Genomic DNA, 56411 nt, shown 5'->3' with positions numbered 1-56411 from the left:
TCCCCGCCGCAGGGGGTAGACCTGGTCGCTGACAAAGATGTTCCCCGGGCTGACCAGGGGAAGGAGCAGCTCACAGTGGTCATGAAAGTGCAGCCGGCTCATGTTCCAGGTCTCGTTGTGGTTCAGCTGTAAGTGGAATTCCACGTTGGTCAAAGAAAAAAGCCCCCTTTGCTATGAATTGCGGAGCAGATCATATCCGCCCCCGTGCAAACGATGCCCCATTATACCACGTCAGTTCAAGATATGCAAACTTTATGCTAAATTACAGGCTAGACCAGTTGTGGGATTTGTGGTAAAATAGCCACTGTAGAAAAGCGCATTGCGGCACCTTGACAATTTGAGCAGAAGAAAGAGAACCAAAAAATTTGTAATGGGGGTATTACTATGAACAAAGTATATTCCATGCACGACGCCGTGGCGAAATTCGTGGAAAGCGGAGACTGTGTCTGCTTCGGCGGCTTCACCACCAACCGCAAGCCCTACGCCGTGGTCAGCGAGATCCTGCGCCAAGGCCAGACCGACTTTACTGTCTGGGCCGGTCCCGCCGGCGGCGACTGGGACATGATGATCGGCGAGGGCCGGGTAAAGGCGTACATCAACTGCTACACCGCCAACTCCGGCTACACCAACGTCTCCCGCCGCTTCCGCGCCGCCATTGAGAAGGGCCAGTTGACCTATGAGGACTACTCCCAGGACGTGCTGATGCTCCAGCTCCACGCCGCCTCTCTGGGCCTGCCCTTCCTGCCTGTCCGCCTGATGCAGGGCTCCGGCCTGATGAAGTACTGGGGCATCAGCGAGGAGCAGCGCAAGGCGCTGGACAAGGTGGACGACCTGAAGTGCGTTGAAATTGAAAATCCCTTCAACCCCGGCGAGAAGGTTGTGGCCGTCCCCACGCCCAAGCTGGACCTGGCCGTGATCCATGTGCAGAAGGCCTCCCCCGACGGCACCTGCATCATTGAGGGCGACGAGTTCCACGACGTTGACATTGCCGTGGCCGCCCGCAAGGTGATTGTCACCTGCGAGGAGCTGGTGAGCGATGAGTACATCCGCCGTGACCCCACCCTGACCCGCATCTTCGGCGAGTGCGTCTCCGCCGTGGTCTACGCCCCCTACGGCGCATGGCCTTCCCAGTGCTACAACTACTACGACAACGACTCCCACGCCCTGGTGGAGTATGACAAGGCATCCAAGTATCAGGACGCCGAGGACGCCAAGCAGCAGCTGGCCAAGGCCGCTGCCAAGGCTCAGAAGGCCGCCGAGGCCAAGCCCGGCGACGAGAAGGCTCAGGCCGCCGCCGCCAAGGCCCGGAAGGCCGCTGACGACGCCGCTTCCGGCGCCGCCGTTCCCGAGACCTTTAAGGACTATGTGGACAAGTGGGTTTACAGCGTGAAGGATCACGACGAGCTGCTGGATAAGGTGGGCGGTTCCCGCCTGATGCGGCTGAAGAACGAGCCCCATCTGGGCTATTCCACCCGGCACTAAGAAAAGGGAGGTATAAAGAAATGGCTGAGTATAAGATTACCAAGCAGGAGCGTCAGGCTTACGCTATCGCCAAGAACATCAAGGAAAATCAGATCGTTATTGTGGGCACCGGCCTTCCCCTGATCGGTGCTTCTCTGGCCAAGCGGGTGGTGTGCCCCTCCTGCCATCCCATCGTGGAGAGCGGCCTGATGGACTGCTCCCCTGTGGAGGTCCCCCGCTCCGTGGGCGACAACCGCTTTATGGCCCACTGCGCCGTGCAGTGGCCCAACATCCGCTTTATCGGCTTTGAGGCCAACGAGTGGCTGCATGACGAGGACCGCCTGATTGCCTTTATCGGCGGCGCCCAGATCGACCCCTATGGCAACGTGAACTCCACCTGTATCTACGGCAAGGGTGACTACGTCCAGCCGGCCACCCGCTTCACCGGCTCCGGCGGCGCCAACGGTATCGCCACCTACTGCAACACCATCATCATGATGCAGCACCAGAAGCGCCGCTTCATGGAGCACATTGACTACATCACCTCCTGCGGCTGGATGGACGGCCCCGGCGGCCGTGAGAAGGTTGGCCTGCCCGGCAACCGCGGCCCCCAGATGGTGGTCACCGACCTGGGCATCATGAAGTTCGACGAGCAGACCAAGCGCATGTACTGCGCCTACATGTTCCCCGGCGTCACCCCCGAGATTGTCCAGGAGAACACCGGCTTTGAGATCGACTGCTCCAAGGCCGAAATCTTCCCCGACCCCGACCAGGAGATCCTGCGCATCATCCGCGAGGAGATCGACCCCGGCCAGGCCTTTATCAAGATCCCCAAGGAGTAAGCATGAAAAACCTGTTTATTTCCATTGCGGCAGCTGTGGTCATTGCCATAATTGGATGGTTTTTTATCCAAATTTGTCCCGTGTACCAATATACCAATCCGCCTGTTCTATACCTGGCAACGGTGATCGGCGGCGGATGCTGCTGGATTGGATTGAATCTGCGGAAAAAATAGCAATGGGACGCCCCGTCCTCCGGGCGGGGCTCCATACAAGATTTAGGAGGAGTTTACATTGGGTAATTATTCCATGCCCCGGTATTTCCAAAATATGCCCGTGGTGGGCAAGCCCGTCAAGGCCAACACGGAGAATGTCAACGAGCTGCGGGCCATTGAGGACGACATCCACGCCCATATCGTGGACGCTCTGTCCAGCGGCAAGGCTGACGAGGACATGAACGCCAAGGGCCAGCTTACCGCCATGCAGCGCGTTGCCCTGCTGGTGGACGCCGGCACCTGGTGCCCCCTGAACAGCCTGTACAACCCCGAGCACAACAAGAACGGCTCCACCTCCATTGTCAAGGGCCTGGGCCGGGTGAACGGCAAATGGTGCTGCATTATCGCTTCTGACAACAAGAAGCACGCCGGCACCTGGGTGCCCGGCCAGGCGGACAACCTGCTCCGGGGCAGCGACACCGCCAAGCGGCTGCGCATCCCCCTGATCTACCTGCTGGAGTGTGCCGGCGTGGAGCTGGACAAGCAGGAGAAGGTGTACCCCAACCGCCGGGGCGGCGGCACCCCCTTCTACCGCAACTCTGAGCTCAACCAGATGGGCATCCCCGTCATTGTGGGCATCCACGGCACCAACCCCGCCGGCGGCGGCTACCACTCCATCTCCCCCACTGTGCTGGTGGCCCACCAGAAGGCCAACATGGCTGTGGGCGGCGCGGGCATTGTGGGCGGCATGAACCCCAAGCCCCATGTGGACATGGAGGCCGCCCTGGCCCAGATCGAGGCCACCAAGGGCCTGCGTGCTGATCCTCCCGGAAGCGTCTCCATCCACTACGGCGAGACCGGCTTCTTCCGTGAGGTGTACACCGAGCAGGAGGGGGTCATCGCCGGCATCAAGAAGTACGTGGACATGCTGCCCACCTTCGACCTGGAGTTCTTCCGGGTGGACACCCCCCAGTCTCCCGCTATGTCCGATGTGGAGCTGTATGACCTGGTGCTCAACAACAAAAACCGCCCCTACGACATGTATTCCGTCCTTGGCCGCCTGTTCGACGGCAGCCAGTTCATGGAGTACAAGAAGGGCTACGGTCCCGAGATGATTACCGGCATTGCCAAGGTGGACGGCCTGCTGGTGGGCGTGGTGGCCAACCAGCAGGGCATTTTCCCCAACTATCCCGAGTATAAGATGGCCAAGTACGGCCAGGCTATGGGCGCGGGCGGCAAGCTGTACCGCCAGGGCCTGATTAAGATGAACGAGTTTGTCACCCTGTGCGCCCGTGACCGCCTGCCCATGATCTGGATTCAGGACACCACCGGTATCGACGTAGGTGACGACGCCGAGGTGGCCGAGCTGCTGGGCCTGGGCCAGTCCCTGATCTACTCCATCCAGTCCTCCGGCCTGCCCATGATGGAGATTACCCTGCGCCGGGGCACCGCCGCTGCCCACTACGTCCTGGGCGGCCCCCAGGGCAACGACAACAACGCCTTCTCCCTGGGCACCGCCGCCACCGAGATCAACGTGATGAACGGCAAGACCGCCGCCAACGCCATGTACACCGGCCGTCTGGCCAAGGACCAGAAGGCGGGCAAGGACCTCCAGCCCACCATCGACAAGATGAACTCCCTGATTGACGACTACAACGTAAAATCTCAGCCTCTGTTCTGCGCCCAGGCCGGCCTGGTGGACGAGGTGGTCGACATGCCCATGATGCGCAACTACATTGTGGCCTTTGCCGACTCCTGCTACCAGAACCCCGCCTCCATCTGCCCCTTCCACCAGATGCTGCTGCCCAGAACCATCAAGGATTACGACGACGGGCATAAATAAGACCGGCGCAATCTGTATGTAGGGCGCGACGACCCGGCGCGCTGTTTCCAAAGGCCGCACGGCCCCTTGTAAAAGCGGGCCGCCGGGGTCGTCGGCCCCTACACACAACCACATGAAATTAGGAGAATCGAAACCTATGAGTATCTACACCCTGGGAATCGACATCGGTTCCACTGCCTCCAAGTGCATTATGCTGGAGGACGGCAAGGAGATTGTGGCCAAGTCCCTCATCTCGGTGGGGGCGGGCACCAGCGGACCTCAGCGGGCGATCGACCAGGTGCTCGACCAGGCCGGAAAGTCCCGGGAGGATATGGCCTTTATCCTGGCCACCGGCTATGGCCGCAATTCCCTGGAGGAATTCGCCGACAGCCAGATGAGCGAGCTGAGCTGCCACGGCAAGGGCGCGGCCTTCCTGTTCCCGGAGGTCAAGACCGTGATTGACATTGGCGGCCAGGATGTGAAGGTCATGCGGGTGGAAAACGGCGTGATGACCAACTTCCAGATGAACGACAAATGCGCCGCCGGTACCGGCCGGTTCCTGGACGTGATGGCCCGGGTGCTGGAGGTGGACGTGGAGGATCTGGGCACATTGGGGGCCCAGTCCACCAAGTACGTGGGTATCAGCTCCACCTGCACTGTCTTCGCCGAGAGCGAGGTCATCAGCCAGCTGTCCATGGGCACTGACAAGCGGGACATCATCAACGGCATTCACCAGTCGGTGGCCTCCCGTGTGGCCGGACTGGCCCACCGGATCGGGGTTCAGGACCAGGTGGTCATGACCGGCGGTGTGGCCCAGAACTCCGGCGTGGTCAACGCCCTTCAGGAGGCCCTGGGCCGGGAAATCCACACCTCACCTTTGACCCAGTACAACGGCGCCCTGGGCGCCGCCCTGTTTGCCTATCAGAAATATCAAAAGGCGCATAAGTAAAGGAGACATGTGGAATGGACCGCTTTAAAAAGGTATACAGCCAAGGCGTTTTAACAACATTTGAAATCTGGGTTGACACCGAGACCGGCGTAAACTATGTCTGGCGTCACGACGGAAGCGCCGGAGGACTGACCGTCCTTCTGGACAAGGATGGGAAGCCGGTTGTGACGAATGTTTCCAATAAGGCTTGACCTGCGGGAAGAGCATGGGAGGTAATAAACATGACTGACAAGCAGATGCAATTTATTGCCTGGCTGATCACAACGGCTACGGACAAATGCTCTTCCATGGAAGAGGTTCGGAAAATGAATGAGGAAATCCGCAAGCATTCTGCCGGACTGAAGGACGAGAGCGAAGAAAGTAATTAAAACAGTTAGGAGGAATTCTCTATGGCAAAAGAAGTGAGCCCCGGCGTACTGGCGCTGCGTAAGGTCGTTGAAGACGTCTATGCCGATGCCCGGGAGGCCAAGAAACAGGGCAAGCTGGTGGGCTGGTCCAGCTCCAAGTTCCCCTGCGAGCTGGCCGCCGCCTTTGACCTTGACGTGATGTACCCCGAAAACCAGGCCGCCGGTATCGCCGCCAACCGGGACGGCGAGATCATGTGCCAGGCCGCCGAGGACCTGGGCTTTGACAACGATATCTGCGGCTACGCCCGCATCTCTCTGGCCTACGCCGCCGGCAAGCGGGCCAGCCGCAAGGTGGACCTGGAGACAGGCGAGTATGTCATCAATCCCGCCAGCGGCCGTCCTCTCAAGGACGAGAACGGAAAGGTGGTTATGGGTGAGGACGGCAAGCCCGTCAAGGACCCCAAGACCATGCAGCCCTACACCGTCCTGGACGACATCCATGAGATTGAGGCCCTCCCCGACGGCAAGGAGAAGGACCTGCGCTGGGCCGCCATCAAGCCCTACCGCCAGATGCAGATGCCCCAGCCTGACTTTGTGCTGTGCTGCAACAACATCTGCAACTGCATGACCAAGTGGTACGAAAATATCGCCCGTATGTGCAACGTGCCCCTGATTATGATCGACATCCCCTACAACAACACTGTGGAGGTCCACGACACCAATGTGGCCTACGTCCGGGCTCAGTTCGACCACGCCATCAAGCAGCTGGAGGAGCTCACCGGCAAGAAGTTTGACGAGAAGAAGTTTGAAGAGGCCTGCGCCAACGCCAACCGCACCGCCAGCGCCTGGCTGCGGGTGTGCGACTATCTCCAGTATAAGCCCGCCCCCTACTCCGGCTTTGACCTGTTCAACCACATGGCCGACGTGGTTACTGCCCGTGGCCGTGTCCAGGCTGCCGAGGCCTTTGAGCTGCTGGAGAAGGACCTGGCCGAGGCCGTCAAGGTGGGCAAGTCTACCACCCCCTTCCCCGAAAAGTACCGGGTTATGTTCGAGGGCATTCCCTGCTGGCCCAAGCTGCCCAACCTGTTCAAGCCCCTGAAGGAGCACGGCGTCAACGTCACCGCCGTGGTGTACGCCCCCGCCTTCGGCTTTGTGTACAACAACATGGATGAGATGGTCCGGGCCTACTACAAGGCCCCCAACTCCGTGTGTATCGAGCAGGGCGTGTCCTGGCGTGAGGGCATCTGCAAGGACAACAAGGTGGACGGCGTGCTGGTCCACTACAACCGCTCCTGCAAGCCCTGGTCCGGTTACATGGCAGAGATGCAGCGCCGCTTTACCGACGACCTGGGCATCCCCTGCGCCGGCTTTGACGGCGACCAGGCCGACCCCCGGAACTTTAACGAGGCCCAGTATGAGACCCGCGTCCAGGGCCTGGTAGAGGCCATGGAGGCCAACGCCGAGAACAAGGAGGGCTGAGAGATGAGCATTGAGGTACTGTTGAAAGAATTTGCTGAGATTTCCGAGCATCCCGGCCGTCAGATCAAGGCCTTCAAGGCCGAGGGCAAAAAGGTTGTGGGCGTTCTGCCCTACTTCGCCCCCGAGGAGCTGGTGTACGCCGCCGGTATGGTGCCCATGGGCATCTGGGGCAGCAACAAGAAGACCATCTCCATGGCCAAGGAGTACTGCGCCACCTTCTACTGCACCATCGCCCAGCTGGCTCTGGAGATGCTGCTGGACGGCACTCTGGACGATCTGGACGGCCTGATTACCCCCACCATCTGCGACACCCTGCGCCCCATGAGCCAGAACTTCCGTGTCGCCATGAAGGATAAGCTGCCCTGCATCTTCCTGGCCCATCCCCAGCAGCGCAAGCCCGCCTTTGGCATCCAGTTCACCATGGACCAGTATCAGCATGTCAAGTCTGAGCTGGAGAAGATTTCCGGCAACACCATCACCGACGAGGCCCTGCGGGAGGCCATCAAGGTCTACAACCGCAATCGCGCCGCCCGCCGGGAGTTTGTCAAGCTGGCCGGTCAGCACCCCGACGTGGTGTCCGCCGTGGCCCGGTCCGCAGTCCTGCGCTCCGCTTACTTTATGATTAAGGACGACCACACCGCCAAGCTGGAGGCCCTGAACGAGGAGCTGAAAGCCCTGCCTGCCTGCGACTGGAAGGGCAAGAAGATCCTCACCTCGGGCATCATCTGCGACAATCCCAAGCTGCTCCAGACCTTTGATGACAACCAGATTGCCATTGTGGCCGACGACGTGGCCCACGAGAGCCGCATGATCCGGGTGGATGCTGACGAGACCGGCGACCCCATGATGGCCCTGGCCCAGCAGTTTGCCGACCAGGACTACGACATCCTGCTCTATGATGAGAACTCCAGCCAGAACCGCCGGGCCGACTTCGTGGTCAAGCAGATCAAGGACTCGGGCGCTCAGGGCCTGGTGCTGTTTATGCAGCAGTTCTGCGATCCCGAGGAGATGGAGTACCCCTACCTGAAAAAGGCGCTGGACGCCGCCGGCATCCCCCACATCAAGCTGGGTGTGGACCAGCAGATGCGGGACTTCGGCCAGGCCAGCACTGCCATCCAGGCCTTTGCTGATGTGCTGTAAAAAAAGCGTTTAATTCTATGAACCCTGTCTAATGTCATATTGACACTTCTCTGGAGAAAATGGTATAATGTTCCCAATTTCGGCCTCCCTTCCGCCCGAACAGGCGGAAGGGGGACCGCAAGTCCCGTTCCGCCGCCGGGATGAGCCCGAAAAACGGAACAAAATAATGTAAAGGGGAAAAAGAAGCTATGAATTACAATGTGACCGTCAACGGCAAGGTCTACAACGTCTCCGTTGAGAGGACCGGCGCCGCTGCCCCCGCCGCCCCGGCGATGGCTGCTCCCGTGGCTGCCGCTCCTGTGGCTGCCCCGGCTCCTGTGGCCGCTCCCGCCCCTGCCGCCGCTCCTGCGCCCGCCCCCGCCCCCGCTGCGGCTCCTGCCGCTGTCGGCGCCGGCGAGACCGCCGTGAAGAGCCCCATGCCCGGCAACATCTTTAAGGTGGAGTGCTCCGTGGGCCAGTCCGTCAACGCCGGCGATGTGCTGGTGGTGCTGGAGGCCATGAAGATGGAGATCGAGGTGTCCGCCCCCGTGGCCGGCACTGTCAAGGCCGTGGCCGCCTCCGTGGGCACCGCAGTCAACACCGACGACCTGTTGGTCACCCTGGGCTGATAAGGGGGAGTTTCAACTATGCCTAGTACTGATCCTAGCAAGTATATCTTGCACCCCTTTGAGCCGCTGTCGGTGCCCGAGGCCCTGCTGACGGCCGTCTGCGGCCTGCTGGTGGTGTTCATGATGCTGGCCATCCTGATGGTAGTCATTATGGTCATCTCCAAGGTGGTAGCCGCTATCGACGCCCAGCATAAGCCTGCCGCTGCGCCTGCCGCCAAGAAGGCCGCTCCCGCCCCGGTGCCCAAACCGGCCCCCGCCGCGCCCGCTCAGGATGACGGCGAGTTGGTGGCTGTGATGATGGCCGCCGTGGCGGAGGAATCCGGTATGCCTCTGGGTTCCTTCCAGATCACCAACATTGCCCCCGCCGCGGCCGCCGCTCCTGTGGCTGCTGCTCCCGCGCCCGCCCCGGCCCCTGTGGCTGCGGCGCCTGCTCCCGCCGCCGCCCCGGCTCCCGCCGCTGCCCCCGCCGCCGGTGAGACCGCTGTGAAGAGCCCCATGCCCGGCAACATTTTCAAGGTGGAGTGCTCTGTAGGTCAGTCCGTCAACGCCGGCGACGTGCTGGTGGTTCTGGAGGCCATGAAGATGGAGATTGAGGTGTCCGCCCCCGTGGCCGGCACCGTCAAGGCGGTCGCCGCTTCTGTGGGCACCGCTGTCAACACCGATGACCTGCTGGTCACCATCGGTTGAAAGGAGGGGTAAAGTATGGAATTTTTCACTCGAGTAATTAGCGCCATCGCGTCCGGCTCCGGCTTTGCCGCTCTGGATGTCAAGACCATTATCATGCTGTTCATCGCCTGCGTGCTGCTGTACATGGGTATCGGCAAGGGCTATGAGCCTCTGCTGATGGTCCCCATCGGCTTTGGTGTGCTGCTGGCCAACCTGCCCATCACCGGCCTGTTTGCTGAGCCTGTCTATGACGCCGCTACCCACAGTGGTACCGTTGGCTTCATGTGGGTGCTCTATCAGGGCGTTCAGTACGCTATCTATCCGTCGATTATCTTTATGGGCATCGGCGCAATGACCGACTTCGGTCCCTTGTTGGCCAACCCCACCTCTCTGCTGTTGGGTGCCGCGGCGCAGATGGGCATCTTCGCCGCCTTCCTGATGGCCCTGTGTGTGGGCCCCATCACCAGCGCCCTGAACGGCATGTTGCCCTTTATCCCTGTCATCACCTTTACCCCCGCTGACGCGGCGGCTATCGGCGTGATCGGAGGCGCTGACGGACCGACAGCAATTTTGACGGCATCCAAGCTGGCTGTGGAGCTGCTGCCCGCCATCGCCATTGCGGCCTACTCCTACATGGCGCTGATCCCCATGATTCAGCCCCCTCTGATGAAGGCCCTCACCACCAAGGAGGCCCGCCAGGTCAAGATGAGCCAGCTGCGCACCGTGTCCAAGGCGGAGAAGATCATTTTCCCCATCGCGGTAACCATCTTCGTGGTGCTGCTGATTCCGGACACCGCCCCGCTGATCGGTATGCTCATGCTGGGTAACCTGTTCCGTGAGAGCGGCGTCACCGAGCGTCTGTCTGATACCGCTCAGAATGCCCTCATCAACATCGTTACTATCCCTCTGGGTCTGTCTGTGGGCTTTAAGGCCAGCGCGGATCAGTTCCTGAAGGGCGAGACCCTGTTCATCATTGTCCTGGGCCTGACTGCTTTCCTGCTGTCCACTGCCGGTGGCCTGATCCTGGGCAACGTGATGTATGCGGTCACCGGCGGCAAGGTCAATCCGCTGATTGGCTCCGCCGGCGTGTCCGCCGTGCCTATGGCTGCCCGTGTGGCTCAGAACGTGGGCCAGAAGGAGAACCCCTCCAACTTCCTGCTCATGCACGCCATGGGCCCCAATGTGGCCGGCGTGATCGGCTCCGCTTGTGCGGCCGGTTTCATGATTAAGGTGTTTGGCGGCTGATTTCCGTTTCCTTGCGTTCAACCGGCGCGTCGAAAGACGCGCCGGTTTTTTTATCCGCAAAAGCTTGAAAATGTGCTGTTTGTCAATAGAAAGGACTTGAAGCAGCGGCTGGACAGTGCGTTGACTAAACTCTGACTGTCTTTGTCTCCAAGTGGAGAACCGGCCAGGGGGATGACAGCGGTGTCTTGCCTGATAGGCCCTGGGGACGGTCTGACCTGACCGCGTCCAGGCAGTTTATATTTTTGTAATTTGGCGGATAGATATTTTTTTGAAAATCTGTAAAAATTCCGAAAAAAATATCTTGCCAAATTTCACCGGAGCTGGTACACTTATGTAAACTCAGACCCTCCCATTCCGGAGGTCAGGTCAGAAGAGGAGAAAAAACCATGAAGCTGCACAAAAAGATACCGGCCGTTCTGCTGACGGCATCCATGGTACTGTCCATGCTTACCCCCGTCCGGGCGGCGGAACCGGCAAGCGAACCGGTGGGGGACCTTCAAGCTACCCTGCGTATTGACTATATCCAGGAGCTGTCTCAGCTCCAGGACCGAAATATCCAGGCGGAGCTGTTCCGGGGCCAGAGCTCCCTGGGAAAGATTGGACTGACCCAGCCCGCTTCCGGGAATTTTGGGGGCTGTACCGCCCAGGTCTCCCTGCGGGACCGCCTGGGAGGCGATCTGATTGGCAGCGCTCTGCCCGGAGCGCTGGACCTGTCTGTGGAGGGACTGCCCCAGGGCAGCTATACCCTGCGCTTTACCGGCCAGGGCTATGCCTCCTGTGACGCCCGGTTTACCATTGGGGGCTACAGCCAGTATGTAGAGGTGGGCACTGGCGACGGCACCTTTGCGCTGGGGGACTTTGACGGCAGCGGGCGGGTGGACGCCCGGGACCGGGAGGCTGTGTCCAACGCTCTGGGCAGCACCAGCCGCGCCGATCTGGCTGAATTCGACCTGAACGGCGACGGGCAGATCGACATTGTGGACCTGGCCTATGTCAACCACAATGTAAACACTCCCGCCGCTTCCGCCACGGTGCTGGACACCGCCAGTATTGACGTCTTGATGGATACTGCTCAGGCGGCCCGGGATCTGGCCGCCAGCGGCACGGTGGTGAGGTCGGGCGACCTGAACACCCTGCTTGAGGAAAGCGGAGCGGTAACCTTTCAAAGTACCTCGGAGGGCGGCGATATCCGCATTCCCGTCCCTTTGAGCCAGGCGGTAGTGGCGGAACACCTGCAAATTGTCACGCCGGACAGCGCGCAGGGCGCGATCCAGGCCGGCTCGGTGGAGGTGGAGTATGAGGGGGGGACCATCTCCTGTGACTTCTCCTCTGACACAACCGCCTATCCCGGAACCCACGCCATCACCCGTACCGCCGGGACCAATGTGATTGTCATCCCCCTGGGCAGCCGGGTGGCGGTGAAAAAGGTGACCGTTACCGTCACCAAAACGGCGGGGGGAGAGTATGCCACAGTGGATACCATCCGCTTCCTGAAGGATATCGCCCCTGAGGAGCTGGTGGAGCCCAACAGCCAGGTGAAAAATCTGTCCGCCGCCGCAGGGGACAGCCGGGTGAGCCTGACCTGGGAGCGGCTGAGCAATGTATCCGGCTACCGGGTGGAGTACTGGCAGGAGGGCGGGGAGAGCGCCCGCCGCCAGCTGGCTGTGGATGTGCCGGAGGCACAGATCACCGGCCTGGACAACATGAAGACCTACTACTTTACCGTAACTCCTGTCGACGGCAGCTGGCAGGGGAGAAGCTGCGCCCCTGTGGCGGCCACCCCTCAGCCTGCCAAAGCGCCCGCCGCCCCTGATATGGTGACAGTCACCCCCCTGGACGGCCAGCTGGAGGTGTCCTGGAAGGGGGCGGAGAATGCCACCTATTATGAGGTTTACTATACCGACGTGCCCGCCGCCGCCCCCTCCGCCTACCGGCAGAGCGGCGGCCAGGTGACAGGCACAAGGCAGACCATAAGCGGCCTGAGCAACGGCGTTACCTATTACATATATGTGGCGGCCGGCAACGACATAGGGAAAAGCGGCCCCTCCCGCATCTACACCGGCGTACCCGTGGCGGTGGACTACAGCCGTCCGGAGGGAATTCCTACCCAGGGCGTGCTGGACAGCGCCAGAATTGCCGGCATTGCCCTGGCAGACCCCTCCAACTACAACGCCAGCCAGTATCCGGGGAGCACATTCAGTATCCGGAATGTGATTGACAACGATTACCGCACCCATTGGACCGCCCGGGACTGGTCCTACAATGAGCATGTGGAGGTCACCTTTGACCGGCCTGTGGACCTGAGCGCCGCCATCTGGGTTCCCCGCCTGGACGGCTCCTATCCCAGCTATCTGCGGGCCTACAGCGTTCAGGTGTGGTATCAGGGGGAGGACCTGAACGGCGCGGGACATCTGCTCACCGGCGGTGTGGATAACGGCGGCGCGGGCAACAACTCCGACGTGCTCACCTGGCCCAACATCCCCAACCGGGCCTCCATCCCCACCAGCAAATTTGCCATTCTGCCCTTTGGCCCGGCAACCGGTGTGGTCAAAATCAGCGTGGCCGTGGAACAGTGGGATTACAACATTGTCAGTCTGTCTGAGCTGATGTTCCTGGAGTACGACCCGGAGCACTGCCTGCCGGACAACATTGCCGGCCTGTTTGCCGACGAACTGCGCACTCAGCTGGCACCCCAGGTGACCCAGGACCAGATCGACAGCCTTCGGGCCCGGCTGAACAGCGACGAGCGAAACTACTATATGAACCCCGAAACCTTGGATGACGAGTTGGACCTGGCCCAGGAGCTGCTGACCGGCGGGAGCACCGGCGGTGTGGTGCTGCGCGGTGTCCAGTCCAGAAGCAGCGCCGCCGACAGCGCAAAATATCAGCAGGGCGGCAGCGACCTCCAGCCCCTGGGGGCGGCAGTCAAAGCGGGGCAGGAAATCACCATTTACGCCTCTGGAATCCCCGACGGGGAGCGGGTGACGGTCTACGCCACCCAGTTCAACGCTGAGGTCTCCGCCTGGAGGGCTGAGGTGGGCAGTCTGGTCAACGGCCGCAACATCCTCACCGTACCCAAAATCGGCAGTCAGAGCACCGAGCGGGGCGGCAGCCTGTACTTTGCCTACAGCGGCTCCGCCGCCCAAAATATCCAGCTCCACGTCCGCCGGGCGGTGGATATGCCTGTGCTGGAGCTGTCCGACTGGTATAAGATCAGCGAGGCGGAGCGGCGGGCCCGGATCGGGGCCTATGTGGATGAGCTGACCGCCTATGTCCCGGCCCAGGGAATCGACAGCGGCAGCGCCCTGACCAAGTGCCTGAATGTGACAGAGATCGCCACCCCCACCGTTCTGCTGTCCCTCCCCGCCGCCGCCGTGCTCAGCGCCAACGGCCAGAACAGGGAGGACAAGGTGGAAAACCTGTACCAGGACGTGCTGGCCTGGGAGGACCTGATGCACATCTGCAAGACCACCCAGGGTATTGACAACACCTATGAGAACAACGACATGACCTCCCGCCAGAATATCCGCTGCATGCAGATGTTCACCGGAGCCTTTATGTATGCGGCGGGCAGTCACGTGGGCATTGGCTACGGCTCCTGCGCCGGAATGGTCAGCGGCCGGCCCATTGAAAAGATGGGGGAGGGCGCTTCGGCCAACAGTCTCTTCGGCTGGGGCATTGCCCACGAGATTGGCCACAACATGGACAAGCTGGGCCGGGCGGAGATCACCAACAATATTTACTCCCTCATGGTTCAGACCTATGACGGCGGACAAAACACCCTCACCTCCCGCCTGGAGGGGGGCAAGTACCCCGCCATCTTCACCAAAACCGCCCAGGCCATGCCCGGCGAGTCCAACGACGTATTTGTCCAGCTGGGTATGTACTGGCAGCTCCACCTGGCCTACGACGGCGGGGACAGTCCCATGGACTTCTATAACCGCTTCTTCAAGGCCTGGAAGGCCGGGACCTACACCCAGGGCATGACCGGTCTGAGCTATGATGAGAAGGTGGCCCTCACCGCCTCCGGAACGGCGGGCAGGGATCTGACCGGCTTCTTTACCCACTGGGGCATGGACCTCAGCGGCGAGGTCAAGGCCAAATTGGCCGAATATGAAGAGGAGGACCGGGCGCTGTGGTATCTCAGCGACCAGAGCCGCCGGGACCGGCTCCAGGGCGCAGCGCCCGCCAGCGGCTCGATCACCGTGGAGGCCCAGCGGGAGGGCGAAGACTCTATGACCATTGCGGTCACCATCACGCCCGATATCACCGGCAGCGTCCAGGGCTATGAGATCTGGCGCAATGACGAACCTATCGCCTTTGTGCCCGCCCCCGGAAACAGCGGCAGCACCCCTGTCACCTTTACTGACGCCATGGGCTCGGCGGGCAACCGGCTGTATACCTACCGTGTGGCGGCCTACGGCGTCCAGGGCGGCTTGATTGGGGAGGATACCGCCCAGAGCATTCTGCTCACCGGCCTGGAGGGCGACGAGGTGGCCTTCCACAAGACGGGGACGCTGGGCGTGCTGGCCCAGGACTATGTGTATGGCCCGGAGGCTGATGACGTGATTTCCGCTGGAACCATTGTCATCACCGGCTCCTACCGGGGTGATCCCCGGTTCCTCACCATGGAGGTGAGGGGACGGTTTACCAAGGCCAAGGACGAATTGATGGAGGACATCCTGGTGGAGGAGCGGGCCATTGATGGATATGCGCTCTTCTTCGCCGGCGTCCCTGAGGAGGGGACTGTAGGCGAGGTCAGCGACGGCATCTTCCTCTTTGTCCCCAATCTGGAGCGGGAAGCTGAGCTCCAGGAGGGGAGCGCCAGCCAGTGCAGCGGCGTCAATCTGCTGCCCAGCCAAATCCAGGCGGTGCTCTACCGTACAGACACCTCCCATGATGCGAGCGTCAAGCGGAAAACGGCGGAGACAATGTGGATCTATACCCCCGGCGGGACGGACCTGCCCGCAATCGTGTTGGAGGGCGGAGCATGAGAAGGAGAATCGTTCATATTTGGCTGGCCCTGACGCTGGTACTGCTGTGCCCGGCGGCGTCGGCGGCAGGCGGCCCCACCCTCTGGATGGAGGGCGGGAGCGGGACGGGAAATGTCCAGCTCACCCTGCGGGAGCTGGGTGACCGGTCGGTGAACAGCGTTCAGCTGGAGCTCACCCTGAGCGGCAGCTATCCCAAGGCGAGCTTTGCGGCGAGCGGGGAGGAATACGGCTATTGCCGGACGGAAACCGCCGGCAATGAGACCACCATCACCATTTATATCGACTCACTGCGCAACCTGAACCAGAGCGGCACTGCCCCCCTGGGTACCCTGAAGCTGGGCGGCGGCTACACCGCCCCCAGCACCGCCAGTGTGACCATTTTGGACCGAGGTCTGGAGTCCGACGGGTCCGGAAGCGGCAGAATCCCGGTTCAAAGCACTTCCGGAGGTTCCGGCAGTTCTGGAGGTTCCGGCTCCTCCTCCGGGGAGGCGGGACGGTATTCTGTTCGGGTCTCCAGCACAGGCCGGGGTGCCGTTATGGTCAACCCCGGAACGGCAAGGCAGGGGGAGACGGTCACCATAACCTCACGCCCGGACAGCGGATATCAGCTGTCTGAGCTGACCGCCTGCAGCGGGGAGCGCCGCCTCCAGCTCAGCGACAAGGGAGGGGGGAGCTTTACCTTTACCATGCCCGCCTCTAATGTGGATGTCCGCGGGGTTTTTACCGCTGAAGCTCCGGCAGAGCTGCCCTTTACTGATGTGGAGGAGAGGGCCTGGTTCCGGGAGGCGGTGGAATATGTCTATGAAAACGGGCTTATGTCGGGTACCGGCGCCACAACCTTCGGCCCGGACCTGGCCACCAGCCGGGGGATGATTGTTACCATTCTGTACCGGCTGGCCGGTTCTCCCGCCGCGGGAAGCTCCGTCTTTAACGACGTGGCCGACGGCCAGTACTACGCCAAGGCGGTGACCTGGGCGGCGGCCAACGGCGTGGTCAGCGGCTACGGAAACGGCCGCTTTGGTCCCAACGACCCCATTACCCGGGAACAGATGGCGGTAATTCTTCGGGGCTATGCCCGGCTCAACGGCATGGATGTGAGTGCCCAGGCAGATTTGTCCGGCTACACAGACGCGGACAAGATCAGCCCTTATGCCCGCGAGGCCATAAGCTGGGCCAACGCCTGCGGGCTGATTAACGGCACCAGCGCCGTAACGCTGACCCCCGCCGGCACCGCTACCCGGGCTCAGGCGGCGGTAATCCTCCGGGGTTTTTGTGAAAATGTGATGTCCGACAGCTAAACTGTAACAGCCTGAAATGTTGCCCCGGCCGGTTTGAGCAATTTTGCCCAAACCGGCCGGGGTTTTTTGGCCTGGTATGTTAAGAAAGTGTATAAATGATGAATTTTGTGGTTTTACTCCGGGGAGATGCCCTTGACTTTGCCGCTGATGTTGTTATAATGTGGAAGTAATTATAGCGACCATCAGATTTGCTGTCATATGCAGGGCAGGCCTTTGGCTGCCCCTGCAGCTCTAGTGCCAGCAAATTTGAAGCTTGCTATAGGGCGTCTAATCAGGCGCCTGAGAGTAGTTTAAAGAGAAGGGATGTTATGAAGCAACACAAAAAAGCTTTGGCAGTGTGGATTGGAGCTACCTTGGTCTTTCTGATCGGGGCGCTGCTGGCGGGTACGTCAGCCCGAACGGAGAGCGTGCAGGAGACCATGAGAGACGCGGTCCTGCACAGCGTCAATCAGGTCAGTCTGTTTGGCTGGCGGGCGGTGAACCCGGGCCTGATTTCCGCCTTTTTGGTTACGGCGCTGCTGCTGGCGGCGGCGGTGCTGATCCGAATATTTGCCATTCCCCGGTTCAAATATGTCCCGGGAAAGTTCCAGCTGGTGCTGGAGGAGGCGGTGGGGCTCTTTGACCGCATGGCCAAAGGCGACAGTCCGCACCGCTGCAAATTTTTGGGAGCCTACATCTTTGCCGCCGGAGCCTACATCTTTGTGGGCACGCTCTTTGAGCTGCTGGGCCTCCAGGCGGTAACGGTCCACGCAAGCCCCATCACCCTGCCCGCGCCGCTGTCTGACGTCAACGCCGCCATTGCCATGGGCACCTTGTCCTATCTGGTGATTCTCTCCGGCGGTATCGCCGCCAACGGGATAAAGGGCGTGGGTAAGACACTGAAGGAGTTTTCCCTGCCCATCTCCATGAGCTTCCGTCTGTTTGGCGCACTGCTCAGCGGTCTGCTGGTGACGGAGCTGGTGTATTACTATGTAAGCCTGAGCTTTGTGCTCCCTGTGCTGGTGGGCGTACTGTTTACCCTGCTCCACGCTCTGGTCCAGACCTATGTACTTACTATGTTGGTTTCCATGTACTACGGCGAGGTATCCGAGCGGGGTGAGCCCAAAGAAAGCAAAAAAACGCACACCGCACAGAAATAAATTGAGGGGGTTTTTATAATGAAGCATCTTATAAAGCGAATTGTTGTACTTGGCGGGGTTTTGATTCTGGGCCTGGCCCTGATGGCCCCTGCTTTTGCCGCCAGCGCGCCTGCGGGGGATGAGCCGGCCGCGGTCAGCGCGGAAGCTCAGGCGGACAACACCACCGGCCTGAAGGCTATTGCCGTGGCTTTGGCTATCGGTATTGCCGCCGGCGGCGGCGGTATCGGCATGGGACTGGCCGCCGCCAAATCGGCGGAGGGTATTTCCCGCCAGCCGGAGGCGGAGGGCAAGATCCGCACCATGATGATGCTGGGCCTGGTCTTTATCGAAACGGCCATCATCTACGCGCTGCTGGTGGTCATTCTAATCATCTTTGTGTTGTAAGGCAGGTGGAGTTCTATGCCTTTGAATATTGATTTGCAGCAGATTTTGCTGCATTGGATGAACCTGGCCATCCTCACCGGAGTGCTGTACTTTTTGTTGTACAAGCCTGTGAAGGAATTTATGGTCAAGCGGGAGGAGCACTACCGCAGTTTGGACGAGGAGGCCGCCGCCAAGCTGGCGGAGGCGGAACGGATCAAGGCGGAGTGTCAAGCCAAGCTGGACGGAGCGGATGAGGAGATCCACCAGGCTCGGGCCAAGGCCCAGCAGGCCATCCAGCAGTCCACCGAGGACCAGCTGGCCCAGGCGAAGGAACAGGCCCGTCAAATTGTGGCCCACGCCCAGGCGGAGGCGGAGCACAGCCGGGATCGGGTACTGCGGGATTCCCGGCGGGAGCTGCGGAAGCTGGCCGCCCAGGCCACCAAGAAGCTGGCCTTCCAGGCCGATCCCTTCGACCAGTTCCTAGACCTGGCGGAGGAGGAGGACGAGCATGAGGAGTGACAGAGGCCGCCTGACGGCGGAGCTGCGCAGCGCTCAGGAGCCCACCACCGAGCAGAAGCGCCGCTTTTCCGAGTTCTTGGCCAAAAAGTATAAGCGAAAGGTCCCTCTGCGCTGGGAGCAGGACGACTCCCTGCGCTCCGGGTTCCGCCTCCAGGTGGGTTCCGACGTCTACGACTGGAGCCTGAGGGGCCGGGTACGCCAGTTTACCGACTATCTGCGCACCATCCAGCCCGGCCAGGAGGAGCTGATGCCCCTGATGCGCCAGGCTGTGGACGACTGGTCCCTGGCTGTGGTGCCCGAGGAAATCGGCCATGTGCTGACAGTGGACAGCGAGATTGCCACAATAGACGGCCTGGAGCACGCCCAATACGGCGAGATTCTGCTGTTTACCGGCGGAATCAAGGGCATGGTGCAGGACCTGAGCCGGGGCACTGTGAGCTGTGTCATCTTTGGCGACGCTGAGGAAATCAGCGCGGGCAGCATTGTCCGCCGCACCAAGAAGACTGCGGGGATGCCGGTGGGCGAGGGCTTTTTGGGCCGTGTGGTGGACGCCCTGGGCGTCCCTATCGACGGCAAGGGCCGCATCCAGGCGGAGGACCGCCGTCCCATTGAGGCGCCCGCCCCCAGTATTCTGGACCGCCAGCCCGTCGATACCCCCATGGAGACCGGCCTGCTGGCTATCGACTCCATGTTCCCCATTGGCCGGGGCCAGCGTGAGCTGATTATCGGCGACCGCCAGACCGGCAAAACTGCCATTGCTCTGGACACCATCCTGAACCAGAAGGGGAAGGACGTGGTGTGTATCTACGTGGCCATTGGGCAGAAGACCAGCTCCATTGCCCAGTTGGTGGGGAATCTGTCCCGGCAGGGGGCTATGGAGTATACCACCGTAGTCAGCGCCCCGGCGGGGGCGTCGGCGGCCATGCAGTATATCGCCCCCTACGCCGGCTGTGCCCTGGGGGAGCACTTTATGTACCACGGCCGTGACGTGCTTATTATCTACGACGACCTGTCCAAGCACGCCGTGGCCTACCGGGCTCTGTCGCTGCTGATGGGCCGTTCCCCGGGCCGTGAGGCCTTCCCGGGCGACGTGTTTTACCTCCATTCCCGGCTGCTGGAGCGGGCTGCTCACCTCAGCGACGAGCTGGGCGGCGGCAGCATGACCGCCCTGCCCATTGCCGAGACCCAGGCGGGGGATGTGTCCGCCTATATTCCCACCAACATCATCTCCATTACCGACGGACAAATCTTCCTGGAGAGCGACCTGTTCTTCTCCGGCCAGCGGCCCGCTGTCAACGTGGGTCTGTCCGTTTCCCGTGTGGGCGGTGACGCCCAGACCAAGGCCATGAAAAAGGCGGCGGGCACCCTGCGCCTGGACCTGGCTCAGTACCGGGAGATGGAGGTGTTTACCCAGTTCTCCAGCGACCTGGACGAGGCCACCAAGCGCCAGCTGGTCTACGGTCAGGGCCTGATGCGGCTGCTGCGCCAGCCCCAGTATGCGCCTCTGGCCCAGCATAAGCAGGTGATTTTGCTGGTCAGCGCTCTGGGCCATGTGATGCAGGATGTCCCGCTGGACGATATCAGCCGCTTTGAGAGCGGCCTGCTGGCCTTTATGGCGGAGCAGGACGCTGACCTGTGCCGGCGGATCGACGTGACCGGTATGCTGTCACAGGAGGACCGGGAGGAGATTCTCCGCCTGTCCAGGGAGTTCCTGGAGGACTGGCAGACCAGCAGAAAGCGCGGTGACTGAGGTGGCAGGGACAAAGGAAATCAAAACCCGCATCCAGAGCGTGCAGGAGACCAAAAAGATTACCAACGCCATGTATCTCATTGCATCCACCAAACTGCGCAGGGCCAGGCTGGAGCTGGAGCACACCCGCCCCTACTTCAAAGCGCTGCGCCATGAGATTAAACGCATCTTCCGCACCGCCAATGACGTGGACAGCCGCTACTTCTATCCCATTGACAACGACACCCCCCGGGAGGGGACCTACGGCTGTCTGGTCATCACCGCCGACAAGGGGCTGGCGGGCTCCTACAACCAAAACGCCATCCGCCGGGCCCAGGAGCTGCTGGAGCGGCACCCGGACACCAAGCTTTTTGTGGTAGGGGAGTATGGACGGCGGTTTTTTACCCAGCGGAATATCCCTATTGAGCGCAGTTTTCTCTACACTGCGCAAAACCCCACCATGGCCCGGGCCCGGGAGATCGGCGCCCAGCTGGTGGACGGCTTTGACCGGGGAGAGCTGAAGGAAATTTTTATCATCTATACCGACATGGCCAGCGCCATGTCCTTTGAGGCCCGGTCTGTCCGGCTGCTGCCCTTCCACCGGACCTACTTCGATACCCCCGCCGGGGAACAGGCGGTGACTGAACCCTTTGAGTTTTTCCCCAGCGTGAGGGCGGTGCTGGACAACATGATTCCCAGCTATGTGTCCGGCTATATTTACAGCGCTCTGATTGACAGCTTCTGCTGTGAACAGAACGCCCGCATGACGGCTATGGACAGCGCCAACCAGAACGCGGAGGAGCTGCTGGGAGAGCTTTCGCTGAAATACAACCGGGTGCGTCAGTCGGCCATCACCCAGGAGATTACCGAGGTCTCCGCCGGGGCCAGGGCCCAGCGCCAGAGGAAGGAGTGACAGGGATTGGAACGATTGGAAAGAGGAATTATCGCCCAGATATCCGGCCCTGTTGTGGACGTGGAAATTGTGGAGGGCGACCTGCCCAAGCTGCAGGAGGAACTCACCGTTGAGATCGACGGAGCTGTGCGTGTGATGGAGGTGGCCCAGCATGTGGGCCGCAACACCGTGCGGTGCATTATGCTTTCGCCCAGTGAGGGGCTGGCGCGGGGATTGGCCGTGGACATTCCGGGCCATACCATCCAGGTGCCTGTGGGCCAGGCCACCCTGGGGCGGATGTTTAATGTGCTGGGCCAGCCTATCGATGGGGAAGGGCCCGTTCCGGAGGACACCCCGGTAAAGTCCATCTACCGCAAGCCCCCCTCCTTTGAGGAGCAGAGCCCGGCGGTGGAAATTCTGGAGACGGGGATCAAGGTCATTGACCTGCTGGAGCCCTACCCCAGAGGGGGCAAAATCGGCCTGTTCGGCGGCGCCGGCGTGGGCAAGACGGTGCTCATTCAGGAGCTGATTCATAACGTGGCTATGGAGCACGGCGGCTACTCCATTTTTACCGGCGTGGGCGAGCGCTCCCGTGAGGGCAACGACCTGTGGCGGGAGATGCGGGAGAGCGGCGTGTCTGACAAGACCGCCCTGGTTTTTGGCCAGATGAACGAGTCCCCCGGCGTGCGTATGCGGGTGGCCCTGTCCGGGCTGACCATGGCGGAGCACTTCCGGGACGCGGAGCAGAAGGACGTGCTGCTGTTTATCGACAACATCTTTCGCTTTGTTCAGGCGGGCAGCGAGGTGTCCACCCTGTTGGGCCGGATGCCCTCCGCCGTGGGCTACCAGCCCACCTTGGCCAACGAGATGGGTGAGCTCCAGGAGCGGATTGCCTCCACCAAGGCGGGCTCTGTCACCTCCGTCCAGGCGGTGTATGTCCCCGCTGACGACCTGACTGACCCGGCCACCGCCACCACCTTTGCCCATCTGGACGCCACCACGGTGCTCAGCCGCCGTATCTCTGAGCAGGGTATCTACCCGGCGGTGGACCCCCTGGCCTCCACCTCCCGCATTCTGGAGGCGGACGTTGTGGGGGAGAAGCACTACCGCATTGCCCGGAAGGTCCAGGAGATTTTGCAGAAGTACCGGGAGCTCCAGGACATTATCGCCATCCTGGGTATGGATGAGCTCAGCGAGGAGGACCGGAATACCGTGGCCCGGGCCCGGCGCATCCAGCGCTTCCTGGCCCAGCCCACCCACGTGGCGGAGAAGTTTACCGGCCTGCCCGGGGTGTACGTCCCCCTGCGGGACACCCTGGACAGCTTTGAGGCCATTATTTCAGGAAGTCTGGACCAGTATCCGGAGGCGGCCTTCTACAATGTAGGCACCTGGAAGGACGTGCCCGTCAAGGCCAAGAAGCTGGAAGCGGGTGAGGCCTGATGGAAACCTTTCAGGTACACATCCTGGCCGCCGACAAGACCTTTTATGAGGGCCCCTGCGTCAGCATGACCGTTCCCACCAGCGACGGGGAGCTGGGCATTCTGGCCCGCCACAGCAGCATGATCGCTGCCGTTCAGCCGGGCACCCTGCGCTACCAGGTGCCCGGGGAGGAGCCCCGGCGGGCGGCCATTTCGCCTGGGATGGTGAAGGTGGAGCACAACGACGTGCTGGTGCTGGTGGACTCTGTGGAGCGCCCGGAGGAGATTGACGCAGTCCGGGCCCAGCGTGAGATTGACGAGTCGAGAGAAGTCCTGCTGCAAAAGCGGAGCCGTCAGGAGCATCAGATCGCCCAGGCCACCATGGCCCGCGCCCTGAACCGCCTGCGGGTGAAGAACATGGGCATTGGACGATAACGGAAGGGAGGCCCTATGGACCGGGAGGGCAGAAGCATTCTCTACCACTATACCGACTTTCAGGCTGTGGACGGCATCCTGCGCCAGGCCCAGCTGCGGGTAAACAACGTCCTGCGCATGAACGACTCGGCGGAAATGCGCCACTTCATGAACCGGCTGTGTACCGCTGTAACGGAGCGGCTGGAGGGTGAGGGCGAGAGGGAGCGGGCCGGTCAGGTTCAAAACCTGTTTCGGGAGGAGCTGGAAAAGGAGTATTCCGCCTTTGCCGCCTGTTTCTCCTTCCACCGGGACGACGCTGCCCAGTGGGAGCGCTACGGAAACCGGGGCCGGGGGGTGTGTATCGCCTTTCAGCGGGAGCACCTGGAAAAGATGGCGGTGGGAGCCCTGTCCCTTCAGATGGTGTTTTACCAAAATGACATGGCGGATCACCCTATGGTAGAGGTCTTCTGTAATCTGGTCAAGCAGGGGGCGGACCTGTCCGGGGAGGAAATCCGGCGGGCTATGCACGACGCCTGGGCCTGTTCTGTCTCCTTCAAGCACCCCTCCTTCCGCTCGGAATACGAGATGCGGCTGGTGGTCTCCCCCTTCGGCAAGGAGGAGTTGGATGTGCAGCCCTGCTACCATGTGTCCAAGGAGCGGATTAAGAAGTATTACCCCCTGGACCTGAACGCCATGTGCCAACGGGTTGGGATCGGGCTGGAGGATCTGATTACCGAGCTCATCATTGGGCCGGACTCCACCCAGTCTGCGGCCATTTTTCAGGACTACCTGCGGGATCACGGCCTGAACCGGCTGGCCGGGCGGGTGTCTTTGTCAGACTGCCCGCTGCGGGTATCGATTTGAAGAAAAGCTCCCCGTTGCGGGGAGCTTTTTTGTGTCTGATGCGGATTGCTTTTTTTCCCTTTTCCAGGTATAATAATTTAAATTTTTGTGGCAAAAAAGGAAGTGAACCGTATATGGACAGACCCAGGAGCCGGGAGAAGAACGTCACCGGTCCGGCGAAAACGGTAAATAAGCGGGGAGAGGGCCTGGGAACCGGCCCGGTGGGTGCCCCCAGAAAGCAGAGCGGGGGAGAGAGCGCCGGCACCCGCTCCTCAGGCACCCGGTCGGCGGGCGGCTTCAAAATGATTATCCTGCTGGCCATTTTGTTTCTGGGCGGCGGTAGCGGCGGACTGATGGCCATGCTGGGAGGACAGACCGGACAGTCCCAGAGCGGCACAGGCGGCCTGAATGTCAGTTCGCTGATAAGCAGTCTTGGAGGCGGGAGCGTCTCCAGCGGCTGGCAGGGCGAGGCCAATACCGGCAAGCTGGACGCCACCGTGGACCCAGCCGCCCGGTCCAAGCGGGTAACGCTGCTGGGGGACGGAAAAGATACCGCCACCATTATGGTCTACATGTGCGGCACCGACCTGGAATCCCGGGCGGGGATGGGCACCTCCGACTTGCAGGAAATGCTGGCCGCAGAATTTGACAGCAGTGTCAATCTGCTGGTCTATACCGGAGGCTGCAAGGGTTGGAAGAACAACCAGGTGAGCAGTACCACCAACCAGATCTGGCAGATTAAAAACGGCGGTCTGCTCTGTCTGGAGAAGGATCTGGGGGCCGTTCCCATGACTGACCCGGAGGTCCTCACCGGCTTTATTCAGTACTGCGCCAAAAATTACCCGGCCAGCCGGTATGAGCTGATTTTGTGGGACCACGGCGGCGGTTCCATCAGCGGCTACGGCTATGACGAGAAGTTTGCCCAGAGCGGCTCCATGGGTCTGGCAGCCATTGACCAGGCCCTGACCCGCGCCGGTGTGACCTTCGATTTTATTGGCTTTGATGCCTGTCTCATGGCCACGGCGGAGAACGCTCTGATGCTGGCCAGGCACGCTGACTATCTCATTGCCTCGGAGGAGACCGAGCCCGGCGTAGGCTGGTACTACACCAACTGGCTGACGGAGTTTGGCAAAAATCCCTCCATGCCCACCATTGAGGTGGGAAACAAGATTGCCGACGACTTTGTAGACGTCTGCGCCCAGAAGTGCCCTGGCCAGCTGACCACTCTGTCGGTAATCGATCTGGCCGAGCTGGAAGCCACCCTTCCGGATAAGCTGAACGATTTTTCCAAGGCAGCCAGCAAGCTGATTGTCAACAAGGAGTATCAAACGGTGTCCAACGCCCGGAGCAGCACCCGGGAGTTTGCCCAGTCCAGCAAGATCGACCACGTGGACCTGGTCCACCTGGCTAAAAACCTGGGCAGCCAGGAGGCCAACGCCCTGGCCGATACTCTGCTGGGGGCGGTGAAGTATAACCGCACTTCCTCCAATATGACCAACGCCTATGGCGTGTCCATCTACTTCCCCTATCGAAATAACAGCTCCGCAGTGAACAACGCGGTAAAGTCCTACCAGGCGGTGGGGATGGACAGCGACTATATCCGCTGTATCCAGCAGTTCTCCGACATGAAAACCGCCGGCCAGCACAGCAGCGGCGGATCGAATTCTATGAGTGCTCTGGAGGGGATGCTGGGCAGCAACGTTAGCCTGGAAGATATTGCCGGCTTTTTACAGATGGCCATGAGGGATGGCCTGTTCAGTGACCGCTCTCTGGACCTGGAGCAGACAGCACAGTATATTTCGGACCACCACCTGATAGGGGAGGATCTGAGGTGGTCTGAGTATCAGGAGGACGGCACCCCGGTCCTTCGTCTCAGCGAGGAGCAGTGGTCCCTGGTGCAGGACCTGGACCTGAATGTATTTGTTGACGACGGCGGGGGCTATATCGACCTGGGCCTGGATAACGTCTTTGACTTCAACGACAATGGCGATCTGCTTGGGGCGTATGACAACACCTGGCTTGCCATCAACGGCCAGCCTGTGGCCTACTACCACACCGGAACCGTGGACGACGGTGAACACTACACCATCACCGGCTACGTGCCGGTGCTCCACAACGGCCAGCGCTCCGAGCTGCTGCTCACCTTTGACAACGACCAGCCCTACGGCTATGTAGCCGGCGTCCGGGCAGTGTACCCCGACGGCGAAACCGAGACGGTGGCCAAGAGTGACATTGCCCTTCAGGAGGGGGATGTGCTGGAGTTTGTGTGCGACTACTACGGCTACGGCGAAAACGCGGGGCCGCCGGAGGACTTCCACTATCTGGACAGCTACCTCCTGGGCGAGCCGGTAACGGTTGATGGGGAGGGGCTGACCATCTCCAATGTTCCCCTGGAGGGGAAGGTCAGGGCCAGCTACCGCTTTACTGACCTGTACAACAACCAGTTTTGGACTGCGGCCATTTCCTGAACGATTTTCTTGACATTTTTTCACTCCCGTCCTAAACTAAAGACAGAGAATAACAGGGAGGTCGGCGCCTATGGAGCTGCAGCAGACACAGACACAAAAATTGAGCCAGCGGCAGCTGTACAGCGTAGAGCTGCTGCGGCTGAGCACCTTGGAGCTGGAGGCCTATGTCCGGGAGCTGGCCCAGGAGAACCCCCTGGTTGAGCTGGAGGACGCCGCCGTCCCGCCCCAGGCGGAGGACCGGGGCGAGCTGCTGGGCCGCCTGCGCTGGCTGGAGGACAACGACCGGCAGAACTGGTTCTACCAGCAGTTCACCGATGAGGAGCTGGACCCGTTGGCCCGCATTGGCACCAGCGGGGGGCTGGAGGAAACTCTGGTCAGCTTTCTGTCCCGCCAGCTGGACCGCCGCAGGCCGGAGGAGGAGACCGCCCGCCTGGTGCGCTATCTGATTTACAGCCTGGATGACGACGGTTATCTGCGCACCCCTTTGGAGGAGCTGGCCAGCCATGGCGGGGTCCCCCTGCCCAGACTGGAGGAGGCGCTGGCCCTGCTGAAAACTCTGGAGCCCGCAGGCGTGGGAGCGGCGGAGCTGTGGGAGTGCCTTGCCCTCCAGCTGGAGCGGATTGGGGAGACCGGGCCCGCCCTGGCCATTGTCCGGGACCATCTGGAGGCCCTGGCCAAGCGCCACGACCGGGCTATCGCGGCCAAGCTGAACATTACCACGGCCCAGGTGGAGCAGGCGAGGAGGACCATCCGGGAGCTGGACCCCCGGCCCGGTTCTGTGTTCCAGCGGACAGAGCAGGTCTGCTACACCCAGCCCGACCTGGTGGTGGAAGAGCGGGAGGGGGGCCTGACGGTGAGATCCGCCCGGGGAGAGCGCCCGCCCTTCCAGGTGAGCCGCTACTACCAGAAGCTGCTGGAGCAGACGGAAGACAAAGAGGTGCGGGAGTACCTTTTGGAAAAGTTGCGCCAGGCGGAAAACGTGTTGTGGGCGGCGGAGCAGCGGGGAAGCACCCTGCTGCGGTGTGCCCAGGTGGTGGTGGAGCGGCAGGGCGAGTTTTTCCGTTCCGGTCCGGAGGCGCTGCGTCCCCTGCGGATGGGGGAGGTGGCCCAGGAGCTGGGCCTGCACGACTCCACCGTGAGCCGGGCTGTGCGGGAGAAGTATTTGCAGTGCCCCCAGGGGCTCTACCCGCTGAGCTGGTTTTTCAGCCGTAACGCCGGGGTGGGGGAGGGTCTGAGCGGCACCGCCGCCCGCAAGCTGCTGCTGCGGCTGATCGACGGCGAGGACAAGGGCAAACCCCTGTCCGACCAGCAGTTGTCTGAGGAGATGGCCCGGGAGGGCTGTCCCATCTCCCGGCGGACGGTAACCAAATACCGGGAGGAGCTGGGTATTCCCAGCGCCTCAGGGAGAAAAAAGGGAGGCTGATGGCTGTGGAGCCTATTATAAGCGATTCTGTCCGGCGGCAGACCGGCCGCCGGCAGATTTACCGGTATATTTACGACAGTCCCCAGCCGATGACAGCTATGGAGATTGCAGAGGGGCTGTCCTTTGCGCCGGTTGATGTAGCTGACAGTCTGGCCGGCTTGGCGGCGGATGGTATGGTGGTGCAAGACGATACCGGCGCGTATGTCCTGGAGCCCCGGGGACGGGTGGCGGCGGGGCTGTGTATGCTGGATGACCGCGCGCAGCTGGTGGCCATTGATATGCGGGGGACAGAACTGGGCAGCCGGGAGCTGCCTGTCCCTTTTTCCCACACCCCTGCCTACTACGAGATGATTGCCCAGTGCCTGGAGGAGTTTTTGGACGACTGCGGCCTGGACCGGGACCGGCTGCTGGGCCTTGGAATTGCCATGCCGGCCATTATGGACCAGACAGAGGGCAAACTGGTGATCTCTCCCACGCTGGAGCTGCAGGATGTCCTTCTGGAGGAAATCTACTGTCATTTTTCCCGCTACCCCGTCTTTATCGAAAACACCCCGAACGCCAGCGGATACGCGGAGCGGTGGGCCAACGGCGTGCAGACCAACGCGGTCTATCTGTCCCTGGACAGGGGGGTGGGAGGCGCCATTCTGCTGGGAAATGAGCACTACATGGGGGACCATGGCCGGGGAGGGGAGTTTGGCCACATGCGCCTTGTCCCCAACGGCCGCCCCTGCCTGTGCGGACGGAAAGGCTGTGTGGAGGCCTACTGCTCCACCTCCCGGCTCAGTGACGACCTGGGCCTCACCCTTGAGGAGTTTTTTGACCGCCTCTACGGGGGAGACGAACAGGCGGCCGCCGTTTGGAAGGAGTATCAGGGCCACCTTGTAGACGCTCTGGTCAGCCTGCGCACCTGCTTTGACTGCGATATTATTCTGGGCGGCGCCCTATCCCCCTATCTGGAGGAACTTCTGCCTGAACTGCGGTGGGAGGTGGGGGAGAAGACCCTGTTCAGCGGCGAGGACTTCTTCCTGTATCTGGACCACTTCGGCTCCCGAAGCGCCTGTACCGGCACGGCCCTGCGGTTTATCGACGATTTTCTTTTGACATACTGACAAAAAAGCCCGGATACGTCTGTATCCGAGCTGTGTATCAAAAACTCCTGCTTGCCTTTTGGCCTCCCTCTCTGAGGGAGGCTTTTTTGCGGTTCTCTCTGCGGTTGGATTATCCGCCCAACTTGGCGGAGAAGTCGGCCAGGGCCTCAGAAATTTTAATCTGCTGGGGACAGACGGCCTCGCAACTGCGGCAGCCCACGCAGGCGGAGGGCTTCTTCTCATCGGGCAACTGGGCGACGCGCATGGGGGCGATAAAGCCGCCGCCAGTGAAGGAGTGTTCGTTGTACAGCTCCAGCAGCTGGGGGATGTCCAGCCCCTGGGGGCAGTGGGTGGTGCAGTAGCGGCAGGCGGTGCAGGGGACGCTGGTCCGCCCGGTCATGCTGTCGGCAATGTCCAGCAAGGTTTTCAGCTCCTGGGGATTCAAGGGCTTTTTCTCTGCGAAGGTATTCAGGTTATCCTCCACCTGTTCCATGGTGGACATACCGGACAGAGTGACGGTAACGGGGGGCAGGTCCAGAGACTGGATAAACCGGAAGGCCCAGGCGGGAATGTTTTCGTTGGGACGCAGCTCTTGAAGTTTGGCGGCGTACTCATCGGACAGCTTTGCCAGCTTGCCGCCCCGGAGGGGTTCCATTACCCAGACGGGGATGCCCCACGCGTCCAGCAGCTCCGTCTTGCCTCTGGCGTTCTGGAAGTCCCAGTCCAGCCAGTTGAGCTGGATCTGGCAGAACTCCATGTCCTTGCCGTAGGCCTCCAGAAAACGCCTCATGGTGTCCAGGTCGCCGTGGGCGGAGAAGCCCAGGTGCTTAATCTGCCCCGCCTTTTTCCGGGCCATCAGTGATTCATAGATGTGGTACTTGGGGTCCAGATAGGCGTCGATGTTCATCTCGCAGACGTTGTGGAAGAGGTAGAAGTCGAAGTAGTCCACCTGGCACTTCTCCAGCTGCTTGTCAAAGATTTCCTCCACCTTGTCCATGTTGGACAGGTCGTAGCCGGGGAACTTGTCAGCCAGGAAGAAGCTGTCCCGGGGGTACTGCTTCAAAATCCGGCCCGTGACCAGCTCGGAGCTGCCGGCGTGGTAGCCCCAGGCGGTGTCGTAGTAGTTGACCCCCGCCTCCATGGCCTTGGCTACCAACTTGGCGGCCTCCTCCTCGTTGGGCTTGGCGTCGTTCCCGTCCACAGTGGGCAGGCGCATACAGCCAAAGCCCAGAGCGGAGAGTTTCAGGTCTTGAAACTGCTTGTAAATCATGAAAATCTTCCTTTCCATTGACGAATGAAGTTCAGGGCGCTATAATAGTGCTGTAAGTATGGAAAGATTATACAACTTAAAGTGAACTTTATGTCAAGGCCTTTTTGGGGGAATTTATATGTTTTATACCATTGGCGAGATGGCCCAGAAGCTGAACGTGGCCCCGTCCACTCTGCGGTACTACGACAAAGAGGGCCTGCTCCCCTTTGTGGAGCGGTCCAGCGGGGGCATCCGCATGTTCAAGGAGGAGGACATGGAGTGGCTGCGGTTGCTGGGCTGCCTGAAAAAGGCTGGGATGCCGCTGAAGGAGATCCGGAGCTTTATGGACTGGTCCCGCCAGGGGGACGCTACCATCAGCCAGCGGCTGGACCTGATCGAAAAGCAGCGCCAGTCGGTGCTGGACCAGCAGAAGCAGCTGGAGGACACCCTTCTCATGCTGGACTACAAGCGCTGGTACTACCAGACCGCCCAGCAGGCTGGCAGCTGTGCTGTCCACGACAGTCTGTCCCCGGACCAGGTCCCGGAACAGTTTCGGGCGCTGAAAGAGGAGTGGCAGAGGGAATAGGGGTGCGCACTGGGGCAGAGGACTGTATTTCGCCGCAGGCGAAATGTGCGGAGCAAACGCAAGTTTGCAAGACCTGATTTACTTCGTACATTTTGCTTTGCAAAATACAATCCCCACCGCCCTTCGGGCGGAGCCCCTTTCAAAAAGGGCCTTTCCCTGCGGGGGACGAGAGAGCAATCTTAAAGGAGAATCATATGAGCGAATTATTTGAAAAATCCATGGCCACACTGGAGCTGCCCCGCGTGCTGGAGCTGCTGTCCGGGTGTGCCGTTACCGACGAGGGCCGGGAGCGGGCGCTGGAGCTGCGGCCCATGGACGATATAGACGACGTAAAGCGGGCCCAGGCGGAGACCACCGCCGCCGTCAAGCTGCTGGTCCTTCGGGGGACCCCGGGTTTTGCGGGCATCAAGCCGGTGGCCGCCAGCCTCCAGCGGGCGGACATGGGGGGCAGCCTGAACACCCGGGAGTTATTGGAGATCGCCGCCGTTCTCCGGGCGGCCCGCACCGCCTCTGACTACGGGGCAGGGGAGGAGAAGACCCCCATCTCCCATCTATTCCGGGCCCTCACCACAAACCGCTTTTTAGAGGATACCATCACCAATTCCATTGTGGGGGAGGACGAACTGGCCGACTCCGCCAGCCCGGAGCTGGCCTCCATCCGCCGCCACATGCGGGCCACTGAGTCCAAGGTGCGGGACATTTTGCAAAAACTGATCTCCTCCAACCAGTCCAAATACCTGCAGGAGAGTATTATCACTATCCGCTCCGACCGGTATGTGGTGCCGGTGAAGTCGGAGCACAAAAACGCCATTCCCGGCCTGGTCCACGACGTGTCCTCCTCCGGCTCCACCTTCTTTATTGAGCCCATGGGGGTGGTGAAGGCCAACAACGAGCTGCGGGAGCTGCTGGCCAAGGAGAAGAAGGAGATTGAGCGGATCTTGGCTGAGATGTCCGCCCAGTGCGCCGCCCATAAAGAGGACATTTCCGAGGACTACCAGCTTCTCATCTGGCTGGACGCCATCTTTGCCCGGGCCAAGCTGTCTTTGAAGCTGGAGTGTACCGAGCCGAAACTGTCTGACAAGTATTTGCACCTGCGGGGGGCGCGCCACCCCCTGCTGGACCAGAAGAAGGCCGTCCCCAACGACCTGGAGCTGGGGGAGCGGTTTGATACCCTGGTTATCACCGGCCCCAACACCGGCGGCAAGACGGTCACCCTGAAGACCCTGGGCCTCATCACCCTCATGGCCCAGTGCGGCCTGCACATCCCGGCTAAAGACGACTCCACCATCCGGGTCTTTTCCCGGGTGCTGGCCGATATCGGTGATGAGCAGTCCATTGCCCAGTCCCTGTCCACCTTCTCCTCCCATATGACCAACATTGTGGGCATACTGGGGGAGGCGGATGATGACACTCTCATCCTCTTTGATGAGCTGGGGGCAGGTACCGACCCGGTGGAGGGGGCCGCTTTGGCGGCGGCCATCATTGAGTCCGCCCGGGGGATGGGAGCCCAGGTGGCGGCCACCACCCACTACGCTGAGTTAAAGGTGTACGCTATGACCACCCCAGGGGTGGAAAACGCCTCCTGCGAGTTCAACGTGGAGACACTGGCCCCAACCTACCGGCTGGTGCTGGGCATTCCCGGCAAGTCCAACGCCTTTGCCATCTCCCGGCGGCTGGGCCTGCCTGAGTATATCATTGAGAAAGCCGCCGCCCGGCTGGATGCAGAGAATGTCCGCTTTGAGGACGTGCTCACCCGTCTGGACCAGCAGCGCCAGGAGATGGAGCGGGAACGTGAAGAGGCCCGCCGCCTCAAGCTGGACATGGAGCAGTCGGCGGAGAAGGCCCGGGAGTACCGGGAAAAGCTGGAGGCGGAGCGGGCCAAGGTGGTGGAGAAGGCCAACGCGGAAGCGCGCACCATCATTGAGGAGGCCCGGGCGGCCAGCGATCTGGCCATCTCAGAACTGAAGGAGCTGAAAAAGCGCCAGGATCTGGACTGGCAGCAGGTGAACGACGGCCGGGCGGAGGCCCGCCGCCTGCTGAACGAGGCGGAACGGAATATCGGCGGCGGAGCCCCGGAGGTGGAGCCGCCTCCCCCCACCCGTCCGGCGGAGAAGGGGGACACAGTGGAGCTGCTGTCCATGGGGACAAAGGCCACCGTGCTGTCGGTGAGCAAGGACGGCACCCTCCAGCTGCAGGCGGGCATTTTAAAGATTTCCGCCAAGCAGGAGGAGGTCCGGGTGGTGGAGGGGGAGACCCAGTCCCAGAAGGAGACCCGCCGGATTATCGCCCGGGCGGAGCACACCCTGCGTACTGCCGCCGTCCCCTCCCAGGTGGATTTGCGGGGCATGATGACCGACGAGGCCCTTATTGTACTGGAGCGCTTTCTGGACACCGCCATGATGGGCAAGCTGGAGACGGTCACCATTGTCCACGGCAAAGGCACCGGCGCGGTGCGTTCCGCCGTGCGGACCTATCTGAAACGCAGCCGCTATATCAAGTCTTTCCGCCCCGGCCGCTACGGCGAGGGGGAAGACGGCGTTACCGTGGCGGAGCTGAAATAAAAAAGCGGCCGTTTGGCCGCTTTTTTCATTAAAACTGATACAAAAGCAAATACTGTGTCTGATTGTCCAAAGTGCTGGCACGGATGCTCACCGTGTTGTCGTCATCCCAGCCGATGCCGCCCTCATAGAGATTTTCATAGCCCTCCCGGTCGAAGGCGAAGAAAACCCCCTTTTCCAGGTCGGCCACTCCAATCTGGGAGATACCCAGGCCGTCCGTTTTGGAATCCATGGAAAAGTACAGCAGCCTGTTTCCGGAGAGGTTGAACTGGAGGTTGTCATTTTGATGGAAGGTCAGACCCTCCAGAAGGGTCTGCGCTCCGGTCTTCAGGTCCACTGCCCGGGCCTGCCCGTCTTCAGAGATCAGTACACAGCGACTTCCTGACATCTCCACGCCGCTGGAGCCCTCCTCCCAGCTGCGATAGTAGGGGGTCCGACCCAGCGTTTGAATTATACGGCCAGTTGGAATATCATAGGAATAACAGGCAACATCCTGTGCCACTCCACTCTCGTCTATGGTGCTGCTGTGGAGGATCAGGGTGTCATTGTCTGCGAAGGCGGCGGTGTAAATCTCGATGTCCGCCAACTCATCCACCTGGACCAGGGTTTTAGCGTCCAGGTCGCAGAACCAGGTCTGGGACATCCCCAGCCGGTTGTCGCACAGAATGATGGCTCGGCGCATGTTCTCCGACCAATCCCATCCGTAGGCGTACTCCAGCTTGTCCACTCCGGTGCCCGCCAGGATGTCCTCCGCCTCGCCGGTGTCCAGATGGTAGAGGAAGGGGTACTCGGTATAATCCATCTGTGTCCCTGTGGACAGGCGGAGCAGAAGTGCGTCGGTGCGGCCGGGGATGAGGGAGAAGTTCCAGTCCCATGCGTGCTCACCCTCCTCGTCCCAGGCGCGGTTGTCGCCGGTAAAGAAGTCCAGCCTCCCGTCGTAGATAAACCACCAGAACTCCCCCTGGTAGCGGATATCCCGGAAGGTGACATCCACTTGGGCGGTGTGCATGTCCACCTCCACCGGGATCAGCTCCCCGTCCCGGGGCTCCCAGAACCTTGCGTCCAGGAGGGTTTTCCAGTCCTCGTCCCAGGTCAGGCCGGTGAGCAGGCCGTTGGAGAAGCCGTACCGGCGGCTGTCCAGACGGATGTACTGGGCCTTGACCAGCTCCCCGATCTCCGCGTTGCTGATGTCGGGGCCCTCCGGGCTGACGCTGGAGCTGGGCACCTGTTCGTGCTCCTCCATGCGGAAGAAGGACAGCACCGCCGTGCGCAGCTCCGGACTGGCCGCCAGCGCCACGGTAAACAGGCAGGCCGCCGCCAGCGCCGCCGCCAGCAGGCCATTGACCACCCGGCGGACCGGGAGATACTTCTTTTTGGAATTTTTTTGATTCATAATGCGCTCCTTTAAATCTGTGTCAGGGACGAGTCTGTCCATCCCCCGGCGGTAGTCGTTGATGTTCAAATTGATCCCTCCAATTCGATTTTCAGCAGCTCCCGGCCCCGTTTCAGCCGCATTTTCACCGCCGATTGCCCCAGCTTTAAAATTTCGGCCATCTCGGCCACTGAATAGCCCTCGTAGTAATGGAGATGGATGGGCAGCTTGTATTTTTCCGGCAGGCGAAATACTGCGTCAAGGGCCTCCAGTTCCTCCGGGGGAGCGGCTGGAATGGAGTCCTCCAGCTCAGTCACCCGCTTGCGCCAGAACCCCCGGAGCTGGTCCCTGCACAGGTTGGCGGTTACTTGAAGGAGCCACCGCTTTTCGTGGTCTTGGTCCGCAAAGGCGGGGGCCCGGTGCAGCAGACGGAGAAAGACCTCCTGGGTCACATCCTCCGCATCGGCTTGACGGCCCAGGTAGACCATGGCCAGACGGTAGACCGCACCGCTGTAAGCGTCATAGTCCGCCTCAAATTGACAGGCGCTGATTGCTTGATTCATCACTTGACCTCCTTTCACAGGTAAAACGGTTGCGGAAGGAAAAAGGTCACATTTATGGGAAAGATTTTTATGCTATTCATTCTATATCCGCATAGTATGGAAGTAAAAGGACTGGGGAATTGGATTATATTGGAAAAAATGACGGTTTGTTGTTCTTACCTCGGGGAAAAAGGGGTAAAAAGCTTCATAAAAATTTATATTTGTGACAAATGTGGATTTGTTCCAAAAAAAGATTGAAAAACTTGAAAAAAGGCAGTTTTTGGATTCTGAGCAGAAAAATGGGAATAAAAATGATAATTTATCCCGTAAAAGCGGGAAGAAATCACGGTAATATTTGTGCAAATGTCCATTGACGAAATGGGGATAAATCTGCTATGCTAAGCACACATCCTAATGAATAGGGCGGAGGTACGTGATATGTATAGTCAGGAAGCCGTCGTAAACAACCAGGTCGGTCTCCATGCCAGACCCGCTACATTTTTCATCCAGAAGGCCAACGAGTTCAAGAGCTCCATCTGGGTGGAGAAGGAGGAGCGCAAGGTCAACGCGAAGAGTCTGCTGGGCGTTCTGTCTCTTGGCATCGTGAAGGGCACTCCTATCAAGCTGATCGCTGATGGTCCCGACGAGAAGGAAGCGGTCGAGGCTCTGTACAAGATGATCTCTTCCGATTTCTCCGAGTAAGCACCGCAAAAATCATCCTAAAAGGCGCCGCGCTGCGGCGCCTTTTTTGATGTTCCCAAGGGAGGACGCCATGACCTTTGACGAATTAAAAGAGAAGGCCCACAGTCTGCCGCTGAAGCCGGGGGTCTATATCATGCAGGACGTCCAGAGCACCGTCATCTATGTGGGCAAGGCCAAGGCGCTGAAAAACCGGGTGAGCCAGTACTTTCAGGACTCCGCCGGCCACACGGAGAAGACCCGGGCTATGGTGTCTCAGATTGACCACTTTGACGTCATTATTGCCGACAGTGAGTTTGAGGCCCTGGTGCTGGAGTGCTCCCTCATCAAGCGGCACCAGCCCCGGTACAATATTCTTCTCAAGGACAGCAAGGGCTATCCCTATATCCGGCTGTCCAAAGAGGCGTATCCCAAATTCTCTCTGGCCTCCAAAGCGGCGGAGGACGGCGCCCGCTACTTTGGCCCCTACGCCAGCCGACACAGCACCCAAGGCATTATCGACGCCCTGCGCACTGCTCTGCGGCTGCCCTCCTGCAATAAAAAGTTCCCCAGAGATATCGGCAAGGAGCGGCCCTGTCTTAACTACCACATGGGAAAGTGCGACGGTTATTGCCGGGGGGACGAGCTGAAAGAGCAGCATGACCAGGCCGTTGCCCAGGCGGTATCTCTGCTGGAGGGCCGGTTCAAGGATGTACAGCGGGACCTGACTCAGGAGATGGAGCGGGCGGCAGAGGAGCTGCGCTTTGAGCAGGCTGCCCAGCTTCGGGACCGGCTGCGTGCCATTGAGCTGCTGGGCAAGCGTCAAAAGGTGATCGCCGCCTCTTTGGCGGACACTGATGTGGCCGGCTTTTTCCGGGGGACGGCCAAAAGCTGCTTTGTGGTCCTCCACTTTGTGGACGGCGAGCTGGCCGCCAAGGACTTCGACCTGCTGGAGACCCCTATGGAAGAGGAGGAGGGGGCGGTGCTGTCCTCCCTGATGCGGGAGTACTATGTGGGCCGTACCCGCCTGCCCAAGCAGATTTTGATTCCCTGTGAGCTGCCTGACCAGGTGCCTCTCACCCGGATGCTGTCGGAACAGGTGGGCTATCGGGTGGAACTGGTCACCCCTCAGCGGGGGGCCAAGATGGACCTGATTAAACTGGCCAACCAGAACGCCCGGGAAGAGGTGGAGCGGGCCACCACCCACGAGGAGCGGCGCAACAAGCTGCTGGAGGCTTTGGGGAAGATGCTCAGCCTGGAGACGCCCCCCCGGCGGATGGAATCCTACGACATCTCCAACACCGGAGCCAGCGACATTGTGGCCTCCATGGTGGTCTATGTGGACGGAAGGCCCCTGAAACGGGACTACCGCCGTTTTAAGCTCAAGGACATGGACAGCCCCGACGACTACGCCTCTATGGAGCAGGTGCTCACCCGCCGGTTCCGCCGCTTGTTGGACGGGGACGAGAAATTTTCGGACAAGCCCGACCTGCTCCTGATCGACGGCGGCCACGAGCATGTGAAGGTGGCCGCCCGGGTGCTGGAAACCCTGAATCTGTCCATCCCCGCCTACGGCATGGTGAAGGACGACCGCCACCGCACCCGGGCCCTGGTCCACCCCGACGGACGGGAGATCGGCATCCAGTCCATCCCGGCGGTTTTTGCCCTCATTGGCCAGATCCAGGAGGAGACTCACCGCTTTGCCATCGAATATCACCGCCAGCTACAGGCGGGACACGTAAAAACCTCCGTTCTGGACAAAATACCCGGGGTGGGGGAGAAGCGCCGCCAGCAGCTTTTGAAGCAGTTCAAAACCATCAAGGCAGTCAAAGGGGCCTCCCTGGAGCAGCTCCAGGAGGTTGTCCCCAAAAATACCGCCCAGGCGGTGTATGATTACTTTCATAGTGAAGAATAGAGTTCCGGAATGTGCCAAAAGCCTCCTTTCGCAAAGGAAGGTGGCATGGCGGAGCCATGACGGAGGGTTTTCCCTACTGAAATGCAGCTGTTTTAAGCAGAAAACCCCCAGTCAGCCTGCGGCTGACAGCCCCCTTTGCGAAGGGGGCCTTTGGAGAAAGGAAGATCAATATGCGCATTATTACCGGCTCCGCCCGGGGCCGCAAATTAAAGGAACCCAAGGGCATGGACACCCGGCCCACCACCGATAAGGTGAAGGAGGGGCTGTTCAACATCATCCAGTTTGAGCTGGAGGGCCGGCGGGTGCTGGACCTTTTCGCCGGTACCGGACAGCTGGGGCTGGAGGCCCTGTCCCGCGGGGCGGAGCACTGCACCTTTGTGGACCAGCGCCGGGAGGCTGCTGCCCTGGTGCGGGAAAACATCCGGCTGTGCCGCTTTGAGGACCGCGCCCGGGTGGCCCAGGAGGAGTCGTTGTCCTTTCTGTCCCTTTGCCGGGAGAAATTTGACATAGTCTTTCTGGATCCGCCTTATGCCAGCGGTTTATTGGAAAAATCGCTGGAATCTTTGACAAGGTTTGACATTTTGCGGGAACATGGTATAATAGTGTGTGAAAGTGGGACAGACTGGTCTGTCCCCACACTGACGCCCCCCTATGAGGCGGGGCGGGAATACCGGTATGGACAGATTAAGCTGACCGTCTGCCGCCGGGCCGGGAGCGTGAGCCGATGAGCACAGCCATCTATCCGGGCAGCTTTGACCCGGTGACGTTAGGGCACCTGAACATCATCAAGCGGGCGGCCGCCTGTTTCGACGGTCTTATCGTATGTGTTATGGTAAACTCCAAAAAGACAGGCATGTTTACCCCGGAGGAGCGGGTGGAGCTTCTTCGCAAATCCACCGCCCGGTTTCCCAACGTAGAGGTGGACTTCTCCAATGAGCTGCTGGCCGCCTATGCCAAGCGGCGGCGGGCCAAGGTGGTTGTGAAGGGCCTGAGGGCTGTGTCCGACTTTGAGCAGGAGGTTCAGATGGCGGTAATCAACCGGCACCTGAATCCCAAACTGGAGACCATGTTTTTGGCGTCCAGTGAAAAGTATACCTATCTCAGCTCCACCATTGTCAAGGAGATGGCCCGGTATGGGACAGACCTGACCGGCCTTGTCCCCCGGGAGATTGTGGATGATGTGAACCGGCGCATGAGAGAGATGGAAGGAAAGGAAGGCTGAACAGATGGCAAGCGGTGTGGAAGAACTGTTGGATATGCTGTTTGAGATGATCGACGAGGCGAAAAACGCGCCTCTGTCCAGCGACAAGTGTATCATTGAACGGGATCGGGCCCTGGATCTGATTGACGATATCCGCAGCCAGTTCCCCATGGAGCTGACCGAGGCCCGGAAGATGATGGCCCGCCGGGCCGAGATGGAGGCGGACGCCAAGCGGAAGGCGGAGTCTATCGTCCGCTCCGCCGAGGAGCGGGCCAAGCAGATGCTGGCCGCTGACACCGTGGCCCTCCAGGCTAAGCAGCGGGCTAACGACATGATCCGCCAGGCGGAGGAGCGCAGCCGGGCGCTGAAGCGTTCCGCCAATGAGTACTGCGAGGATGCCCTGCGCCGTACCGAGGAGGCGGTGGCCGAGGCTTTTGACGAGATCAAGCAGTCCCGCTCCCGGTTTAGAGCGGCCGCTGCGGCCACCATCAACAATAACCCCGGCGGACAGTCTCAGGGCCGCCCCGTGTTTGACGCAGACAGAAGCTAACCATCCTAATTAAACGGCCTATCGTGGGACTGCCCTCCCGCGATAGGCCGTTTTTAGTAAAAATTTCGTCGCCTTCATCGCACGAAGTGCGAAGAAGGCGATTATAGCAACCATCAGATTTGCTGCTACATGCAGGGGCGGCCACAGGCCGCCCCTGCAGCTTCGGTGTCAGCAATTTTGAAGTTTGCTATAAGAAGCTGTACCAACAGGGGTAAAGGTGCTATAATGGATGCATGATACAAAAAATGGAAAACGCGGGAGCGTGGAGGAAGCTCTCATCGAAATGTGGGTGGCATTACCAGCAGAGAACAAGCGGTATACCTTCGCTGATGTTCTGACATGGGACGAAAACGAACGTATAGAAATATTTCGACAGCTTGCAGATTACCTTGAAGGGGAAAAGTGTGAGGTCTATCCAGCTCCTTTCGGTGACCGGCTTGTCAGATTCGGCGCCGGGGTCGTCGCGCTCTGCACGATTTCTGTGTCTTGTCCTTCTCAACAATTTGCAAAATGTTCGGGAAAGGGGTATAATAAGAAAAAACGCCCAATGAGGGGTGTGGGAGGTTTTTATGAAAACAGGATTGGTTCTGGAGGGCGGCGCTCTCCGAGCAATTTTTTCCAGCGGCGTGTGCGACGGCCTGCTGGACGGCGGCGTGATGACGGACTATGTGATTGGGGTGTCGGCGGGCATCGCCTACGGGGTGAGCTATGTATCCAGGCAGCCCCGGCGCAATCTTCAGGTGGTCACCCGCTTTGCTCCCGACCGGCGCTACATGGGCTGGCGCAACCTGACCGATAAAAGCAACCGCAGTTATTTTGGCCTGAAATTCGCCTATGACACCATTCCCAACCAGCTGGTTCCCTTCGACTACGATACCTTTGCGGCCTATCCCGGCCAGGTGGAAGCAGTGGTCACCAATCTGAACACCGGCAAGGCGGACTATCTGCCCGTCCCCCGGCGGGACAAGGAATCTCTGGTTCTCCAGGCCAGCTGTGCCATGCCGCTGCTGTTCCCCGTCTTTGAAATCGACGGCCAGCCCTATCTGGACGGCGGTATTGCCGACGCCATCCCCTGGCAGCGGGCACTGGACAAATGCCAGCGGGTGATTGTGGTCCTCACCAGACCCAGGACCTACCGCCGCAAGCCCGACCGGGTTATGAAGCTGATCCGGAGGCGGTACAAGGGCTACCCCGCCTTTCTGGAGGTTATGGAGCGCCGGGCGGAGGTCTATAACCAAAACAGGGAGCAGCTGTTCCAAGCGGAGCGGGAGGGCCGGCTGCTGGTGATTGCCCCAAAGTCCACCTTGGGCGTAGCCCGGACAGAGCGGGACACTGAAAAGCTGCGCCTGCTGTGGGCGGCAGGCTACCAGTCGGCCACGGACCGCATGGAGGAGATCAGAGATTTTCTCCAAGGCTGATGGCGGAGGTAACAGCCGCCTCCTCATCCTGCCGGGACGTCTTTCCCCCCTGTCTGGTGGGCTCCAGGGCATACAGCGCCAGCGTATCCCCCACAATGGTAAAAAAAGCCCCCAGCTTGGCCAGCTGAGCCTGACTCTGCCCCTGGGCCAGCGCGGCAGAAAAGGCCACCGCCATGGTGAGCAGCTGTCCACTGTTGGCGTTATACAAGGAAGACAAAATGACCACCCCCGGACTATCCTATGCCGGACAGCGCCCGGCGGGTGCGGAAAAAAGGAGTTTTGCCTGTGAAAATTGTAGTCATCGACGGTCAGGGCGGCCGCCTGGGCTGTCTGCTGGTGGAGGCGGCCAGAGCCCGCCTGCCCCAGGCCCAGATCTATGCCATCGGTACCAATACCGCGGCCACTGCCGCCATGCTCAAGTCTGGGGCCAGCTTCGGCGCCACAGGGGAAAACCCGGTGGTCCGCAATGTGATGGACGCTGACGGGGTTCTGGGTCCGGTGGGTATCCTGGTGGCCAACGCCATCCTGGGCGAGGTCACCCCCGCTATGGCGGAGGCGGTGGGCAGCTGCCAGGCCAAAAAGTTTTTGGTCCCCATGAACAGCTGCGGCGTTCTGGTGGCCGGTGTGGAGGAACTGCCCCTGCCCGCCTATGTGTCTAAGGCGGTGGACTCCTTGGCGGCGGAGCTGAAAAAATAAGATTTTTCCTTCAGCCTCATTGACTTTTGAGCTCCGCTCCTGTATGATACATTTTACCGCGCGGGTATGGCGGAATTGGCAGACGCGCAGGATTTAGGTTCCTGTGAAGCAATTCGTGTGGGTTCGACCCCCACTACCCGTACCATGATAAGTTGACAGACCGCCAAGGGGTTGGTCTGTCAATTTTTATATACAGAATGCAAAAACTCGTTGCGCCGCAGTGATTTCACTGCGGTATTCTTGTTTATAGGAGGAAATTTTAATGAATGTGATTCAAAAAAGTGAAGCAATTAAGAACGGTCTCCGGAAGGGGTTTCAGGACGGCAGTTCTAAGATGGCTCGCCGCAAATGCTATGGGTATGAAGTTGGCCCTGACGGTGAACTGACAGTAAATCCTGACGAGGCTCAGGTAGTGTGCTGGATATTTGAACGGTATCTTGCTGGTGACAGCCTTGGGAAAATTGCTGCGGGTCTGGAAAGGCAGGGCCTTCCCTCCCCCACCGGCAGGCCCAAATGGAATCGGGAGGCAATTGACAAACTGCTCTCCAATGAAAAATACACCGGACGGGTGCTGCTCCAGAAAACGCTCAGCACCGGCGCTGTCCAGATCGAAAACAATGGCCTCATGGAACGGTATCTCTACACCGGCTCCCATGAGGCCATTATTTCTGACGAGATGTTTATGGCGGTACAGCAGGAGAAACTCAGCCGCTCCAAAGAGCCGCAAAATCACATTGCCATGAAGCTCTCGCTTTGATATAATGAAGAAAACTGCGGGAGGTCGTGCGAATGCGAAAGGTGACTGAAATTCTTCCTGCGCAAGGCCATCGTCCAATGGAACTGCGTCATCTTCGTGTAGCTGCTTACTGCCGGGTCAGTACAGAGTTGGAGGAGCAGACCAGCAGGGAGCTGTTTGAAACAATCCATCAGGCACGCAAAATAGATCCATAAAGGACTGATAAAAGTCAATACCGGCAGACAACAAAGTGATTGCTTTTCCCTCTCCGGCATCAGCCTTTCTTCCTGAATCATTGTGCCGCAAAGGATTCAACGAAAAATCGATTTTGCCCCCTTACTCCAACTTGCATTGACAAAAAGGATGCAGGCAAAAACCCCGCACTTCGGTGCGGGATTTTTGCGACCAAAAGCAGAAAACGGCGAAAGTTCAGAACAATATGAGGTTATTTACAAAATAAGGAAGCGTAAAATAAAAATAACGAGCCGGAGATGCAAATCCGCCGGATTTGGGGGTTTTTGGGAATATGCATGACTCGAACTCTCCAGCGTTCAAAAAGCAAAAAGGCCATCCACAGCCTGCCAATTTTCAGGCAGACCAATGGACGGCTTTTTTCGTTCCCCCTGTTCACATTGGCAGTGAAGTATAAATCCCTGTCCCCGGCAGAAACGCGCCCGCAAAGCCGCATATAGCAAGGCTCTTTTCCTCAAAAGTAGTAAATTGGTAGTAAATTCAGCTTAAAATCCTGCTTGTATGCCCGTAAATCAAGGTTTTTTTGAGATAATCAACCATTTCCAGTAAAAAATTTGACCGGGATGAAAAATTTCCCTCCTGTGTTTCGTGTTAAGGGTGAAGGGAGTTGAGGACCATGGTCCCGACCGGTACCGAAGAGACCATATGCCGCCTTGTGCGGGAGTACAGCGATATGCTGCTGCGCCTGGCCTGCACCCGTCTGCCCTCCGTCAGTGACGCGGAGGACGCGGTGCAGGAGGTGTTCCTGCGGCTGCTGACCGCTCCCGTCTCATTCCGGGACGCCGGACATGAGAAAGCGTGGCTGATCCGCGCCACCCTTCACCGAGCCAGCGACATCCGCCGCCGCAGAGAACGGGGGAATCTTCCCCTGGAGGAGGCGGCCCAGCAGGCCGCCCCTGAACCGGAGACAGCCCTGCTCCAGGCGGTACAGAGCCTCCCGGAAAAGTATGGAGCGGTGATCCACCTGTACTACTACGAGGGATATTCCATCAAGGAGATTGGGAAGCTGCTGGGCCTGCCCGCCGCAACGGTGGGCACCCGGCTGGCCCGCGGCCGGGACCGGCTGCGGGAACTGCTGAAGGAGGAGATCGAATGAACCGAGACGATTACCACCGCGCTGTGGACACCCTTCCTTTTTCCGCCGATTTCCAGAAGCGGACGGAGGCGCTGGTACGCCAACAGGCACAATTAAAAAAGGAGTGTATTGTTATGAAAAAGAGAGGTCTTGTCAGAGCCGTTGCCATCGCCGCCGCGGTGGCCCTGTTTACCGTTTCCGCCTACGCCGCCTCCCGCTGGCTCAGTCCCGCCCAAGTGGCGGAGCAGCACAGGGACCCCATGCTGGCCCAGGCTTTTGAGAGCGAGGACGCCATCCGGCTGGACCAGTCGGTACAGACGGAGAACTTCTGCGTCACCCTGGCGGGGCTGGTGTCAGGGGAGAACCTGTCCAGCTGGACCAGCCAGGCGGATCAGGCCCGCACCTACGCGGTGATGATTTTGGAGAGCCTGGACGGGACCCCGCTGAACAGGGAGGATTTCCCGCTCACAGACTACACCTTCACGCCGCTGGTGGCCGATTTCACCCCCTGGTCGGTGAACAACTGGACCCTGGGTGCCGGCGTCTCCCTCCTGGAACAGGACGGGGTGCTCTACTACTTGCTGGACACCCGGAGCGTGGAGGTGTTCGCGGACCACACAGTATACCTGGCCTTCTATCAGGGCACCGCACCTGACAGGGACACCTTTACCATGGCGGAGGACGGAACGATTTCCTTTGTAAATGGCTTTGAGGGCCCCCATGCCCTGTTCACTCTGCCCCTGGATGCCGGCAAGGCCGACCCCGCCGCCGTGGAGCGGTTTATGGACGAGAGCGGCTTTGACCGGGAGTGGTTCACCACCGTCCAGCCGGATGACGGGAAGACCCATGATGTCCAGATGATCGAGACTGAGACAAAGGACGGTTTGCATGTCGAGATTCTGCCCGGCGAAAAGGACAGCAGCGGGAGCCAGTCCTGAAAGGGAATGGAGTACAGTGCATCATAACATGAAAAAGCCGCCCATCTGGGCGGCTTTTTCATGCTTATTTGATAATTTTGAGTCTGAAATCGTGTTCCAGCACCTTGTCCTCTAAGCCGTCAACCTTCTTTTCCAGATTTTCCACCTTTTCCCTTATGATGCTAAGTTCTTCTGCCAAGAGATTAAATTTCGGGCTAAATTCAGCGTCCATAAGGATCGCTACATCCTTCGAAATCTGTTTTTGAGATTCCTGAATCTCGCCTCTCATACGTTTCTCAGATTCCTGGATTTCGCCTCTCATACGTTTCTCAGATTCCTGGATTTCGCCTCTCATGCGTTTCTCAGATTCCTGAATTTCGCCTCTCATACATTTCTCAGATTCCTGGATTTCGCCTTTCATGCGTTTCTCAGATTCCTGGATTTCGCCTTTCATGCGTTTCTCAGATTCCTGAATTTCGCCTTTCATGCGTTTCTCGGATTCTTGGAGTTCTTCTCGTGTAATTGTTCGGATTGCCTGCAACAATTCCTGATCCGTCATACTGATATCCCCCTCTGCTTGTTTACTGTTCTTAGTATAACAGATTTCTCCCATTTTGCAAGGAACACTTTCCCAAGAGCTACATAGGATGAAACAGCCGTCAACGGCAAATTCTACAGGGAGGGGAGGCGTTTTCATGGGTATCGTGGTGGTACGTTCCCCCCGGTGCCTGCGGGGGCTGCTGCGCAGGATTTTTAAGGTCAAATAAGCTGTCATACTTACGAACTCCCGAACATATAGTGTCAACAAAGCCAGGCTGACATTATGACAAGGGAGAGGACACCATGGAATTTGAACGTGATACCATCATCAATTACGACACAGTGGCAGAGGTCACCCTGTGCCAGGAGGAGACCCTGGAGAGCATAGTCCCGGACGCCTGTCCTGATATCCTGCGCATTGTGGACGTCTGCGGGCAGGCTACCATCAGCGGCAAGCAGGCCCGGGAGGGGGTGGCTCAGGTCACCGGTATGGTGCGGGCCTCCATCCTGTACCAGCCCGAGGGGGGCGGCGGACTGCGGCGGATGGAGGTGGGCCTGCCCTTCACCTGTCAGGCGGAGGCCCCTGGTCTCACTGAGCGGGGGACAGTTTTGGCCAGTCCCCGGCTGCGCAGTGCCGAGGCCAGGGCCCTGAATCCCCGAAAGGTGCTGCTGCGGGTGGACCTGGCTGTGGACATCACTGCCTGTCAGCCGATGGAGCGGCCCATTTGCGTCGGTGTGACCGGCGCCGAGGAGGAGGGGCTGTGTCAGCGCCAGTTCCAAGGGGAACACTACCAGCTGTGTGCTGTACAGGAAAAACCTTTTACCTTCTCTGACCAGGTGCGCCTTCAGGGGACGGGGGAGTCCCCCGTGCTGCTGGCAGTCCGGGCCCAGCCGGTGTGTACTGAGAGCAAGCTTATCGGCTCCAAACTTATTTTTAAGGGGATGGTGGAGCTCTACTTCCTTCTGCAGGAGGCGGGAGGCACGCTGTCCGCTGCCCACGAGTCCATGCCCTTCTCCCAGATTATCGAGGTGGCCGGCGCAGGGGAGGAGGGGGACTGCCAGGTGGAAGTGGAGGTGGCCTCCCTCCAGTGCGACCAACTGCCGGGAGACGGCCGTGAGCTGGAGGTCACTCTGGAGCTGCTGGCCCAGGCGCAGGTATACTGCCGCCGTCCGTTGACCCTTCTCCAGGATTTGTACAGCACCAGCAATCTGATGGAGGTGGAGCGGGAGAACCAGCCGCTGTGCCGCCTGACGGAGCAGTCAGTGCGGCCCCAGGCCGTCAGGGAGCTGCTGGAGACGGGAGAGATGGTTCGCTCCATTGTGGACGCCCGATTGGTCCTGGGCCAGGTGCGCCAGAGCCGGGAGGGGAAGGAACTGGTACTTACTGTGGAGGCCTGCGTCACTGTGCTCTATCTGGACGAAAATGAGCTGGTTCAATGCGTCCGCCGGTCTCTGCCGGTGGTTTGCCGTCTGGAGTGCCCTGAGGGAGCCAGGTGCTCCTGCTGCTGCGCCTGTCCCGGAGAGGTCTTTGCCGCCCCCGCCGCCGGCGGGGTGGAGGTGCGCTTTACCGTGGAATTCCACTGCCTGACCACCGAGACCGCCGCTGTACCGGCGGTGACCAACGCTCAGCTGGGAGAGCTCAGGAATGCCGGAGAGGGTCAGCGGCCCTCCGTAGTCCTGCGGATGCCCGCCCCCGGCGAGGAACTGTGGGATATCGCCAAAGCCCACGGCACCACTATGGAGCAGATCCTCCAGGCCAACGAGCTGGAGGAGGACATCCTGCCCATGGGCCGGATGCTCCTGATTCCCAGCACAAGATGAAATCCAAAGGCAGGCCTGGATAGGCCTGCCTCATTTTTACGCTTTACAGACGGAAACTTTTGTGTTAGAATAAGCACGAATGTTCGAACTTATGAGGTGGAGCAATGAAATTCTGTGTACTTATGGGCAGTCCCAGGAAGCAGGGCAACACCGCCGCCCTGCTGGCCCCCTTTCTGGAGGAGTGCGCTGTTTTGGGGGTGGAGGCGGAGGTCATCTGGCTTTATGACAAAAAAATTGCTCCATGCCTGGGGTGCAAGGTCTGCCAGGACTGTATGGATGGGCCGGGCTGTGTGCAGGAGGACGACTTCCAGGAAATTTTTCAGTCTATGGTAAACTGTGACGCCCTGATTTTTGCGACTCCGATCTATTCCTGGTACTGTACTGCGCCCATGAAGGCGCTGCTGGACCGGGCCATCTATGCCGGTAAGAAGAACTACGGAAAGCAGAAGGGGCCGGCTTTGTTAGGCTGTCAGAGAGCGGCTGCCATTGTAACGTGCGGATATCCTCCAGAGGAGGGAGCCGGCCTGTGGGAGGAGGGGCTGAAGCGCTTCTGCCGCCATGGGAGCCTGGAGTATTTGGGAATCCTCTGCCGTCAGGACCGGGGAACTGTTCCCTTTATGAACCGGGACCGGGAGCAGGCTGCCCGGGATTTTGCCCAAGCTCTGCACATGACCATCCGATTGGAGGACCTATGAAGATTGAACTGATGCCCCGACTGCGGATGGCGGCGGACCTGGTGCCTGCCGGAGCCCGCCTGGCCGACGTAGGCACCGACCACGCCTATCTCCCCGCCGCTTTGATTCTGAAGGGGAAAATCCCCTGGGCCATTGCCGCCGACCTGCGCCGGGGTCCTCTGGACCGGGCCTGGGCCACCGTGCGGGAGTACGGCCTGACAGGAAAGGTGGCCTTCCGCCTGTGTGATGGTCTGACTGGCATCCGTCCTGATGAGGTGGACGCCGCCGCCATAGCCGGCATGGGGGGAGAGACTATCGCCTCTATTTTGTCCGCCGCCCCCTGGACACGGGAGGAGGACGTACCGCTGATCCTCCAGCCCATGTCTTCCATGCCCGAGCTGCGGGGCTGGCTCCAGGCCAACGGCTTTTCTATTCAAGAGGAGCGGCTGGCCAAGGAGGGGGACACCCTCTATACCGCGCTGCTGGTCCGAGCGGGGGAGATGCCCCCCCTGTCCCCGGCGGAGCTGTGGGCGGGAAAAAACAGCGGCGATCCCCTGCGGGGGGAGTGGCTGGACCGGTGGATTGCCCGGACGGGACGAGCCCTGGAGGGGATGGCCCAGGGCAGGGGAGAGGAGGTCCTCCACCGCCGCCGGGCGCTGGAGGAGGTTCGCGAGGGCCTCATAAAAATGAAGGAGGAGTGGGAAGTATGCCAAAAGTAGTGAGCGTCTGCCAGTTTATTGATGCTTTTGCCCCGTTTGAGCTCCAGGAGGATTTTGACAACGCCGGTTTCCTGGTGGGCCGGAGGGACCAGGAGGTCACAAAAATTCTGGTGTCTCTGGACATCACCCATGCGGTAGTGGAGGAGGCGGCCCAGTGGGGAGCTCAGCTGATTGTGGCCCACCACCCGGTAATTTTCCACCCGGTGAAGTGGATCACCGACGAAACCCCCACTGGACAGATTCTGCTGGAGCTGATTGAGAACAAGATCGCCGCCATCTGTGCCCACACCAACCTGGACGCCGCGCAAGGAGGGGTCAACGACTGTCTGGCCGAAGCGCTGGAGCTGACCGGTATCGGCCAGCTTCACCAGGCCGGGGTGGACGGTCAGGGCCGTCCCTACGGCATTGGACGCACAGGAACGGTCCACCAGCCGGGGCTGTCCGCCAGGGAGTACGCCGCCTTTGTGAAGGCGAAGCTGGGATCCGCCAGTGTCCGCTGTGTAAGCGGAGGAAAACCGGTGCAGAAGGTGGCGGTAGGGGGCGGGGCCTGCGGCTCCATGATAAAGGACGTGATCGCCCAGGGCTGCGACACCTTCGTCACCGCCGACGTGAAATACGACCAGTTCCTGGAGGCCAAGGCCCTGGGGCTGAACCTGCTGGATGCCGGCCACTTTCCCACGGAGAATGTGGTATGCGGGCCCTGGGCCCGGTGGCTGTCTGAGACGTTCCGGGATGTGGAGGTGCGCCTGTCGGCGGTCCACAAGGAAGTTTATAAATCGGTGTAAAAAAACCTTGCAATCTGGGACTTCCTGTGATATACTACCCAAGTCTGAATAACGGGCGGTCCTCTGCGGCCCTCTGCGAGGCGGAGAAAACAGCCGGAACGAACGCCTATACAACAGGAGGAAAACAACCATGGATCTGATGAAAGCATTTACCGAAAAGTACACAAAGGCCGAGCCCCCCAAGGTGTCCATTGGCGACACCGTCCGTGTTCACCTGCGGGTAAAAGAGGGTAACCGTGAGCGTATCCAGGTCTTCGAGGGCACCGTTATCGCCAAGAAGCACGGCGGCATTGAGGAGAGCTTTACTGTCCGCCGCATTTCTTACGGTATCGGCGTGGAGAAGGTGTTCCCCCTCCATGCTCCCTCTGTGGAGAAGGTGGAGGTTGTCCGCAAGGGCAAGGTGCGCCGCGCCAAGCTGTACTACCTGCGCGACCGCGTGGGCAAGGCCGCCAAGGTCAAGGAAGCGCTGTAATCAAAAAAGGAGCGGCTTTGCCGCTCCTTTTTCTTAAATTCTCCCAAATAATCAGAGTGTTTGCATGGAGGGGGAGAGTGGTATGGCCGGGAACGGCGTCAAGCTGACGGATATTGCGCGGGGTGTTTTTATGCTGGCCACCGCCGCAAGGCTGATGACCAGACGGGAGGTGGAGGCCGGGCTCAACCAGGTTCTGCCCGGCGCGGCCGTCCTGAAGGTGAAAACCGGTACGCGGTCCAAGGGGTATAAATTTAAAAATTATACTGTCTCATACAGAGATATTGTTTTTACCTTTAAAAACTATCAGGAAGGCAACTTTTTCTTTGCCGGAAAGTCCGCAGGCTACAGCCATAACTACTGCGAAAAGCTTTTTCAGCGCTTTTCCAGAGAGATTGGAGAAATCGCGGAACGATATCAGGTGACGGTTGAAGGCAAGTACAGCATTGGCGTGACCAACCGTGTTGCCGCCATGGAGGAGATCGACGCGGGGGCCAGGGCCCTAGAGGAGCTGTACCAGCTGATGAAGGGCTACATTCCCAGGACAGAGCTGAGGTGGTTCCCCTTTGAGCTGAAGCTTTATACCCTCTATGGAAAGCTGGAGTGTATCTGTGTCAAAAAGCAGGGGGACTGGAATTATTCCCACACCCGCCAGCTGCTGTATCTGAATTTCAAGGCGGCAGTGGACATGGGGCTGGTGAAGGATGTGGCGCTGTCCCAGGAGCTGCTGGACGCCATCCCCCAGAAGTATATCCAGGCTCTGTACATCAACGGGGAGCCCTATGTGTCGAACGACTATGACATTCGATTTATCTACAGCCTGGAGAACAGGAGATATTATGCGCCTGTGGGCTTTGGGATCAAGATTTCCTGTAACGGCGGGGTGGAGGACTATTTGCAGCGGGAAATTATCAAAGCCTTCTATCCCAACGCCCAGTATACCATCTCCATGAAGGATCAGACCACGTCCTATCAGATCGGGGCAGACCGCTTTCAGGTGCGGCGGGGGCGGAACAGCCTGACCGTTTGGAAAAACGGCCGGAAGCTGCCAGTGAAGTATTTTCACAAGATATCTGATACCCACACCGGCGCGGAATACTACTACTGGGTCTCCCTTGAGGACTTCGCCATGCTGATGGGGATGTCAGTGGACAAGGTGGAGCGGGACGGGGTCTATCTCCGATTACCATAGACCCTGCATTTTGGCGTTGGCCAGCCCCAGTACCAGCAGATGGGCGGGGTAAAAGACGTACCACAGATATTTGTCCCCCGGAAAGGAGGGACCCTTCTTTCCGTTGTAGAAGAAGGTGAACGCCACCCCCAGCAAGGGCCCCACCGCGTTGATGCACAGCATGTGGAGCCAGCGATAGGTAAACAGCTGTTCGGAGAAAAGCATCCAGACCAGCCCGTACCGGGACAGGGGCATGAGGAACAGCCAAAGCAGAGCCTTTTTGCGGAACGGCCAGTTTTCTGTCCAGTAAAAGACCAGAATGAACAGAATATAGGACCCCTTGCCCTCCGTCAGGCTAAGGTACTGAGCGGCGGCTATCACCCCGGCGGCCAGAACATACCCCAGCCCCGTCCGCTTTTCGTTGCCCCAGTCCATCAGCCGCAGGGTGAGCAGACCCAGCAGCAGGGTGAACATGATGTTGCCGTGAAAGCCGAACAGGAGGTAATAGGGATACTCCGCCAGACAGGCGAAGATCAGCAGCCGCAGGGCGTATTTTTTAAAATTCCGGGTGTGGCGGTAGCCGTTGGCGATGGAGAACAGAAAGATGGGGGCGGCGATGCGGCCGATGTAGTCGGTGGCCCGCTGGAGAACCAGAAGGGCCGGGATGGACTCTGACACGTCGGGGAAGAACAGGACCTCCACCGTCAGGGTCAGGGGCCAGACATAGGTGACGTGGTCCCACAGCATGGACAGCAGGGCGATGATTTTTAACGCGAAAAAACTCAATGTGGTTCCCTCCTTAAAAAATTTACAGGGAGAGGATACCAGATGTTTCTTACAAAAAAGCGTTCAAGTTCCTTACAAATTTCTGAAAAGAAGGCGGAGCGGATGAAACGGATTTGGAAAATAATTGCCATTGGCGTGTGCGCCGGTCTGCTGCTGGGGGTGCTCAAAGGAGCGCTGCACATTGATGAGGATGTGTTTATGCGCTGGTATTGGGCCGGTGCGGCGGTGGTTATACTGGGGGCTGTGCTGGTCAACGTGATTTACAACATCTGCTATCAGAAAAGGATGAAAAAGCTTGTCCCGCTGCTGGAGGCCCAAAAGCCCCGGGAGTATATCACCGGCGTGGAGCAGCTGCTGCAAACCGCCAAGGGGCAGAATCTAAGAACCATTTTGACAATGAACCTTTCCGCAGGGTACATTGACCTGAAGGAGTTTGACAAAGCAATCGAGCTGCTGGAGGGGATATCCGACAAACGGCTTGCGGGTTCTGCGGTGAAAACGGTCTACCGGCTGAATTTGTGTATCTGCTATTTGCAGTCAGGGCAGGGGGAAAAGGGTCTGGAGCTGTACAGCAGCAGTCAAGCAATTTTTAAGTCCCAGAGAGACGGCAAACTGTATGGCGGCAATATCGCAATTCTGGACATACTGGCGGCCATTCAAAAGAAAGAGTACAGTCAGGCGGAAGAGCTACTGGACGAAGCGCGGCAGAGGTGGGTTGCCCCGCGCTTTCAGGAGGCATTCCAAGAGATTGAGCATACCCTGACGGAGATCAAAAAGGAGCAAAATTTATGAACATCCAATGGTACCCCGGCCACATGACCAAAACCCGGCGGCAGATTGAGGCGGATCTAAAGCTGGTGGATGTGGTGGTGGAGATTATCGACGCCCGCGTTCCCGTCTCCAGCCGCAACCCGGACATTGACACCATCTGTGCGGGAAAGCCCCGGCTGATTGTCCTCAACCGGGCCGACCAGGCCGACCCGGCCCAGAATAAGGCGTGGGCCGTCCACTTCCGCAGTCAGGGCCACTCCGTGCTGGAGACAGACGCCAAAACCGGGCGGGGGATCAATCAGTTTTCCGCCATCATCCAGGGCGTGCTGAAAGACCAGATCGCCAAATGGCGGGAGAAGGGACAGGTGGGCCGTCCCGTGCGGGCTATGGTGGTGGGGGTGCCCAATGTGGGAAAGTCCACCTTCATCAACAAGGTGGCCAAAAAGAAGTCGGCCAAGGCCAGCGACCGCCCCGGCGTCACCCGGGGCAAGCAGTGGGTCCATGTAGACCAGAGCCTGGACCTGCTGGACACCCCCGGTATTCTCTGGCCCAAGTTTGAGGACGAAACCACCGGCATGAACCTGGCCTTTACCGGGGCGGTGAAGGATGAAATTATGGATATTGAGACCCTGGGCTGCCACTTTATGGCCCTGCTGGGGGATCGCTATCCCCAGGCGCTGATGGAGGGCTATAAGCTCACTGAGGTGCCCGCCCGTGAGGAGGGGGAGAATGACGCGGCCTGGGGCTACCGGCTTCTCCAGTCCTGCGCCGCCAGGCGGGGGATGCGTATTTCAGGCGGAGAGGTGGACACCGAGCGGATGGCCCGCGTTCTGCTGGACGAGTACCGGGGGAGCAAGCTGGGCCGGTTTACGCTGGAGGTGCCGTAAGGGTGCGAAAAGGCCTCCTTCGAAAAGGGGGCTTCGCCCGGAGGGCGGTGGGGGTTTCCCCTAACGCAGACGGATGCGTTTCGATAAGGGAAAACCCTCTGTCACGGCTTTGCCGTGCCACCTACCTTTGTGAAGGGAGGCTTTCCCCTGCGGGGGACGAAAGGAGTGGGAAACGATGGACCTTTGGCAGTACGAAAAAGAAGCGACAGAGGGGGGGAATACCCTTGTCTGCGGCTGTGACGAGGCGGGGGCGGGGCCGCTGGCCGGGCCAGTGTACGCGGCGGCGGTGATCCTGCCCTTTGGGGAGGACATCCCCGGCCTGGACGACTCCAAAAAGCTGACCGAAAAGAAGCGGGAGGGGCTGTTCCCCGTCATCCAGGACAGGGCGCTGGCCTGGTCGGTGGCCTGGGTGGAGGCGGCGGAGATTGACGCGACAGATATCCTCAGCGCCCGGATTAAGGCTATGCAGCTGGCCATTGACGGGCTGTCCCCCAAGCCGGATTTTGCCCTTATTGACGGCAACCGGGACCATGGGCAGTCCGCCGTCATTACAGCGCCCCACCGCTGCGTGGTGAAGGGGGACAGCCTGTCGGCTTCTATCGCGGCGGCCTCCGTCCTGGCCAAGGTGAGCCGGGACCGCTTTATGGCGGAGATGGCGCAAAAATATCCGGAGTACCGCTTTGACAAGCACAAGGGCTACGGCACCCGGCTGCACTATGAGCTGCTGCGTACTTATGGCCCCAGCCCCATCCACCGCCGGACCTTTTTAAAAAACCTGTGAGCGGGCAGAACAGCCGCCTTAAGGGGCGGTGGGGAGAGGATGCGGCGGCCGGTTACCTGCGGGACAGGGGCTTTGCCATTTTGGCTTCCAACTGGAGCAGCCGCTTTGGGGAGATCGACCTGATTGCGGAGGACGGGACCTACCTGTGCTTTGTGGAGGTCAAGCTGCGCAAAAGCGCCGCCTACGGCAGCGCGGCGGAATTTGTGGACCGGCGCAAGCAGGATAAGCTGCGCAGGACCGCTATGCTCTACCTGTCCGGCCATCCCACCGAGCTCCAGCCCCGGTTTGATGTGATTGAAATTTACGCGCCTCAGGGGGAACATACCGTCAAACCGGAAATCATCCATTTGGAAAACGCCTTTTAGAACCTGTGAATACAGGTTCTTAGCATAAATTTCTTGACCTTCGGCCGGAAAGCTGGCATAATAATAGCCATCATCATAAAAGTAAGGAAGGATCGACATGCGGTATATCAGCACGCGGGACAACACCATCCATTACTCCGCCTCTCAGGCCATTACCCAAGGGCTGGCCAAGGATGGGGGGCTGCTGACCCCCTTTTATATCCCCAAGCTGCCCGGCAAGGCGCTGGACGACATCAAGGAGATGGCCTACCAGCAGCGGGCGGTGTACATTATGAAGCAGTTTTTGGAGGAGTTCTCCGTCAAGGAGCTCACCGACTACGCCAACGCCGCCTACGGCCCGGACAAGTTTGACTCCCCGGCGGTGGCCCCTGTCCGCACGGTGGACGGCAATACCCACTGCCTTGAGCTGTGGCACGGGCCCACCTGCGCCTTTAAGGACATGGCTTTGCAAATGCTGCCCCATCTGCTGTCCGCCTCCCTGGTGAAGACAGAGGAGGAGAAGACGGCGTGTATCCTGGTGGCCACCTCGGGGGACACGGGCAAGGGGGCTCTGGAGGGCTTTAAAAACGTGCCCCGCACCAAGATACTGGTGTTCTACCCCAAGGACGGGGTATCTGAGGTCCAGGAGCTGCAAATGGTCACCCAGGAGGGGGGCAACGTGGGCGTGTCCGCTGTAGTGGGCAACTTTGACGACGCCCAGACCGGCGTAAAAAAGCTGTTTTCTGATAAGGCTGTCTGCCAGGAGCTGGAGCGCCGGGGATATTTCTTCTCCTCCGCCAACTCCATCAACTGGGGCCGGGTGCTGCCCCAGATTGTCTACTACATTTCCGCCTACTGCGACCTGCTCCGGGACGAGAAGATCGCCCCCGGTCAGGCGGTAAATGTCTGCGTGCCCACCGGCAACTTCGGCAATATTCTGGCCGCTTACTACGCCAGGGAGATGGGCCTGCCTATCGATCAGCTGATCTGCGCCTCCAACAGCAACAACGTTCTCACCGGCTTCCTGCGGGAGGGGGTGTATGACAAGAACCGCACCTTCTACAACACCATGTCACCCTCTATGGATATCCTCATCTCCTCCAACCTGGAGCGGCTGCTCTTTGCCTTCACCCAGGACACCGGGGAGGTCAAGGGGTATATGACCCAGCTGTCTGAGACGGGCCGGTATCAGGTGAGCGGCAAAGTCCGTGACCGGCTTCAGGCGCGGTTCAAGGGCTACTTCTGCGACGACACAGAGACCCAGCGGGTTATCCGGGCCATGTTCGACAGGCACGGCTACCTGATCGACACCCATACCGCCGTGGCCTTCTCCGCCCTGGACCAGTACCGGAGCGAGACGGGGGATGAGACCCCCGCCATTGTGGCCTCCACCGCCAGCCCCTTCAAGTTCTGCGCCAGTGTTTTAGAGGCCCTGGGAGAGACCAGCGCCGCCGGCGGCCTGGACGCGCTGGATCAGCTGAGCGCCAGAACGGGCCAGCCTGCCCCCGCACCTCTGGCCGGCCTGCGGGACAAAAAGGTCCGCTTTACCCAGGTGGTGGAAAAGGACCACATGGTGGACGCGGTGCTGTCCCTGCTGGGGTGAGCCCATGTCCCTGTAC

The 56411-nt window shown here is 59.9% G+C and carries 57 protein-coding genes and 1 tRNA gene (2 of these 58 running past the window's edge); 51 read left to right on the top strand and 7 right to left on the bottom strand.

Features of this window, described 5'->3' with window-relative positions:
- Nucleotides 1-144, bottom strand: partial view of a helix-turn-helix transcriptional regulator gene (locus tag NFS22_RS07130; RefSeq protein ID WP_251317029.1) — the start only. The gene continues 690 nt to the left of window position 1, outside the view; 144 of the gene's 834 nt are visible here — the first part of the coding sequence; its start codon is at nt 142-144; its stop codon lies beyond the left edge, outside the window.
- A 240-nt stretch (nt 145-384) separates the two neighbouring features.
- On the opposite strand from NFS22_RS07130, the gene NFS22_RS07125 reads away from it, so the two are divergent.
- The 25 genes from NFS22_RS07125 to NFS22_RS07000 all read left to right on the top strand — a co-directional run bounded on the left by NFS22_RS07125 (nt 385) and on the right by NFS22_RS07000 (nt 29320).
- Nucleotides 385-1482 (top strand): CoA transferase subunit A, encoded by a 1098-nt coding sequence (locus NFS22_RS07125; RefSeq protein ID WP_251317020.1) that lies wholly within the window; start codon nt 385-387, stop codon nt 1480-1482.
- A 20-nt stretch (nt 1483-1502) separates the two neighbouring features.
- Entirely contained in the window at nt 1503-2303 is an 801-nt protein-coding gene (gctB, locus tag NFS22_RS07120) for a glutaconate CoA-transferase subunit B (protein WP_251317019.1), read from the top strand.
- A 2-nt stretch (nt 2304-2305) separates the two neighbouring features.
- Nucleotides 2306-2476, top strand: a complete 171-nt coding sequence (locus NFS22_RS07115) for a hypothetical protein (protein ID WP_251317018.1) — start codon at nt 2306-2308, stop codon at nt 2474-2476.
- A gap of 73 nt (nt 2477-2549) precedes the next feature.
- Entirely contained in the window at nt 2550-4298 is a 1749-nt protein-coding gene (locus NFS22_RS07110) for an acyl-CoA carboxylase subunit beta (RefSeq protein WP_338147948.1), read from the top strand.
- A gap of 136 nt (nt 4299-4434) precedes the next feature.
- Entirely contained in the window at nt 4435-5226 is a 792-nt protein-coding gene (gene hgdC, locus NFS22_RS07105; RefSeq protein ID WP_251317016.1) for a (R)-2-hydroxyglutaryl-CoA dehydratase activase HgdC, read from the top strand.
- A gap of 14 nt (nt 5227-5240) precedes the next feature.
- A complete protein-coding gene (locus NFS22_RS07100; RefSeq protein WP_251317015.1) occupies nt 5241-5417 on the top strand; it encodes a DUF6440 family protein in 177 nt (58 codons plus the stop codon).
- Nucleotides 5418-5447: 30 nt separating this feature from the next.
- Nucleotides 5448-5594: a hypothetical protein gene (locus NFS22_RS07095; protein ID WP_251317014.1), complete on the top strand. Its 147-nt coding sequence runs from the start codon at nt 5448-5450 to the stop codon at nt 5592-5594.
- 21 nt (nt 5595-5615) lie between these two features.
- Entirely contained in the window at nt 5616-7052 is a 1437-nt protein-coding gene (gene hgdA / locus NFS22_RS07090) for a (R)-2-hydroxyglutaryl-CoA dehydratase subunit alpha (RefSeq protein WP_251317013.1), read from the top strand.
- Nucleotides 7053-7055: 3 nt separating this feature from the next.
- A complete protein-coding gene (gene hgdB / locus NFS22_RS07085) occupies nt 7056-8192 on the top strand; it encodes a (R)-2-hydroxyglutaryl-CoA dehydratase subunit beta (RefSeq protein ID WP_251317012.1) in 1137 nt (378 codons plus the stop codon).
- Between the two features lie 188 nt (nt 8193-8380).
- Entirely contained in the window at nt 8381-8800 is a 420-nt protein-coding gene (locus tag NFS22_RS07080) for a biotin/lipoyl-containing protein (RefSeq protein ID WP_251317011.1), read from the top strand.
- A gap of 18 nt (nt 8801-8818) precedes the next feature.
- The gene (locus tag NFS22_RS24045; protein WP_420908848.1) at nt 8819-9487 is read left to right on the top strand and encodes an OadG family transporter subunit; all 669 of its coding nucleotides are present in this window, start codon (nt 8819-8821) and stop codon (nt 9485-9487) included.
- A 15-nt stretch (nt 9488-9502) separates the two neighbouring features.
- Nucleotides 9503-10711 carry a sodium ion-translocating decarboxylase subunit beta gene (locus tag NFS22_RS07065; protein ID WP_251317010.1) on the top strand — a complete coding sequence of 403 codons (1209 nt, stop codon included), beginning with the start codon at nt 9503-9505 and terminating at the stop codon, nt 10709-10711.
- Nucleotides 10712-11097: 386 nt separating this feature from the next.
- Nucleotides 11098-15705 carry a M60 family metallopeptidase gene (locus NFS22_RS07060; RefSeq protein ID WP_251317009.1) on the top strand — a complete coding sequence of 1536 codons (4608 nt, stop codon included), beginning with the start codon at nt 11098-11100 and terminating at the stop codon, nt 15703-15705.
- The gene (locus NFS22_RS07055) at nt 15702-17003 is read left to right on the top strand and encodes an S-layer homology domain-containing protein (protein ID WP_251317008.1); all 1302 of its coding nucleotides are present in this window, start codon (nt 15702-15704) and stop codon (nt 17001-17003) included. The genes NFS22_RS07060 and NFS22_RS07055 overlap by 4 nt, the downstream gene beginning before the upstream one ends.
- Before the next feature lie 308 nt (nt 17004-17311).
- Entirely contained in the window at nt 17312-18142 is an 831-nt protein-coding gene (locus tag NFS22_RS07050) for a F0F1 ATP synthase subunit A (RefSeq protein WP_251317007.1), read from the top strand.
- Between the two features lie 18 nt (nt 18143-18160).
- Nucleotides 18161-18526: an ATP synthase F0 subunit C gene (locus tag NFS22_RS24250; protein WP_251317006.1), complete on the top strand. Its 366-nt coding sequence runs from the start codon at nt 18161-18163 to the stop codon at nt 18524-18526.
- Between the two features lie 15 nt (nt 18527-18541).
- The gene (locus NFS22_RS07040) at nt 18542-19024 is read left to right on the top strand and encodes an ATP synthase F0 subunit B (RefSeq protein WP_251317005.1); all 483 of its coding nucleotides are present in this window, start codon (nt 18542-18544) and stop codon (nt 19022-19024) included.
- Nucleotides 19014-20774, top strand: a complete 1761-nt coding sequence (atpA, locus tag NFS22_RS07035; RefSeq protein WP_251317004.1) for a F0F1 ATP synthase subunit alpha — start codon at nt 19014-19016, stop codon at nt 20772-20774. Before NFS22_RS07040 ends, atpA begins: the two co-directional genes overlap by 11 nt.
- Complete coding sequence (gene atpG, locus NFS22_RS07030; RefSeq protein ID WP_251317003.1) at nt 20767-21666, top strand: ATP synthase F1 subunit gamma; 900 nt, start codon at nt 20767-20769, stop codon at nt 21664-21666. The genes atpA and atpG overlap by 8 nt, the downstream gene beginning before the upstream one ends.
- A 15-nt stretch (nt 21667-21681) precedes the next feature.
- The gene (gene atpD, locus NFS22_RS07025) at nt 21682-23085 is read left to right on the top strand and encodes a F0F1 ATP synthase subunit beta (protein WP_251317027.1); all 1404 of its coding nucleotides are present in this window, start codon (nt 21682-21684) and stop codon (nt 23083-23085) included.
- On the top strand, nt 23085-23498 hold the full coding sequence (atpC, locus tag NFS22_RS07020) for an ATP synthase F1 subunit epsilon (RefSeq protein ID WP_251317002.1): 414 nt from the start codon (nt 23085-23087) through the stop codon (nt 23496-23498). The genes atpD and atpC overlap by 1 nt, the downstream gene beginning before the upstream one ends.
- A 15-nt stretch (nt 23499-23513) precedes the next feature.
- A complete protein-coding gene (locus NFS22_RS07015) occupies nt 23514-24341 on the top strand; it encodes a DUF2971 domain-containing protein (protein ID WP_251317001.1) in 828 nt (275 codons plus the stop codon).
- 113 nt (nt 24342-24454) lie between these two features.
- Nucleotides 24455-26788, top strand: a complete 2334-nt coding sequence (locus NFS22_RS07010) for a clostripain-related cysteine peptidase (protein WP_251317000.1) — start codon at nt 24455-24457, stop codon at nt 26786-26788.
- 70 nt (nt 26789-26858) lie between these two features.
- Nucleotides 26859-28211, top strand: coding sequence for an RNA polymerase factor sigma-54 (gene rpoN, locus NFS22_RS07005; protein ID WP_251316999.1), 1353 nt, complete (start codon nt 26859-26861; stop codon nt 28209-28211).
- Between the two features lie 5 nt (nt 28212-28216).
- On the top strand, nt 28217-29320 hold the full coding sequence (locus tag NFS22_RS07000; protein WP_251316998.1) for an ROK family protein: 1104 nt from the start codon (nt 28217-28219) through the stop codon (nt 29318-29320).
- A 109-nt stretch (nt 29321-29429) separates the two neighbouring features.
- On the opposite strand, the gene NFS22_RS06995 is transcribed toward NFS22_RS07000, so the two are convergent.
- Nucleotides 29430-30569 carry an aldo/keto reductase gene (locus tag NFS22_RS06995; RefSeq protein ID WP_251316997.1) on the bottom strand — a complete coding sequence of 380 codons (1140 nt, stop codon included), beginning with the start codon at nt 30567-30569 and terminating at the stop codon, nt 29430-29432.
- Between the two features lie 118 nt (nt 30570-30687).
- Between NFS22_RS06995 and NFS22_RS06990 the strand changes: the two genes are divergently transcribed.
- The gene (locus NFS22_RS06990) at nt 30688-31134 is read left to right on the top strand and encodes a MerR family transcriptional regulator (RefSeq protein ID WP_251316996.1); all 447 of its coding nucleotides are present in this window, start codon (nt 30688-30690) and stop codon (nt 31132-31134) included.
- Between the two features lie 194 nt (nt 31135-31328).
- A complete protein-coding gene (locus tag NFS22_RS06985) occupies nt 31329-33695 on the top strand; it encodes an endonuclease MutS2 (protein WP_251316995.1) in 2367 nt (788 codons plus the stop codon).
- A gap of 28 nt (nt 33696-33723) precedes the next feature.
- On the opposite strand, the gene NFS22_RS06980 is transcribed toward NFS22_RS06985, so the two are convergent.
- Nucleotides 33724-35154 (bottom strand): hypothetical protein, encoded by a 1431-nt coding sequence (locus NFS22_RS06980; protein ID WP_251316994.1) that lies wholly within the window; start codon nt 35152-35154, stop codon nt 33724-33726.
- A complete protein-coding gene (locus tag NFS22_RS06975) occupies nt 35151-35627 on the bottom strand; it encodes an RNA polymerase sigma factor (RefSeq protein WP_251316993.1) in 477 nt (158 codons plus the stop codon). Before NFS22_RS06975 ends, NFS22_RS06980 begins: the two co-directional genes overlap by 4 nt.
- Nucleotides 35628-36044: 417 nt before the next feature.
- Here NFS22_RS06975 and NFS22_RS06970 point away from each other — a divergent pair, with 417 nt between their 5' ends.
- The 6 genes from NFS22_RS06970 (at nt 36045) to NFS22_RS06945 (ending at nt 41368) form a co-directional block, all read left to right on the top strand.
- Nucleotides 36045-36308 (top strand): HPr family phosphocarrier protein, encoded by a 264-nt coding sequence (locus NFS22_RS06970; RefSeq protein WP_023347782.1) that lies wholly within the window; start codon nt 36045-36047, stop codon nt 36306-36308.
- A 70-nt stretch (nt 36309-36378) separates the two neighbouring features.
- On the top strand, nt 36379-38199 hold the full coding sequence (uvrC, locus tag NFS22_RS06965) for an excinuclease ABC subunit UvrC (protein WP_251316992.1): 1821 nt from the start codon (nt 36379-36381) through the stop codon (nt 38197-38199).
- Between the two features lie 170 nt (nt 38200-38369).
- Nucleotides 38370-38927: a 16S rRNA (guanine(966)-N(2))-methyltransferase RsmD gene (gene rsmD / locus NFS22_RS06960; RefSeq protein ID WP_251316991.1), complete on the top strand. Its 558-nt coding sequence runs from the start codon at nt 38370-38372 to the stop codon at nt 38925-38927.
- Nucleotides 38924-39421 carry a pantetheine-phosphate adenylyltransferase gene (coaD, locus tag NFS22_RS06955; protein WP_251316990.1) on the top strand — a complete coding sequence of 166 codons (498 nt, stop codon included), beginning with the start codon at nt 38924-38926 and terminating at the stop codon, nt 39419-39421. Before rsmD ends, coaD begins: the two co-directional genes overlap by 4 nt.
- Before the next feature lie 4 nt (nt 39422-39425).
- Complete coding sequence (locus tag NFS22_RS06950) at nt 39426-39950, top strand: hypothetical protein (RefSeq protein ID WP_251316989.1); 525 nt, start codon at nt 39426-39428, stop codon at nt 39948-39950.
- Between the two features lie 569 nt (nt 39951-40519).
- Complete coding sequence (locus NFS22_RS06945; protein ID WP_251316988.1) at nt 40520-41368, top strand: patatin-like phospholipase family protein; 849 nt, start codon at nt 40520-40522, stop codon at nt 41366-41368.
- Here the strand turns inward: NFS22_RS06945 and NFS22_RS06940 are convergent.
- Nucleotides 41346-41585, bottom strand: a complete 240-nt coding sequence (locus tag NFS22_RS06940; protein WP_251316987.1) for a hypothetical protein — start codon at nt 41583-41585, stop codon at nt 41346-41348. The genes NFS22_RS06945 and NFS22_RS06940 overlap by 23 nt on opposite strands.
- A gap of 68 nt (nt 41586-41653) precedes the next feature.
- Here NFS22_RS06940 and NFS22_RS06935 point away from each other — a divergent pair, with 68 nt between their 5' ends.
- The 6 genes from NFS22_RS06935 to NFS22_RS06910 all read left to right on the top strand — a co-directional run bounded on the left by NFS22_RS06935 (nt 41654) and on the right by NFS22_RS06910 (nt 45065).
- Nucleotides 41654-42064, top strand: coding sequence for a DUF3842 family protein (locus tag NFS22_RS06935; protein WP_251316986.1), 411 nt, complete (start codon nt 41654-41656; stop codon nt 42062-42064).
- A gap of 60 nt (nt 42065-42124) precedes the next feature.
- Nucleotides 42125-42209, top strand: a tRNA-Leu gene (locus tag NFS22_RS06930).
- Between the two features lie 117 nt (nt 42210-42326).
- Complete coding sequence (locus NFS22_RS06925; RefSeq protein WP_251316985.1) at nt 42327-42821, top strand: recombinase family protein; 495 nt, start codon at nt 42327-42329, stop codon at nt 42819-42821.
- A 32-nt stretch (nt 42822-42853) separates the two neighbouring features.
- Nucleotides 42854-43015, top strand: coding sequence for a hypothetical protein (locus tag NFS22_RS06920; protein ID WP_251316984.1), 162 nt, complete (start codon nt 42854-42856; stop codon nt 43013-43015).
- A 653-nt stretch (nt 43016-43668) separates the two neighbouring features.
- Nucleotides 43669-44148 carry an RNA polymerase sigma factor gene (locus NFS22_RS06915; protein WP_251316983.1) on the top strand — a complete coding sequence of 160 codons (480 nt, stop codon included), beginning with the start codon at nt 43669-43671 and terminating at the stop codon, nt 44146-44148.
- The gene (locus NFS22_RS06910; protein ID WP_251316982.1) at nt 44145-45065 is read left to right on the top strand and encodes a hypothetical protein; all 921 of its coding nucleotides are present in this window, start codon (nt 44145-44147) and stop codon (nt 45063-45065) included. Before NFS22_RS06915 ends, NFS22_RS06910 begins: the two co-directional genes overlap by 4 nt.
- A gap of 64 nt (nt 45066-45129) precedes the next feature.
- On the opposite strand, the gene NFS22_RS06905 is transcribed toward NFS22_RS06910, so the two are convergent.
- Nucleotides 45130-45819, bottom strand: coding sequence for a hypothetical protein (locus NFS22_RS06905; RefSeq protein ID WP_251316981.1), 690 nt, complete (start codon nt 45817-45819; stop codon nt 45130-45132).
- A gap of 68 nt (nt 45820-45887) precedes the next feature.
- On the opposite strand from NFS22_RS06905, the gene NFS22_RS06900 reads away from it, so the two are divergent.
- From NFS22_RS06900 to NFS22_RS06875, 6 genes are all read left to right on the top strand, one after another.
- Nucleotides 45888-47405: a DUF3794 and LysM peptidoglycan-binding domain-containing protein gene (locus NFS22_RS06900; RefSeq protein WP_251316980.1), complete on the top strand. Its 1518-nt coding sequence runs from the start codon at nt 45888-45890 to the stop codon at nt 47403-47405.
- 104 nt (nt 47406-47509) lie between these two features.
- Complete coding sequence (locus NFS22_RS06895) at nt 47510-48100, top strand: flavodoxin family protein (protein ID WP_251316979.1); 591 nt, start codon at nt 47510-47512, stop codon at nt 48098-48100.
- On the top strand, nt 48097-48798 hold the full coding sequence (locus NFS22_RS06890) for a tRNA (adenine(22)-N(1))-methyltransferase (protein WP_251316978.1): 702 nt from the start codon (nt 48097-48099) through the stop codon (nt 48796-48798). Before NFS22_RS06895 ends, NFS22_RS06890 begins: the two co-directional genes overlap by 4 nt.
- Nucleotides 48786-49583 carry a Nif3-like dinuclear metal center hexameric protein gene (locus NFS22_RS06885; protein WP_251316977.1) on the top strand — a complete coding sequence of 266 codons (798 nt, stop codon included), beginning with the start codon at nt 48786-48788 and terminating at the stop codon, nt 49581-49583. Before NFS22_RS06890 ends, NFS22_RS06885 begins: the two co-directional genes overlap by 13 nt.
- Nucleotides 49584-49713: 130 nt before the next feature.
- Nucleotides 49714-50055 (top strand): 50S ribosomal protein L19, encoded by a 342-nt coding sequence (gene rplS, locus NFS22_RS06880; RefSeq protein WP_277614750.1) that lies wholly within the window; start codon nt 49714-49716, stop codon nt 50053-50055.
- An 82-nt stretch (nt 50056-50137) separates the two neighbouring features.
- Nucleotides 50138-51244 carry a hypothetical protein gene (locus NFS22_RS06875; RefSeq protein ID WP_251316976.1) on the top strand — a complete coding sequence of 369 codons (1107 nt, stop codon included), beginning with the start codon at nt 50138-50140 and terminating at the stop codon, nt 51242-51244.
- Here the strand turns inward: NFS22_RS06875 and NFS22_RS06870 are convergent.
- Nucleotides 51236-52009: a TraX family protein gene (locus NFS22_RS06870; RefSeq protein WP_251316975.1), complete on the bottom strand. Its 774-nt coding sequence runs from the start codon at nt 52007-52009 to the stop codon at nt 51236-51238. The genes NFS22_RS06875 and NFS22_RS06870 overlap by 9 nt on opposite strands.
- 102 nt (nt 52010-52111) lie before the next feature.
- Here NFS22_RS06870 and NFS22_RS06865 point away from each other — a divergent pair, with 102 nt between their 5' ends.
- The 6 genes from NFS22_RS06865 to NFS22_RS06840 form a co-directional block, all read left to right on the top strand.
- Complete coding sequence (locus NFS22_RS06865; RefSeq protein ID WP_251316974.1) at nt 52112-52801, top strand: hypothetical protein; 690 nt, start codon at nt 52112-52114, stop codon at nt 52799-52801.
- Entirely contained in the window at nt 52798-53667 is an 870-nt protein-coding gene (gene ylqF / locus NFS22_RS06860; RefSeq protein WP_251316973.1) for a ribosome biogenesis GTPase YlqF, read from the top strand. The genes NFS22_RS06865 and ylqF overlap by 4 nt, the downstream gene beginning before the upstream one ends.
- A gap of 175 nt (nt 53668-53842) precedes the next feature.
- Complete coding sequence (locus NFS22_RS06855) at nt 53843-54448, top strand: ribonuclease HII (protein WP_251316972.1); 606 nt, start codon at nt 53843-53845, stop codon at nt 54446-54448.
- Entirely contained in the window at nt 54445-54813 is a 369-nt protein-coding gene (locus NFS22_RS06850) for a YraN family protein (RefSeq protein WP_251316971.1), read from the top strand. Before NFS22_RS06855 ends, NFS22_RS06850 begins: the two co-directional genes overlap by 4 nt.
- Nucleotides 54814-54910: 97 nt before the next feature.
- Nucleotides 54911-56395: a threonine synthase gene (gene thrC / locus NFS22_RS06845; RefSeq protein WP_251316970.1), complete on the top strand. Its 1485-nt coding sequence runs from the start codon at nt 54911-54913 to the stop codon at nt 56393-56395.
- 4 nt (nt 56396-56399) lie between these two features.
- Nucleotides 56400-56411 carry the 5' end (the start) of a metallophosphoesterase gene (locus tag NFS22_RS06840; RefSeq protein WP_251316969.1) on the top strand. 675 nt of this gene lie beyond the right edge of the window, so the window shows 12 of its 687 coding nt (coding positions 1-12); its start codon is at nt 56400-56402; its stop codon lies off the right edge, out of view.

The organism is Flintibacter muris (genome assembly GCF_943192995.1).
Lineage (GTDB): Bacteria > Bacillota > Clostridia > Oscillospirales > Oscillospiraceae > Lawsonibacter > Lawsonibacter muris.
Note: the sequence above shows the minus strand (reverse complement) of the source record. Positions and strands in the feature narration are given on the sequence as shown.

Bases quoted from the DNA above. Each gene is read 5' to 3' on its own strand.
- NFS22_RS07125 (WP_251317020.1), top strand. From the start codon at position 385: ATGAACAAAGTATATTCCATGCACGACGCCGTGGCGAAATTCGTGGAA.
- gctB (WP_251317019.1), top strand. From the start codon at position 1,503: ATGGCTGAGTATAAGATTACCAAGCAGGAGCGTCAGGCTTACGCTATC.
- NFS22_RS07115 (WP_251317018.1), top strand. From the start codon at position 2,306: ATGAAAAACCTGTTTATTTCCATTGCGGCAGCTGTGGTCATTGCCATA.
- NFS22_RS07110 (WP_338147948.1), top strand. From the start codon at position 2,550: ATGCCCCGGTATTTCCAAAATATGCCCGTGGTGGGCAAGCCCGTCAAG.
- hgdC (WP_251317016.1), top strand. From the start codon at position 4,435: ATGAGTATCTACACCCTGGGAATCGACATCGGTTCCACTGCCTCCAAG.
- NFS22_RS07100 (WP_251317015.1), top strand. From the start codon at position 5,241: ATGGACCGCTTTAAAAAGGTATACAGCCAAGGCGTTTTAACAACATTT.
- NFS22_RS07095 (WP_251317014.1), top strand. From the start codon at position 5,448: ATGACTGACAAGCAGATGCAATTTATTGCCTGGCTGATCACAACGGCT.
- hgdA (WP_251317013.1), top strand. From the start codon at position 5,616: ATGGCAAAAGAAGTGAGCCCCGGCGTACTGGCGCTGCGTAAGGTCGTT.
- hgdB (WP_251317012.1), top strand. From the start codon at position 7,056: ATGAGCATTGAGGTACTGTTGAAAGAATTTGCTGAGATTTCCGAGCAT.
- NFS22_RS07080 (WP_251317011.1), top strand. From the start codon at position 8,381: ATGAATTACAATGTGACCGTCAACGGCAAGGTCTACAACGTCTCCGTT.
- NFS22_RS24045 (WP_420908848.1), top strand. From the start codon at position 8,819: ATGCCTAGTACTGATCCTAGCAAGTATATCTTGCACCCCTTTGAGCCG.
- NFS22_RS07065 (WP_251317010.1), top strand. From the start codon at position 9,503: ATGGAATTTTTCACTCGAGTAATTAGCGCCATCGCGTCCGGCTCCGGC.
- NFS22_RS07060 (WP_251317009.1), top strand. From the start codon at position 11,098: ATGAAGCTGCACAAAAAGATACCGGCCGTTCTGCTGACGGCATCCATG.
- NFS22_RS07055 (WP_251317008.1), top strand. From the start codon at position 15,702: ATGAGAAGGAGAATCGTTCATATTTGGCTGGCCCTGACGCTGGTACTG.
- NFS22_RS07050 (WP_251317007.1), top strand. From the start codon at position 17,312: ATGAAGCAACACAAAAAAGCTTTGGCAGTGTGGATTGGAGCTACCTTG.
- NFS22_RS24250 (WP_251317006.1), top strand. From the start codon at position 18,161: ATGAAGCATCTTATAAAGCGAATTGTTGTACTTGGCGGGGTTTTGATT.
- NFS22_RS07040 (WP_251317005.1), top strand. From the start codon at position 18,542: ATGCCTTTGAATATTGATTTGCAGCAGATTTTGCTGCATTGGATGAAC.
- atpA (WP_251317004.1), top strand. From the start codon at position 19,014: ATGAGGAGTGACAGAGGCCGCCTGACGGCGGAGCTGCGCAGCGCTCAG.
- atpC (WP_251317002.1), top strand. From the start codon at position 23,085: ATGGAAACCTTTCAGGTACACATCCTGGCCGCCGACAAGACCTTTTAT.
- NFS22_RS07015 (WP_251317001.1), top strand. From the start codon at position 23,514: ATGGACCGGGAGGGCAGAAGCATTCTCTACCACTATACCGACTTTCAG.
- NFS22_RS07010 (WP_251317000.1), top strand. From the start codon at position 24,455: ATGGACAGACCCAGGAGCCGGGAGAAGAACGTCACCGGTCCGGCGAAA.
- rpoN (WP_251316999.1), top strand. From the start codon at position 26,859: ATGGAGCTGCAGCAGACACAGACACAAAAATTGAGCCAGCGGCAGCTG.
- NFS22_RS06995 (WP_251316997.1), bottom strand. From the start codon at position 30,569: ATGATTTACAAGCAGTTTCAAGACCTGAAACTCTCCGCTCTGGGCTTT.
- NFS22_RS06990 (WP_251316996.1), top strand. From the start codon at position 30,688: ATGTTTTATACCATTGGCGAGATGGCCCAGAAGCTGAACGTGGCCCCG.
- NFS22_RS06985 (WP_251316995.1), top strand. From the start codon at position 31,329: ATGAGCGAATTATTTGAAAAATCCATGGCCACACTGGAGCTGCCCCGC.
- NFS22_RS06975 (WP_251316993.1), bottom strand. From the start codon at position 35,627: ATGAATCAAGCAATCAGCGCCTGTCAATTTGAGGCGGACTATGACGCT.
- NFS22_RS06970 (WP_023347782.1), top strand. From the start codon at position 36,045: ATGTATAGTCAGGAAGCCGTCGTAAACAACCAGGTCGGTCTCCATGCC.
- uvrC (WP_251316992.1), top strand. From the start codon at position 36,379: ATGACCTTTGACGAATTAAAAGAGAAGGCCCACAGTCTGCCGCTGAAG.
- rsmD (WP_251316991.1), top strand. From the start codon at position 38,370: ATGCGCATTATTACCGGCTCCGCCCGGGGCCGCAAATTAAAGGAACCC.
- coaD (WP_251316990.1), top strand. From the start codon at position 38,924: ATGAGCACAGCCATCTATCCGGGCAGCTTTGACCCGGTGACGTTAGGG.
- NFS22_RS06950 (WP_251316989.1), top strand. From the start codon at position 39,426: ATGGCAAGCGGTGTGGAAGAACTGTTGGATATGCTGTTTGAGATGATC.
- NFS22_RS06945 (WP_251316988.1), top strand. From the start codon at position 40,520: ATGAAAACAGGATTGGTTCTGGAGGGCGGCGCTCTCCGAGCAATTTTT.
- NFS22_RS06925 (WP_251316985.1), top strand. From the start codon at position 42,327: ATGAATGTGATTCAAAAAAGTGAAGCAATTAAGAACGGTCTCCGGAAG.
- NFS22_RS06920 (WP_251316984.1), top strand. From the start codon at position 42,854: ATGCGAAAGGTGACTGAAATTCTTCCTGCGCAAGGCCATCGTCCAATG.
- NFS22_RS06915 (WP_251316983.1), top strand. From the start codon at position 43,669: ATGGTCCCGACCGGTACCGAAGAGACCATATGCCGCCTTGTGCGGGAG.
- NFS22_RS06910 (WP_251316982.1), top strand. From the start codon at position 44,145: ATGAACCGAGACGATTACCACCGCGCTGTGGACACCCTTCCTTTTTCC.
- NFS22_RS06905 (WP_251316981.1), bottom strand. From the start codon at position 45,819: ATGACAGCTTATTTGACCTTAAAAATCCTGCGCAGCAGCCCCCGCAGG.
- NFS22_RS06900 (WP_251316980.1), top strand. From the start codon at position 45,888: ATGGAATTTGAACGTGATACCATCATCAATTACGACACAGTGGCAGAG.
- NFS22_RS06895 (WP_251316979.1), top strand. From the start codon at position 47,510: ATGAAATTCTGTGTACTTATGGGCAGTCCCAGGAAGCAGGGCAACACC.
- NFS22_RS06890 (WP_251316978.1), top strand. From the start codon at position 48,097: ATGAAGATTGAACTGATGCCCCGACTGCGGATGGCGGCGGACCTGGTG.
- NFS22_RS06885 (WP_251316977.1), top strand. From the start codon at position 48,786: ATGCCAAAAGTAGTGAGCGTCTGCCAGTTTATTGATGCTTTTGCCCCG.
- rplS (WP_277614750.1), top strand. From the start codon at position 49,714: ATGGATCTGATGAAAGCATTTACCGAAAAGTACACAAAGGCCGAGCCC.
- NFS22_RS06875 (WP_251316976.1), top strand. From the start codon at position 50,138: ATGGCCGGGAACGGCGTCAAGCTGACGGATATTGCGCGGGGTGTTTTT.
- NFS22_RS06865 (WP_251316974.1), top strand. From the start codon at position 52,112: ATGAAACGGATTTGGAAAATAATTGCCATTGGCGTGTGCGCCGGTCTG.
- ylqF (WP_251316973.1), top strand. From the start codon at position 52,798: ATGAACATCCAATGGTACCCCGGCCACATGACCAAAACCCGGCGGCAG.
- NFS22_RS06855 (WP_251316972.1), top strand. From the start codon at position 53,843: ATGGACCTTTGGCAGTACGAAAAAGAAGCGACAGAGGGGGGGAATACC.
- thrC (WP_251316970.1), top strand. From the start codon at position 54,911: ATGCGGTATATCAGCACGCGGGACAACACCATCCATTACTCCGCCTCT.